General features: G+C 66.4%; 51 protein-coding genes (1 of these 51 running past the window's edge). 36 read left to right on the top strand and 15 right to left on the bottom strand.

All coding sequences use genetic code 11. The annotated features are described in order from the left end of the window. The 3 genes from ACEU5R_RS07455 to ACEU5R_RS07445 form a co-directional block, all read left to right on the top strand. Window positions 1–286: the 3' portion of a diacylglycerol kinase family protein gene (locus ACEU5R_RS07455; RefSeq protein WP_103273052.1), read on the top strand. Its footprint begins 692 nt before the window's first position; only the last 286 of its 978 coding nucleotides appear in the window; its start codon lies beyond the left edge, outside the window; it ends in the stop codon at window positions 284–286. Continuing rightward, complete coding sequence (locus ACEU5R_RS07450) at window positions 283–1,074, top strand: metallophosphoesterase family protein (RefSeq protein WP_392409680.1); 792 nt, start codon at window positions 283–285, stop codon at window positions 1,072–1,074. Before ACEU5R_RS07455 ends, ACEU5R_RS07450 begins: the two co-directional genes overlap by 4 nt. 88 nt (window positions 1,075–1,162) lie before the next feature. Further along, the gene (locus ACEU5R_RS07445; protein WP_392409679.1) at window positions 1,163–1,933 is read left to right on the top strand and encodes a phosphatase PAP2 family protein; all 771 of its coding nucleotides are present in this window, start codon (window positions 1,163–1,165) and stop codon (window positions 1,931–1,933) included. On the opposite strand, the gene ACEU5R_RS07440 is transcribed toward ACEU5R_RS07445, so the two are convergent. Genes ACEU5R_RS07440 through ACEU5R_RS07430 form a run of 3 tightly spaced genes read right to left on the bottom strand, consistent with a single transcriptional unit; the run spans window position 1,901 to window position 3,407 of the window. Then, complete coding sequence (locus ACEU5R_RS07440) at window positions 1,901–2,344, bottom strand: NAD(P)-binding domain-containing protein (RefSeq protein ID WP_103273055.1); 444 nt, start codon at window positions 2,342–2,344, stop codon at window positions 1,901–1,903. The two genes, ACEU5R_RS07445 and ACEU5R_RS07440, sit on opposite strands and share 33 nt — an antisense overlap. Further along, a complete protein-coding gene (locus ACEU5R_RS07435; RefSeq protein ID WP_103273056.1) occupies window positions 2,341–2,787 on the bottom strand; it encodes a PaaI family thioesterase in 447 nt (148 codons plus the stop codon). The genes ACEU5R_RS07440 and ACEU5R_RS07435 overlap by 4 nt, the downstream gene beginning before the upstream one ends. Continuing rightward, the gene (locus tag ACEU5R_RS07430; protein WP_103273057.1) at window positions 2,784–3,407 is read right to left on the bottom strand and encodes a TetR/AcrR family transcriptional regulator; all 624 of its coding nucleotides are present in this window, start codon (window positions 3,405–3,407) and stop codon (window positions 2,784–2,786) included. The genes ACEU5R_RS07435 and ACEU5R_RS07430 overlap by 4 nt, the downstream gene beginning before the upstream one ends. Window positions 3,408–3,891: 484 nt before the next feature. On the opposite strand from ACEU5R_RS07430, the gene ACEU5R_RS07425 reads away from it, so the two are divergent. The 17 genes from ACEU5R_RS07425 (at window position 3,892) to ACEU5R_RS07345 (ending at window position 22,960) form a co-directional block, all read left to right on the top strand. Next, window positions 3,892–5,034 carry a porin gene (locus ACEU5R_RS07425; protein WP_392409678.1) on the top strand — a complete coding sequence of 381 codons (1,143 nt, stop codon included), beginning with the start codon at window positions 3,892–3,894 and terminating at the stop codon, window positions 5,032–5,034. A 302-nt stretch (window positions 5,035–5,336) separates the two neighbouring features. Beyond that, on the top strand, window positions 5,337–5,696 hold the full coding sequence (locus ACEU5R_RS07420; RefSeq protein WP_212313950.1) for an NADH-quinone oxidoreductase subunit A: 360 nt from the start codon (window positions 5,337–5,339) through the stop codon (window positions 5,694–5,696). 27 nt (window positions 5,697–5,723) lie between these two features. Further along, complete coding sequence (locus ACEU5R_RS07415) at window positions 5,724–6,200, top strand: NADH-quinone oxidoreductase subunit B family protein (protein WP_003813941.1); 477 nt, start codon at window positions 5,724–5,726, stop codon at window positions 6,198–6,200. Window positions 6,201–6,272: 72 nt separating this feature from the next. Continuing rightward, complete coding sequence (locus tag ACEU5R_RS07410) at window positions 6,273–6,899, top strand: NADH-quinone oxidoreductase subunit C (RefSeq protein WP_103273060.1); 627 nt, start codon at window positions 6,273–6,275, stop codon at window positions 6,897–6,899. A 3-nt stretch (window positions 6,900–6,902) separates the two neighbouring features. Continuing rightward, window positions 6,903–8,159, top strand: a complete 1,257-nt coding sequence (locus ACEU5R_RS07405; protein WP_103273061.1) for an NADH-quinone oxidoreductase subunit D — start codon at window positions 6,903–6,905, stop codon at window positions 8,157–8,159. 49 nt (window positions 8,160–8,208) lie between these two features. Further along, complete coding sequence (gene nuoE / locus ACEU5R_RS07400) at window positions 8,209–8,703, top strand: NADH-quinone oxidoreductase subunit NuoE (protein WP_103273062.1); 495 nt, start codon at window positions 8,209–8,211, stop codon at window positions 8,701–8,703. After that, a complete protein-coding gene (gene nuoF / locus ACEU5R_RS07395) occupies window positions 8,700–10,067 on the top strand; it encodes an NADH-quinone oxidoreductase subunit NuoF (protein WP_392409674.1) in 1,368 nt (455 codons plus the stop codon). Before nuoE ends, nuoF begins: the two co-directional genes overlap by 4 nt. A gap of 15 nt (window positions 10,068–10,082) precedes the next feature. Continuing rightward, a complete protein-coding gene (gene nuoG / locus ACEU5R_RS07390; RefSeq protein ID WP_392409673.1) occupies window positions 10,083–12,410 on the top strand; it encodes an NADH-quinone oxidoreductase subunit NuoG in 2,328 nt (775 codons plus the stop codon). Further along, window positions 12,410–13,483 carry an NADH-quinone oxidoreductase subunit NuoH gene (nuoH, locus tag ACEU5R_RS07385; RefSeq protein WP_103273065.1) on the top strand — a complete coding sequence of 358 codons (1,074 nt, stop codon included), beginning with the start codon at window positions 12,410–12,412 and terminating at the stop codon, window positions 13,481–13,483. The genes nuoG and nuoH overlap by 1 nt, the downstream gene beginning before the upstream one ends. Before the next feature lie 21 nt (window positions 13,484–13,504). Beyond that, complete coding sequence (gene nuoI / locus ACEU5R_RS07380) at window positions 13,505–13,993, top strand: NADH-quinone oxidoreductase subunit NuoI (protein WP_103273066.1); 489 nt, start codon at window positions 13,505–13,507, stop codon at window positions 13,991–13,993. 17 nt (window positions 13,994–14,010) lie between these two features. Beyond that, on the top strand, window positions 14,011–14,667 hold the full coding sequence (locus ACEU5R_RS07375; protein ID WP_103273067.1) for an NADH-quinone oxidoreductase subunit J: 657 nt from the start codon (window positions 14,011–14,013) through the stop codon (window positions 14,665–14,667). Beyond that, window positions 14,664–14,972, top strand: a complete 309-nt coding sequence (gene nuoK / locus ACEU5R_RS07370; protein ID WP_103273068.1) for an NADH-quinone oxidoreductase subunit NuoK — start codon at window positions 14,664–14,666, stop codon at window positions 14,970–14,972. Before ACEU5R_RS07375 ends, nuoK begins: the two co-directional genes overlap by 4 nt. A gap of 17 nt (window positions 14,973–14,989) precedes the next feature. Next, window positions 14,990–17,011 carry an NADH-quinone oxidoreductase subunit L gene (nuoL, locus tag ACEU5R_RS07365; RefSeq protein ID WP_103273069.1) on the top strand — a complete coding sequence of 674 codons (2,022 nt, stop codon included), beginning with the start codon at window positions 14,990–14,992 and terminating at the stop codon, window positions 17,009–17,011. Further along, window positions 17,008–18,510 carry an NADH-quinone oxidoreductase subunit M gene (locus ACEU5R_RS07360; RefSeq protein WP_103273070.1) on the top strand — a complete coding sequence of 501 codons (1,503 nt, stop codon included), beginning with the start codon at window positions 17,008–17,010 and terminating at the stop codon, window positions 18,508–18,510. The genes nuoL and ACEU5R_RS07360 overlap by 4 nt, the downstream gene beginning before the upstream one ends. A gap of 9 nt (window positions 18,511–18,519) precedes the next feature. After that, a complete protein-coding gene (nuoN, locus tag ACEU5R_RS07355; RefSeq protein WP_103273071.1) occupies window positions 18,520–20,007 on the top strand; it encodes an NADH-quinone oxidoreductase subunit NuoN in 1,488 nt (495 codons plus the stop codon). 13 nt (window positions 20,008–20,020) lie between these two features. After that, window positions 20,021–20,353 (top strand): DUF2818 family protein, encoded by a 333-nt coding sequence (locus tag ACEU5R_RS07350; RefSeq protein ID WP_392409672.1) that lies wholly within the window; start codon window positions 20,021–20,023, stop codon window positions 20,351–20,353. Between the two features lie 339 nt (window positions 20,354–20,692). Continuing rightward, window positions 20,693–22,960 carry a TonB-dependent receptor gene (locus ACEU5R_RS07345; RefSeq protein WP_392409671.1) on the top strand — a complete coding sequence of 756 codons (2,268 nt, stop codon included), beginning with the start codon at window positions 20,693–20,695 and terminating at the stop codon, window positions 22,958–22,960. 97 nt (window positions 22,961–23,057) lie between these two features. Here the strand turns inward: ACEU5R_RS07345 and serB are convergent, their stop codons facing one another. Beyond that, window positions 23,058–23,915: a phosphoserine phosphatase SerB gene (gene serB, locus ACEU5R_RS07340; RefSeq protein WP_392409670.1), complete on the bottom strand. Its 858-nt coding sequence runs from the start codon at window positions 23,913–23,915 to the stop codon at window positions 23,058–23,060. Window positions 23,916–23,964: 49 nt separating this feature from the next. Then, window positions 23,965–27,447 carry a transcription-repair coupling factor gene (gene mfd / locus ACEU5R_RS07335; RefSeq protein ID WP_392409669.1) on the bottom strand — a complete coding sequence of 1,161 codons (3,483 nt, stop codon included), beginning with the start codon at window positions 27,445–27,447 and terminating at the stop codon, window positions 23,965–23,967. A 29-nt stretch (window positions 27,448–27,476) separates the two neighbouring features. Here mfd and ispD point away from each other — a divergent pair, with 29 nt between their 5' ends. The 3 genes from ispD to ACEU5R_RS07320 all read left to right on the top strand — a co-directional run bounded on the left by ispD (window position 27,477) and on the right by ACEU5R_RS07320 (window position 30,936). Beyond that, a complete protein-coding gene (gene ispD / locus ACEU5R_RS07330; protein ID WP_392409668.1) occupies window positions 27,477–28,160 on the top strand; it encodes a 2-C-methyl-D-erythritol 4-phosphate cytidylyltransferase in 684 nt (227 codons plus the stop codon). Continuing rightward, window positions 28,157–28,654, top strand: coding sequence for a 2-C-methyl-D-erythritol 2,4-cyclodiphosphate synthase (gene ispF / locus ACEU5R_RS07325; protein ID WP_103273076.1), 498 nt, complete (start codon window positions 28,157–28,159; stop codon window positions 28,652–28,654). The genes ispD and ispF overlap by 4 nt, the downstream gene beginning before the upstream one ends. 137 nt (window positions 28,655–28,791) lie before the next feature. Beyond that, entirely contained in the window at window positions 28,792–30,936 is a 2,145-nt protein-coding gene (locus ACEU5R_RS07320; protein WP_392409667.1) for a DUF4344 domain-containing metallopeptidase, read from the top strand. Window positions 30,937–31,060: 124 nt separating this feature from the next. Here the strand turns inward: ACEU5R_RS07320 and ACEU5R_RS07315 are convergent, their stop codons facing one another. The 4 genes from ACEU5R_RS07315 to ompR all read right to left on the bottom strand — a co-directional run bounded on the left by ACEU5R_RS07315 (window position 31,061) and on the right by ompR (window position 34,425). Beyond that, window positions 31,061–31,579, bottom strand: a complete 519-nt coding sequence (locus ACEU5R_RS07315; protein WP_103273078.1) for a carboxymuconolactone decarboxylase family protein — start codon at window positions 31,577–31,579, stop codon at window positions 31,061–31,063. Window positions 31,580–31,654: 75 nt separating this feature from the next. Further along, window positions 31,655–32,203 carry a peroxiredoxin gene (locus ACEU5R_RS07310; protein ID WP_006389231.1) on the bottom strand — a complete coding sequence of 183 codons (549 nt, stop codon included), beginning with the start codon at window positions 32,201–32,203 and terminating at the stop codon, window positions 31,655–31,657. Between the two features lie 58 nt (window positions 32,204–32,261). Beyond that, complete coding sequence (locus tag ACEU5R_RS07305; protein WP_199770991.1) at window positions 32,262–33,656, bottom strand: ATP-binding protein; 1,395 nt, start codon at window positions 33,654–33,656, stop codon at window positions 32,262–32,264. Window positions 33,657–33,690: 34 nt separating this feature from the next. After that, on the bottom strand, window positions 33,691–34,425 hold the full coding sequence (gene ompR, locus ACEU5R_RS07300; protein ID WP_003813882.1) for a two-component system response regulator OmpR: 735 nt from the start codon (window positions 34,423–34,425) through the stop codon (window positions 33,691–33,693). A gap of 130 nt (window positions 34,426–34,555) precedes the next feature. Here ompR and tsaB point away from each other — a divergent pair, with 130 nt between their 5' ends. After that, window positions 34,556–35,788, top strand: coding sequence for a tRNA (adenosine(37)-N6)-threonylcarbamoyltransferase complex dimerization subunit type 1 TsaB (gene tsaB / locus ACEU5R_RS07295; RefSeq protein WP_392409664.1), 1,233 nt, complete (start codon window positions 34,556–34,558; stop codon window positions 35,786–35,788). A gap of 32 nt (window positions 35,789–35,820) precedes the next feature. Beyond that, entirely contained in the window at window positions 35,821–36,750 is a 930-nt protein-coding gene (locus ACEU5R_RS07290) for a uracil-DNA glycosylase (protein ID WP_392409712.1), read from the top strand. Window positions 36,751–37,063: 313 nt separating this feature from the next. On the opposite strand, the gene lplT is transcribed toward ACEU5R_RS07290, so the two are convergent. After that, window positions 37,064–38,371, bottom strand: a complete 1,308-nt coding sequence (gene lplT / locus ACEU5R_RS07285; RefSeq protein WP_103273081.1) for a lysophospholipid transporter LplT — start codon at window positions 38,369–38,371, stop codon at window positions 37,064–37,066. A gap of 309 nt (window positions 38,372–38,680) precedes the next feature. On the opposite strand from lplT, the gene smc reads away from it, so the two are divergent. The 3 genes from smc to ligA are packed head-to-tail and all read left to right on the top strand — an operon-like array spanning window position 38,681 to window position 45,423. Next, entirely contained in the window at window positions 38,681–42,211 is a 3,531-nt protein-coding gene (gene smc, locus ACEU5R_RS07280; RefSeq protein WP_103273082.1) for a chromosome segregation protein SMC, read from the top strand. Between the two features lie 45 nt (window positions 42,212–42,256). After that, window positions 42,257–43,318, top strand: coding sequence for a cell division protein ZipA C-terminal FtsZ-binding domain-containing protein (locus ACEU5R_RS07275; protein WP_392409663.1), 1,062 nt, complete (start codon window positions 42,257–42,259; stop codon window positions 43,316–43,318). Continuing rightward, complete coding sequence (gene ligA, locus ACEU5R_RS07270) at window positions 43,318–45,423, top strand: NAD-dependent DNA ligase LigA (RefSeq protein ID WP_103273084.1); 2,106 nt, start codon at window positions 43,318–43,320, stop codon at window positions 45,421–45,423. The genes ACEU5R_RS07275 and ligA overlap by 1 nt, the downstream gene beginning before the upstream one ends. 14 nt (window positions 45,424–45,437) lie before the next feature. Here the strand turns inward: ligA and ACEU5R_RS07265 are convergent, their stop codons facing one another. Then, window positions 45,438–46,232 carry an IclR family transcriptional regulator C-terminal domain-containing protein gene (locus ACEU5R_RS07265; RefSeq protein WP_103273085.1) on the bottom strand — a complete coding sequence of 265 codons (795 nt, stop codon included), beginning with the start codon at window positions 46,230–46,232 and terminating at the stop codon, window positions 45,438–45,440. A 145-nt stretch (window positions 46,233–46,377) separates the two neighbouring features. Here ACEU5R_RS07265 and ACEU5R_RS07260 point away from each other — a divergent pair, with 145 nt between their 5' ends. From ACEU5R_RS07260 to ACEU5R_RS07245, 4 genes are read left to right on the top strand one after another with little or no spacing between them, the layout of a single operon-like run. Continuing rightward, window positions 46,378–47,352 carry a Bug family tripartite tricarboxylate transporter substrate binding protein gene (locus tag ACEU5R_RS07260; RefSeq protein WP_392409662.1) on the top strand — a complete coding sequence of 325 codons (975 nt, stop codon included), beginning with the start codon at window positions 46,378–46,380 and terminating at the stop codon, window positions 47,350–47,352. Window positions 47,353–47,372: 20 nt separating this feature from the next. Next, entirely contained in the window at window positions 47,373–48,521 is a 1,149-nt protein-coding gene (locus ACEU5R_RS07255) for a M24 family metallopeptidase (protein ID WP_392409661.1), read from the top strand. Between the two features lie 22 nt (window positions 48,522–48,543). Further along, complete coding sequence (locus ACEU5R_RS07250; protein WP_392409660.1) at window positions 48,544–49,386, top strand: TauD/TfdA dioxygenase family protein; 843 nt, start codon at window positions 48,544–48,546, stop codon at window positions 49,384–49,386. A 3-nt stretch (window positions 49,387–49,389) separates the two neighbouring features. Beyond that, a complete protein-coding gene (locus tag ACEU5R_RS07245) occupies window positions 49,390–50,370 on the top strand; it encodes an alpha/beta fold hydrolase (protein WP_392409659.1) in 981 nt (326 codons plus the stop codon). 94 nt (window positions 50,371–50,464) lie between these two features. Here the strand turns inward: ACEU5R_RS07245 and ACEU5R_RS07240 are convergent, their stop codons facing one another. The 4 genes from ACEU5R_RS07240 to msrB all read right to left on the bottom strand — a co-directional run bounded on the left by ACEU5R_RS07240 (window position 50,465) and on the right by msrB (window position 52,590). Next, complete coding sequence (locus tag ACEU5R_RS07240; RefSeq protein WP_103273090.1) at window positions 50,465–51,241, bottom strand: peptidylprolyl isomerase; 777 nt, start codon at window positions 51,239–51,241, stop codon at window positions 50,465–50,467. A 17-nt stretch (window positions 51,242–51,258) separates the two neighbouring features. After that, complete coding sequence (locus ACEU5R_RS07235; RefSeq protein WP_103273091.1) at window positions 51,259–51,528, bottom strand: BolA family transcriptional regulator; 270 nt, start codon at window positions 51,526–51,528, stop codon at window positions 51,259–51,261. A gap of 67 nt (window positions 51,529–51,595) precedes the next feature. After that, window positions 51,596–52,183 (bottom strand): septation protein A, encoded by a 588-nt coding sequence (locus tag ACEU5R_RS07230; RefSeq protein WP_103273092.1) that lies wholly within the window; start codon window positions 52,181–52,183, stop codon window positions 51,596–51,598. A gap of 8 nt (window positions 52,184–52,191) precedes the next feature. Next, window positions 52,192–52,590 carry a peptide-methionine (R)-S-oxide reductase MsrB gene (gene msrB, locus ACEU5R_RS07225; protein ID WP_103273093.1) on the bottom strand — a complete coding sequence of 133 codons (399 nt, stop codon included), beginning with the start codon at window positions 52,588–52,590 and terminating at the stop codon, window positions 52,192–52,194. A 55-nt stretch (window positions 52,591–52,645) separates the two neighbouring features. On the opposite strand from msrB, the gene ACEU5R_RS07220 reads away from it, so the two are divergent. The 4 genes from ACEU5R_RS07220 (at window position 52,646) to ACEU5R_RS07205 (ending at window position 55,982) form a co-directional block, all read left to right on the top strand. Beyond that, entirely contained in the window at window positions 52,646–53,323 is a 678-nt protein-coding gene (locus ACEU5R_RS07220) for an energy-coupling factor ABC transporter ATP-binding protein (protein ID WP_103273094.1), read from the top strand. Window positions 53,324–53,335: 12 nt separating this feature from the next. Next, entirely contained in the window at window positions 53,336–53,932 is a 597-nt protein-coding gene (locus ACEU5R_RS07215) for an energy-coupling factor transporter transmembrane component T family protein (protein WP_392409657.1), read from the top strand. Window positions 53,933–54,009: 77 nt separating this feature from the next. Then, entirely contained in the window at window positions 54,010–54,567 is a 558-nt protein-coding gene (locus ACEU5R_RS07210) for a biotin transporter BioY (RefSeq protein ID WP_103273096.1), read from the top strand. A gap of 251 nt (window positions 54,568–54,818) precedes the next feature. Then, window positions 54,819–55,982, top strand: a complete 1,164-nt coding sequence (locus tag ACEU5R_RS07205; RefSeq protein WP_392409656.1) for an ABC transporter substrate-binding protein — start codon at window positions 54,819–54,821, stop codon at window positions 55,980–55,982. Window positions 55,983–56,066 lie beyond the last annotated feature (84 nt).

Below are 56,066 nucleotides of genomic sequence, written 5' to 3'. Positions count from 1 at the left end.
GCTGGACCGGCAACGCCTGATCGCCATGGCGGCGCATCCGGTGGGCACGCTGGCCTTGTATGGGTTGTTGTTGCGCGGCCTGTTCAGCCGGCTGGGCGAGGCCGAACAGGTCGTCAATTTCGCATTCGACCGCCTGGTCGTGCGCATCCGCGGCCGTCGCCGCGTGAAGGTCGCGATGGACGGCGAGATCTCCTGGATGAACACTCCGCTGGAGTTCAAGGTGGCCGAGGACGCGTTGCCGCTGGTGACGCCTGGCGAGCAAGACTCCGACACCGTATCTACATGACCCGTATCCTGCATTTTTCCGACACGCATTTCGGCACCGAGCGCAAGGCCGTGGTCGAGGCCGCGCTGGACCTGGCCGCCGCCCAGGCGCCCGACCTGGTCGTGCTGAGCGGCGACATCACCCAGCGCGCGCGCCGGCGCCAGTTCGCCGCGGCGCGCGCCTTCATCGAGCGCCTGTCGCTGCCGGTGCTGGCGGTGCCCGGCAATCATGACATTCCCCTGTTCAATGTGTTTGCCCGCGCGCTCAATCCGTATGGCAACTACAAGCGGGCGCTGGGCGCGGTGCTTGAGCCCGTGTTCGAGAACCCCGGCCTGCTGGCCATCGGAGTGAACACCACCCGGCCGCGGCGTCGCAAGGACGGAGAAATCTCCGAGGCCCAGATCGCGCGCGTCGCGCAGCGGCTGCGGCAGGCCCGGCCCGGGCAACTGCGGGTGGTGGTGGCGCATCATCCGGTGCGGGCCAAGGTCGAGTCCGACGTGCACAACCTGCTGTTCGGGCGCGAGCGCGCGCTGGCGGCCTGGACCCAGGCCGGCGTGGACCTGATCCTGGGCGGCCATATCCATCTGCCCTACGTCATGCCCATCCTGGCGGACCGGCCGACGGCCGGCTGGGTGGCGCAGGCGGGCACCACGTGTTCCTGGCGCGTGCGGGGCAAGGTGCCCAATTCGGTGAACCTCATCGTCCGCGACGAGGTCGACGGGGTATCCGCATGCCATGTCGAGCGTTGGGACTACTCCGCCGGCACCCATGCTTTCGAGCCGGTAGACAAGACGCGGGTGGATCTGTAGCGTTTCGGGCAGGCGCGCCGGCCGTCCGCCGGCTTGCCGGGCCTGCCTGGCTCCAAGCCCGGGATTTCTTGTTTAGCCGTTTTCCGACATGATCGACGCCAGCGCGGCCTGGGCCGCCGAGCACGCCTTGCTGCTGTTCCTTCTGCTGCCTTGCCTGGCGGCGCTGCTCGCCCTGGGCGCGGCGCGCGCCTGGCTGGCGGTCGAGGCGCGCGGCCGCACTGTGCTGGGCGCGGGCGGCGCCGGACTGGCGTTGCTGGTCTTTCTGGCGCTGGCCGTGGCGGTGCGCCGGCCCGGCGCCGTGGTCGCGTTCGACGGCGCCCTGGCGAATGCCTTGGGCCGCGCCATGCCGGACGCCTTTCTCTGGCTGCTGTCCTGGTTCACGTTCCTGGGCGACCGCGACTTGCTGGCGCTGTCCTGCGTGCTGGCAGTGCTGTGGCTGCTGTGGCGCGGATACAAGGGGCTGGCCTTGTTCTGCGCCGCCGCGACCGGACTGGGCGGCGCGTTGAACTGGCTGCTCAAGCATGGTTTCCAACGCTTGCGGCCGGATTTCAACCATGACTACACCGCGGTCGTCGGCTGGAGTTTTCCCAGCGGCCATGCCTCGGCCGCGATGGCGGTCTACGGCACGGCCTGTTATCTGATCTGGAGATTGGCGCCGGCGCCCTGGCGCAGGCCCAGCCTGGCCCTGGCGGCGGCACTGGTGACCGCCATCGGCCTGAGCCGCGTCTTGCTGCAGGTGCATTTCGCGAGCGACGTGGCGGCCGGCTGGGCCATCAGCCTGGCCTGGATGATCCTGTGCGTGGGACTGGCCGAGGGCCTGCGCGCCTCAGGCCGCGACGCGGGCCAGCGCGTCCACTAGCCGCGCCTCGGCCGGACTCAGGCCCGCCTGGGCGAGCAGGGCCGGGCAGGCGTACCGGCCGCCCGCATTCCTGATTGCCTGCCCGAGGATGCGCGCGCGTCCCGCTTCCGGCGGTTCCAGGTCGACGATGAGCTTGCCGCGTACCGGGGCGGTCACTTCGCCGTCGCTGAAGCGTTCCAGCGTACGGTCGATCTCGCGCTCGCGCGGCAGCGCCAGCACCACGGTGTCGGATTCGGCCAGCGCCTCGCGAGCGGAGGTCGCCAGGGTGGCGGTGCCTCGGAACTCCTCGCAGCGCGACGGTTCGATGTCGTAGACCGTAAGCGCCAGATCGGGGTCGGCTTCGAGCAGCTGCCGGGCGGCGCGGGTGCCGGTCGATCCCAGGCCGACGATGCTGATGCGGGGGCTGTTCATGGTTTGGGCACCGACCAAGTGCTGACGATGTGCGCCAGCGGTTCATCGGAATGCTCGGAGGTCAGGATGACTTCGCCCGCCGACAGACGGCCGACCTTGAGCAGGCGGGCATCGGCCACGATGGCGCCGGCCGGACTCTTGCGCAGGAAATTGATGGTGAGGCTGGCGGTCACCGCATGGGCCTGCCCGGTCGCGCCAACCACGGCGGCGTACATCGCCAGGTCGGCCAGCCCCATCAGCATGGGGCCGGCGACGATGCCGCCCAATCGTTGGTGGGAGTCGCGAGCCGGCAGCACCGCGCGCGCGGTGCCGTAACCGATTTGCGTCATCTCTATGCCCAGCAGCAGGGAGAAGGGGTGCTGCTCGGTCAGCAGCGCATGGAAGTCAGCCAGGCTGATGCGCGGGGCGTCGGCGCGGGCGGGGGGAACGGCGAGGTCGGTCATCGTTGCTCCAGGACGAGGCAATATTGGTCCAGCAGCGCGTCGGCCTGCTGGCCCAGGGACTTCAGCCTGTGGGTGTGCAACAGCAGCAGCAGGCCCATCAGATAGGTGAAGGTGTTCATCTGCTCGGTCGCGATCGTCGCCGCGTCCCAGGGCTTGGTGCGGGCCAGCGCCTGTCCGAGCAGGTCGATGCTGTCCCGCAGCCGGCCGTTGAGCTGCTCGTCCATTTCGCGCCCCAGCCCGCGCGGCCCCGGGCCGCGGAACAGGTACAGGCCCAGCGAGAAGTCGGTGGGCCGGTCTGCGTAATAGCCGAAGAAGGCGCGGATAGCGTCGCGCGCGGCCGAGCCGGGGAGGCTGCGTGCCGCGGTGTCGATCAGGTGCGCATGCAGCCGTTGCAGCGATTCATCCAGCAAGGCGCCATAGATCGCCTCCTTGCCGGCGAACCACGGATAGACCGCGCCGGTGGTGCAGCCCGCCTCGCTGGCGATGGCGCGGATGGTGGTTTTTTCCAGACCGTCGCGCTCGAACACCCGCTGGGCGGCGTCCATGATCAGTTGGCGACGCAGCGCGTTCAACTGTTCATTACGGTCGGGGCGCGCTGGCGCGGCGGGCGGGGTGCTCATGATTGGCTTTCGAAGTCGGATTTGTGCATCAAATGATATCGACGATTTTTATAGATAACAACGTTATTTGGCTGAGGTATTGAAGGCATAAGGAAAGCGAGTATGGGACGGTGGCCATCAAGGCGATAAAGTCCGCTGTATCGGTCCTCAGGACCCATGCGGGAGACGCGCCGGCACCCGAAAGCGCTCCGAAAGAACGCCTCGGCGACCCCCGTGAATATCGGGGCCAGGGCTGAAGGTCGCATGAATACGTGCTCGTCCTGGCGATCAAGGGTTAGCCCTAGCAGCTGCGCCATCGCCTTGTTGTGATGTTGCAAGATCCCAACAAGCCTGTCGCAAACCTGCACTTTTCTGGCCTTCACCATAGCCAGTCCCCCCGATTTTTGATGCAATAGCACCAACTTCCCTTCGCGGAGTTAGGGGGGCGGCAGGCTGGTTTGCTGGATTGCTGCTCTTGTCACTCAAATCAACGGAGATTTCTTAAATGAAAAAGACTCTGCTCGCTGCCGCCCTGCTCGCCGGTTTCGCCGGTGTCGCCCAGGCAGAAACGTCTGTCACCCTGTACGGCATCATCGATACGGGTATCGGCTACAACAAGATCAGCGGTGCCAAGGACAGCAATCCGTACGGCATTCAGAACGGCAGCAAGGTCGGCATGATCAACGGCGTGCAGAACGGTTCGCGCTGGGGTCTGCGTGGTTCGGAAGATCTGGGTGACGGCCTGCGCGCTGTTTTCCAACTGGAATCGGGCTTTGATTCGGGCAACGGCAAGTCGGGCCAAAGCTCGCGTCTGTTCGGCCGCCAAGCCACCATCGGTCTGGCCAGCGACAGCTGGGGTCAACTGGACTTCGGTCGTCAAACCAACATCGCCTCGAAGTACTTCGGCTCGATCGATCCGTTCGGCGCTGGTTTCGGCCAAGCCAACATCGGTACCGCCTTCAGCGCTGCCAACACGCAACGCTACGACAACATGGTGATGTACCAAACCCCGTCGTTCAGCGGCTTCCAGTTCGGCCTGGGCTACTCGTTCAACGCCGATGACAACAAGACGTCCGAAACCGGCTTCCGCACCGCCGACAATACCCGCGCCATCACCACCGGCCTGCGTTACGTCAACGGCCCGCTGAACGTCGCGTTCTCGTACGACCAACTGAACCGTTCGAACGCCGGCAAGACCGACGACACCGATACGACCGCGCGCCAGTACATCCTGGGTGGTTCGTACGACTTCGAAGTGGTCAAGCTGGCTCTGGCTGTCAGCCGCACGCAAAACGGCTGGTTCGCTGGCCCGGGCGTGAACGGCAACTCGGTTCTGAGCAAGGTTGCTTCGGACGAGTTCACCAACACCTTCCGCAAGGACTTCAAGGCCAACTCGTACCTGGTCGGTCTGTCGGCTCCGATCGGTGGCGCCAGCAACGTGTTCGGTTCGTGGCAAATGGTTGACCCCAAGGGTGACTACGCCAAGGATCGTGACCTGAAGAAGATGCACGTCTTCTCGCTGGGCTACACCTACGACCTGTCCAAGCGTACCAACCTGTACGCCTACGGTTCGTACTCGAAGAACTACGCCCTGGTCGAAGACCTGAAGTCGACCGCCGTCGGCGTGGGCCTGCGTCACCGCTTCTAATCCTAAGCAGGGCGCAAGTCCTGCCTGGATTTAAGGCTCACGAACGGGCTTCGGTCCGTTCGTGTAAAACCACCCTTCGGGGTGGTTTTTTTATGCGAGCCGGTACTCGCAAACATTGATTGCGAAGCGTTTTCGCTGGGGTGAGAGCAATGTGGTGTATCCTGCGATTTCACTCGTGAAAACTGCGATTGTTCCAAATAAGGAATGCAGTCTTTCACCCGCTGTTCAGGCTACAGAGTTCAGCCAGAAGTAACCGCGCGAATGCTACAATCCTAAGGTTTGCGCATTTGACGGACGCCTGAATGAACCTGCAACAGTATTTTCCCGTCCTGCTGTTTATCGGAGTGGCCACCCTTATCGGGTTTGCGCTTCTGACGGCCGGCTCCCTGCTCGGCCCGCGCCGGCCTTACGCTGAAAAGCTCTCCCCCTACGAGTGCGGCTTCGAAGCCTTCGAAGACGCGCGCATGAAGTTCGACGTGCGCTATTACCTCGTGGCGATTCTGTTCATCCTCTTCGACCTGGAAATCGCGTTCCTGTTCCCGTGGGCCATCGCCCAGGGCACGGTCGGAATCGTCGGCTTCTGGACGGTCATGGTTTTCCTCGCCGTGTTGACCGTCGGCTTCATCTACGAATGGAAAAAGGGCGCGCTGGACTGGGAATAATTTCCGGGCACGCTATCAGAGACGAATATGGCTATAGACGGCATTCTCAAGCAAGGGTTCATCACCACCAGCGCCGACAAGTTCCTGAACTGGGCGAAAACTGGCTCGATGTGGCCCATGACATTCGGCCTGGCCTGTTGCGCGGTCGAAATGATGCACGCGGGCGCGGCCCGCTACGACCTGGACCAGTTCGGCATCATCTTCCGCCCCAGCCCGCGCCAGTCCGATCTGATGATCGTGGCCGGCACGCTGTGCAACAAGATGGGCCCGGCGCTGCGCAAGGTCTACGACCAGATGCCCGAGCCCCGCTGGGTGGTGTCGATGGGCTCCTGTGCCAATGGCGGCGGTTACTACCATTACTCGTATTCGGTGGTCCGCGGCTGCGACCGCATCGTACCGGTAGACGTCTACGTGCCGGGCTGCCCGCCCACGGCCGAGGCGCTGGTGTACGGCTTGCTGCAGATGCAGAACAAGATCCGTCTGACCAACACGATTGCGCGCTGAGCTTTCGCACAGGGCGGCAGGCCTAGCCGCCAGCCCCGCGAAGCAGCGTAACGGTTCACCTAAGCGTACAAGATGATGACCAGGCTCGAAACCCTGAAGACCAATTTGCAGACCACCCTCGGCGCGGATATCGCGCTGACCGAGGCGCTGGGCGAGCTGACGCTCGAAGTGCCTGCGGAACAATGGTTCTCCGTCTGCACCAAGCTGCGCACCGAAGCCGGCCTGCGCTTTGAAACCTGTGTCGACCTCTGTGGCGTCGACTACCTGACCTGGGGCAACGGCACGCGCCAGCTGCCCGAGGAAACCAACGCCCGCGTCCACCGCTCGCGCTTCGCCGTGGTGGTGCACCTGCTGTCGATCGAGCACAACTGGCGCCTGCGCGTGCGCACCTGGGCGTCCGATGACGAGTTCCCGATGGTCGCCTCGCTGATGGAATGCTGGCCCGGCGTGGGCTGGTTCGAGCGCGAGGCGTTCGACCTGTACGGCATCGTCTTCGAAGGCCATCCCGACCTGCGCCGCATCCTCACCGACTACGGCTTCATCGGCCACCCGTTCCGCAAGGACTTCCCGCTGTCGGGCACCGTCGAAATGCGCTACGACCCCGAACAGCGCCGCGTCATCTACCAGCCGGTCACGATCGATCCGCGCGAAATCACGCCGCGCGTGGTCCGCGAAGACAACTACGGCTTGGGGCATTAAGTCATGGCAGAAATCAAGAACTACACGCTCAACTTCGGCCCGCAGCACCCGGCTGCGCACGGCGTGCTGCGCCTGGTGCTGGAACTGGACGGCGAAGTCATCCAGCGCGCCGACCCGCACATCGGCCTGCTGCACCGCGCGACCGAAAAGCTGGCCGAGCACAAGACCTACATCCAGGCGCTGCCCTACATGGATCGCCTGGACTACGTGTCCATGATGTGCAACGAACACGCCTACGTCATGGCCATCGAGAAGCTGCTGGGCGTGGAAGCGCCGCTGCGCGCCCAGTACATCCGCGTGATGTTCGACGAAATCACGCGTCTGCTGAATCACCTGATGTCGCTGGGTTCGCACGCGCTGGACGTGGGCGCCATGGCGGTGTTCCTGTACGCCTTCCGTGAACGCGAAGACCTGATGGACTGCTACGAAGCGGTCTCGGGCGCGCGCATGCACGCGGCCTACTACCGTCCGGGCGGCGTCTATCGCGACCTGCCGGATTCGATGCCGCAGTACGGTGACACCAGCAAGTACCGTGGCGACAAGGAAGTGCGCGCCATGAACGATGCGCGCTCCGGTTCGCTGCTGGACTTCATCGAGGACTTCACCAACCGCTTCCCCGGTTGCGTCGACGAGTACGAAACCCTGCTCACCGACAACCGCATCTGGAAGCAGCGCCTGGTGGGCATCGGCGTGGTCGATCCCGATCGCGCCAAGGCGCTGGGCTTCACCGGCCCGATGCTGCGTGGTTCCGGCGTGGCCTGGGACCTGCGCAAGACGCAGCCCTACGAAGTCTACGATCTGCTCGATTTCGACATCCCCGTGGGCGTGAACGGCGACTGCTACGACCGCTACCTGGTCCGCGTGGCCGAAATGCGCCAGAGCAACCGCATCATCCGCCAGTGCGTGGAATGGCTGCGCAACAACCCGGGCCCGGTCATGATCGAGAATCACAAGATCGCCCCGCCCAAGCGCACCGCCATGAAGACCAACATGGAAGAGCTGATCCATCACTTCAAGCTCTTCACCGAAGGCTTCCACGTGCCGCCCGGCGAGTCCTACGCCTCGGTCGAGCACCCGAAGGGCGAGTTCGGCATCTATCTGGTGTCCGACGGCGCCAACAAACCGTACCGCCTGAAGATTCGCGCGCCCGGCTTCGCCCATCTGCAGTCGCTGGATGAAATGTCGCGCGGTCATATGATCGCCGACGCCGTCACCATCATCGGTACGCAGGACATCGTTTTCGGCGAGATCGACCGCTGATCCGCCCAGAGACCGTCACGAGCACGACCGCATAACCCGGATTCAAACTATGCTGCTTTCCGAACAGGCCTACCAGAAAATCGACCGAGAACTCGCGAAGTTCCCGGCCGACCAGCGGCAGTCCGCCATCATGGCCTCGCTTGCCATCGCGCAAGAAGAAAAGGGCTGGTTGGCGACCGACATCATCGAGGATGTGGCCAACTACATCGGCGTTCCGCCCATCGCGGTCCAGGAAGTCGCCACTTTCTACAACATGTTCGACGTCAAGCCCGTCGGCAAGAACAAGATCTCGGTCTGCACGAACTTGCCCTGTGCCTTGCGCGACGGCGAACGCGTCGGCGATTACCTCAAGCGCAAGCTGGGCGTCGACTGGAAGGAAACCACCGCCGACGGCCAGTTCACGCTGGTGGAAGGCGAGTGCATGGGCGCCTGCGGCGATTCCCCCGTGCTGCTGGTCAACAACAAGCACATGTGCGTGCGCATGACGGAAGAAAAGCTGGACGCGCTGGTCGCGGCCCTGAAGGCGCAAGGAGAGTCGGCATGAACGCGCCCGACATCTACAAGCAGTTCTCGCAAGGTCTGGATCCCAATCCGCTGAACGACCTGGCCAATTCCATGTGCCTGCACGGCCGGCACATCAAGCCGCAGATCATGGCCGACGTCGACGGCGCCAACTGGCGCCTGGCCGACTACGTCAAACGTGGCGGCTACGAAGCCCTGAAGAAGATCCTGACCACCGGCATGAAGCCGGAGGACGTGATCGCCGAGGTCAAGGCCTCGGGCCTGCGCGGCCGTGGCGGCGCGGGCTTCCCGACCGGCCTGAAGTGGAGCTTCATGCCGCGCGCGTTCCCCGGCCAGAAGTACCTCGTCTGCAACTCCGACGAAGGCGAGCCGGGCACGTTCAAGGACCGCGACATCCTGCGCTTCAACCCGCACATCGTGATCGAGGGCATGGCCATCGCCGCCTACGCGATGGGCATCAGCGTGGGCTACAACTACATCCACGGCGAAATCTTCGAGGTCTACCAACGCTTCGAAGAGGCGCTGGAAGAGGCGCGCGCCGCCGGCTTCCTGGGCGACAAGATCCTGGGCTCGGAATTCAACTTCCAGCTGCACGCGTTCCATGGCTACGGCGCCTACATCTGCGGCGAAGAAACCGCGCTGCTCGAATCGCTGGAAGGCAAGAAGGGCCAGCCGCGCTTCAAGCCGCCGTTCCCGGCCAGCTTCGGCCTGTACGGCAAGCCCACCACCATCAACAACACCGAGACCTTCGCGGCGGTGCCCTGGATCATCCGCAACGGCGGCCAGGCCTACCTCGAGGTCGGCAAGCCCAACAACGGCGGCACCAAGCTGTTCTCGATCTCCGGCGACGTCGAGCGTCCCGGCAACTACGAGATCCCGCTGGGCACCCCGTTCTCGACGTTGCTCGAGCTGGCCGGCGGCATGCGCGGCGGCAAGAAGCTCAAGGCCGTGATCCCCGGCGGTTCCAGCGCTCCGGTGCTGCCCGCCGACATCATGATGGACACCACCATGGACTACGACGCCATCGCCAAGGCGGGCTCCATGCTGGGTTCGGGCGCCGTGATCGTCATGGACGAGACGCGCTGCATGGTCAAGTCGCTCATGCGCCTGTCGTATTTCTATTTCGAGGAAAGCTGCGGCCAGTGCACGCCGTGCCGTGAAGGCACCGGCTGGCTGTACCGCATGGTGCACCGCATTGAGACCGGCCACGGCCGTCCGGAAGATCTGGACATGCTGGACAACGTGGCGGGCAACATCATGGGCCGCACCATCTGCGCCCTGGGCGACGCCGCGGCCATGCCCGTGCGTGGCTTCCTCAAGCATTTTCGCGACGAATTCGCGCACCACATCGAGCACAAGTCTTGTGTGGTCCCGCAATATCTGTAGGTCTCAGGAACAGCAATGGTTGAACTAACCGTCGACGGCAATAAGGTCGAAGTGCCCGAAGGCAGCATGGTGATGCATGCGGCCCAGAAGATCGGGCTTTACGTGCCGCATTTCTGCTACCACAAGAAACTGTCCATCGCGGCCAACTGCCGCATGTGCCTGGTTGAAGTGGAAAAGGCGCCCAAGGCGCTGCCCGCCTGCGCCACCCCCGTTACCAACGGCATGGTCGTGCACACCTGCTCCGAGAAGGCTCGCGCCGCTCAGCAGTCGGTGATGGAATTCCTGCTGATCAATCACCCGCTGGATTGCCCGATTTGCGATCAGGGCGGCGAGTGCCAGCTGCAGGATCTGGCCGTGGGCTATGGCGGCTCTTCCTCGCGTTACCAGGAAGAGAAGCGCGTGGTGTTCCACAAGGACCTGGGCCCGCTGGTGTCGGCCGAGGAAATGAGCCGCTGCATCCACTGCACCCGCTGCGTGCGCTTCGGCCAGGAAATCGCCGGCGTCATGGAGCTGGGCATGCTCGGCCGTGGCGAACACTCCGAGATCACGTCCTTCGTGGGCCGCTCGATCGAGTCCGAACTGTCGGGCAACATGATCGACATCTGTCCGGTGGGCGCGCTGACCTCCAAGCCCTTCCGCTACAGCGCGCGCACCTGGGAGCTGGCCCGCCGCCGCTCGGTCAGCCCGCACGACAGCCTGGGCGCCAATCTGGTCATCCAGGTCAAGGGCGACCGCGTCATGCGCGTGGTGCCGTTCGAGGACGAAGCCGTCAACGAATGCTGGATCAGCGACCGCGACCGCTTCTCGTATGAAGGCCTGAACAGCGAAGACCGCCTGTCCGCGCCCATGATCAAGGGCGCCGACGGCAAGTGGCAGGAAGCCTCCTGGGCCGACGCGCTCCAGGCCGTGGCCCAAGGCCTGTCGCGCGTGCGCGACAGCTTCGGCGCCGGCCAGATCGGCGCGCTGGCCTCCGAGTACGCCACGCTTGAAGAGTACGCGCTGCTGGGCCGCCTGGTCCGCGCGCTGGGTTCCGAGAACATCGACTTCCGCCTGCGCCAGACCGACGCGTCCTTCGACGCCGCCCTGTCGGGCGCGCCGTGGCTGGGCATGCCCATCGCCGAGCTGGACAACCTGGACCGCGTGCTGGTGGTCGGTTCGTTCCTGCGCAAGGACCACCCGCTGATGGCCCAGCGCCTGCGCCAGGCCGCCAAGCGCGGCACGCAGATCCTGCTGGTCGACAGCGCCGCCGACGATCCGCTGATGCCGGTCGCCGGGCGCATCACCGTGGCGCCCTCCGAGCTGGCGCGCGCGCTGGCCGAAGTGGCCGTCGCGCTGGCTCAGGCCAAGGAACAGGCCGTGCCGGCCGAGTTCGCCTCGGTCACGCCGGGTGAACAAGCCAAGATCATCGCCGCCAGCCTGGCCTCGGGTTCCAACAGCGCCGTGCTGATGGGCAACCTGGCCGTGGCCAGCGCCCAGGCCTCGACCCTGGCCGCCAATGGCCAGGCCGTGGCCGCGCTGGCCGGCGGCAAGTTCGGCTTCCTGACCTCCGGCGGCAACACCGTCGGCGGTTATCTGGCTGGCGCCGTGCCGGGGCAGGGCGGCAAGAACGCCGCCGCCATGCTGGCCGAGCCGCTGAAGGCCTACGTCGTGCTGCACGCCGAGCCGTTGCTGGACGCCGACAACGGCGGCCAGGCCGTGGCCGCGCTGCGCGGCGCGCAGTTCGCCGTCGCGCTGACCCCGTACCGCTCGGCCGCCGCCGACTGGGCCGATGTCATGCTGCCCGTGTCGCCGTTCACCGAAACCTCGGGCACCTACGTCAACGCCCAGGGCCTGCCGCAAAGCTTCAAGGGTACGGTTGCGCCGTTCGGCCAGACCCGTCCGGGCTGGAAGGTCCTGCGAGTGCTGGGCAACGTCCTGCATCTGGCCGGCTTCGACGACGAGACCTCCGAGTCCGTGCGCGACACCGTGCTGGCCGGCGGCGTGGAAAATCGCCTGTCCAACGCCATCAAGGCCCAGCCGGGCCTGGGCCAGGTCCTGGGCGGCCTGGAGCGCGTGGCCGACGTGCCGATCTATCGCAGCGACGCCATGGTGCGCCGTTCCGAGCCGCTGCAGGCCGCGCCGGCCTCGAAGCAGCCCGCCGCGCGCATGAACGGCCGCACGCTCACCAGCCTCGGCCTGACGGCCGGCGTCAAGGTGCGCGTGACGGGCGGGCAGGGCGCCGTCGAACTCGAAACCGTGCAGGATGATGCCGTGGCCGATCGCGCCCTGCGCATCTCCGCAGCCTTTGAAAGCACCGTGGCCCTGGGTGGCGCATTCGGTCAAATCAGCGTGGAGCGTGCCTGATGGAATGGCTTAATGTTCTCCAGAGCCACGGCCAGGCGTTGCTCGGCCCGACGGTCTGGCTGGTTCTGTGGACGATCATCAAGATCGTCGTGATCGCAGTGCCCATCATCCTGTGCGTCGCGTACCTGACGTACTGGGAACGCAAGATGATCGGCGCCATGCACGTCCGCATGGGACCGAACCGCGTGGGCTTCAAGGGGCTGCTGCAGCCTTTCGCCGACGTGTTCAAGCTGCTGACCAAGGAAGTCGTGGTCCCCAGCGAAGCCAACAAGGTGCTGTTCGTGGTGGCGCCGGTCGTCACCCTGATGCCCGCGCTGGCGGCCTGGGCCGTGGTGCCCTTCGGCCCCGACGTGGTGCTGGCCAACGTCAACGCCGGCCTGCTGTACGTCATGGCCATCACGTCCATCGGCGTGTACGGCGTGATCGTGGCCGGCTGGGCCTCGAACTCCAAGTACGCCTTCCTGGGCGCGCTGCGCGCCTCGGCGCAGATGGTGTCGTACGAACTGGCCATCGGTTTCGTGCTGGTCACCGTGCTGCTGGTGTCGGGCAGCCTGAACATGTCCGAGATCGTGATGGGCCAGACCCGCGGCTGGTTCGCCGACAAGGGCCTGAACTTCCTGTCCTGGAACTGGCTGCCGCTGCTGCCGCTGTTCGTGATCTATGTGATCTCGGCCGTGGCCGAAACCAACCGTCACCCGTTCGACGTGGTCGAAGGCGAATCGGAAATCGTGGCCGGCCACATGGTCGAATACTCGGGCATGGCCTTCGCGCTGTTCTTCCTGGGCGAATACGCCAACATGATCCTGCTGTCCTGCATGGCCTCGATCATGTTCCTGGGCGGCTGGACCGCTCCGATCGAAATTGCCCCGCTGACCTGGGTTCCGGGTTGGATCTGGCTTGGCCTGAAGACGTTCGTGGTGGTCTCGTTGTTCGTCTGGTTCCGCGCGTCGTTCCCGCGTTACCGCTACGACCAGATCATGCGTTTGGGTTGGAAGATCTTCATCCCGCTGACCGGCGTGTGGCTGGTCGTTGTGGCGATCTGGATGCAGACGCCCTGGAATATTTGGCGCTAAGCCGCCAGGCAGAGGCACGATATGGAAGCGATCAAGGATTTCTTCGGCAGCCTGATGCTGACCGAATTGCTCAAGGGCATGCGCCTGACGGGCAAGTATTTCTTCAAGCGCAAGGTCACCTTGCGCTACCCCCAGGAAAAGACGCCGATGTCGGCGCGTTTCCGTGGCCTGCACGCGCTGCGCCGTTATCCCAACGGCGAAGAGCGCTGCATCGCCTGCAAGCTGTGCGAAGCGGTGTGCCCGGCGATGGCCATCACCATCGAATCGGACCAGCGCGAGGACGGCACCCGCCGCACCACGCGCTACGACATCGACCTGACGAAGTGCATTTTCTGCGGCTTCTGTGAGGAAAGCTGCCCCGTGGACTCGATCGTGGAAACGCACATCCACGAATACCACGGTGAAAAGCGCGGCGACCTGTACTTCACCAAAGACATGCTGCTCGCCGTGGGCGACCGCTACGAAGCCGACATCGCCCGCCGCCGGGCCGAAGACGCTCCCTACCGTTGAGCCCAGGGTCCTGATCCATGACTTTTACCACTGTCCTTTTCTACCTGCTGGCCGCCGTGCTGGTGATCGCGGCGTTCCGCGTGATCACCGCGCGCAGCCCGGTCACCGCCGTCATGCACCTGATCCTGGCCTTCGCCAACGCGGCGATGCTGTGGATGCTGCTGGGCGCCGAGTTCCTGGCGCTGCTGCTGGTGCTGGTGTATGTGGGCGCCGTGATGGTGCTCTTCCTCTTCGTGGTCATGATGCTGGACATCCGCATCGACGCCCTGCGCGGCGGCCTGAAGACCTACCTGCCGCTGGGCCTGGTCATCGGCCTGGTCATGGTCGTCGAGATGGCCTTCGTGCTGGGTTCGACCTGGTATGGCGCGGGCCCGCAGGCGCCTGTCGCCGGCGACTACAACAACGCCCGCGCGCTGGGCGAGCTGATGTATACGCAGTACGTCTACGCCATTGAAGTCGGCGCCGCGCTGCTGCTGGTCGGCATGGTCGCCGCCATCGCGCTGACCCTGCGTCGCCGCCGCGACGTCAAGTACAACGACCCCGTCGCCGCCGTCCGGGTGCGCGCCAAGGACCGCTTCCGCCTGGTGAGCATGCCCGCCCAGAGCGAGCGCGCCCTGGCCAAGCAGAACGGCACGCAAGCCGACGCTGCCGCGCCGCAAGGAGAAAAACAATGACGCTGACGCTGGCCCACTACCTGATTCTCGGGGCGATCCTGTTCGCCATCGGCATCTTCGGCATCTTCCTGAACCGCCGCAACCTCATCATCCTGCTGATGTCCATCGAGCTGGTGCTCCTGGCCGTCAACATGAACTTCGTGGCGTTTTCCAGCTGGTTCGGCGACGCCGCCGGCCAGGTGTTCGTGTTCTTCATCCTGACCGTGGCCGCCGCCGAGGCGGCGATCGGCCTGGCCATCCTGGTGCTGCTGTTCCGCAACCTGAACACGATCAACGTTGACGAACTCGATCGCCTGAAGGGCTGACGGGGTATTGGAAGAATATGTCTAGCTCACCCAATCTCTACCTGCTCATCGCGCTGGCGCCGCTGGCCGGGGCAATCCTCGCGGGCCTGTTCGGCACCGGCTTTCTCGGCCGGCCGATCGGACGCCGCGCCTCGCACGTCATCACCATCCTGGGCGTGCTCATCTCCGCCATCGGTTCGGTGGTGGTGCTGGGCGACGTCCTCAACGGCCTGCGCTTCGACGGCGCGGTCTACACCTGGAGCCTGATCGGCCAGACCAAGCTGGAAATCGGCTTCCTGATCGATCCGCTGTCGGCCATGATGATGGTCGTGGTGACCTCGGTCTCGCTGATGGTGCACATCTACACCATCGGCTACATGGCCGACGATCCAGGCTACCAGCGCTTCTTCTCGTACATCTCGCTGTTCACGTTCTCCATGCTGATGCTGGTGATGTCGAACAACATGGTGCAGCTGTTCTTCGGCTGGGAAGCGGTGGGCCTGGTGTCGTACCTGCTGATCGGTTTCTGGTACACCCGTCCCACGGCGATCTTCGCCAACATGAAGGCGTTCCTGATCAACCGCGTCGGCGACTTCGGCTTCGTGCTGGGCATCGGCCTGCTGTTCGCCTACGCCGGCACCATGCACTACGGCGAAGTCTTCGCCCAGGCCGACAAGCTGGCCAAGCTGACGCTGCCCGGCTCGGACTGGATGCTGCTGACCGTGGCCTGCATCTGCCTGTTCATCGGCGCCATGGGCAAGTCGGCCCAGGTTCCGCTGCACGCCTGGCTGCCCGACTCGATGGAAGGCCCGACCCCGATCTCCGCGCTGATCCACGCCGCCACCATGGTGACGGCCGGCATCTTCATGGTCGCGCGCTTCTCGCCGCTGTTCGAGCTGTCCGACGTCGCGCTGTCCTTCATCATCGTGATCGGCGCCATCGGCGCGCTGTTCCTGGGCATCCTGGGCATCATCCAGAACGACATCAAGCGCGTGGTCGCGTACTCCACGCTGTCGCAGCTGGGCTACATGACCGTGGCGCTCGGCGCCTCGGCCTACTCGGTGGCGATCTTCCACCTGATGACCCACGCCTTCTTCAAGGCGCTGCTGTTCCTGGGCGCGGGCTCGGTCATCATCGGCATGCACCACGACCAGGACATCCGCAACATGGGCGGCCTGCGCAAGTACATGCCCATCACCTGGATCACCTTCCTCCTGGGCACGCTGGCCCTGGTCGGCACGCCGTTCTTCTCGGGCTTCTATTCGAAGGAACACATCATCGAAGCGGCAGGCGCCGCCAAGGTGTGGGGCGCTAGCTTCGCGTACTACGCGACGCTGATCGGCGTGTTCGTGACCTCGCTGTACTCGTTCCGCGTGTACTTCCTGGTCTTCCACGGCAAGGAACGCTTCGACACCAGCGGTCACGGTCATGGTCACGGCCACGACGATCATGGCCACGACGACCACGGCCATCATGGCGGCACGCCGCATGAGTCGCCCTGGGTCGTGACCCTGCCGCTGCTGCTGCTGGCGATCCCCTCGGTGCTGATCGGCGCCTGGGTCGTGGATCCCATGCTGTTCGGCAAGTTCTTCGACGGCGTGATCAAGGTCCTGCCGCAGCATCCGGCCATGCACGAGCTGCACGAAGAGTGGCACGGCTGGGTCGCCTTCGGCATGCACGCCTTCCAGACCCTGCCGTTCTGGCTGGTCGTGGCTGGCGCCGTCATCGCCTGGTACTGCTACCTGATCAACCCGAAGGTTCCGGCCGCGATCAAGTCCAGCCTGTCGGGCGTGAACAAGATCCTCGAGAACAAGTACTTCGTGGATTGGATCAACGAGCAGATCATCGCGCGCGGCGCGCGCTGCCTGGGCCGTGGCCTGTGGCAGACCGGTGACCGCGGCCTGATCGACGGCCTGCTGGTCAACGGCAGCGCCCGCGTCGTGGGCTGGGTCTCCGCGATCAGCCGCCACCTGCAGTCCGGCTTCATCTATCACTACGCGTTCGCGATGATCATCGGCATCATGGCGCTGGTGACTTTCTTTGTGCTGATTCCCCAATGATGGCAAGCGAGATGGCATCCAACACTTTCCCCTGGCTCACGCTTGCGATCTTCGTACCGATCGTATTCGGCCTGCTGGTGCTGGCGGTGGGCCGTGACGACCGTCCCGGGCTCACCCGCGGGCTGTCGCTGATCGGTTCGATCGCGGGCTTCCTCGTCACCATTCCGCTGTACACCGGCTTCAACACCAAGACGGCCGCGATGCAGTTCGTCGAGAAGACGTCCTGGATCGAAGCCTTCAACGTCAACTACCACCTGGGCGTGGACGGCATTTCGCTGTGGTTCGTGCTGCTGACGGCCTTCATCACCATCATCGTGGTGCTGGCGGGCTGGGAAGTCATCACCAGCCGCGTGGCGCAGTACATGGCCGCCTTCCTGATCCTGTCGGGCCTGATGGTGGGCGTGTTCGCGGCGCTGGACGGCATGCTGTTCTACGTGTTCTTCGAAGCCACGCTGATCCCGATGTACATCATCGTGGGCGTGTGGGGCGGACCGAACCGGGTCTACGCGGCCTTCAAATTCTTCCTCTACACGCTGATGGGCTCGCTGCTGACGCTGGTGGCCTTCATCTACCTGTGGAACGCCTCGGGCGGCTCGTTCGACATCCTGTCCTGGCACCAGCTCAAGCTCGGCCAGACGCCGCAGATCCTGATCTTCGTGGCGCTGCTGGCGGCCTTCGCCGTCAAGGTGCCGATGTGGCCGGTGCACACCTGGCTGCCGGACGCCCACGTCGAGGCGCCCACGGGCGGCTCCATCGTGCTGGCCGCGATCATGCTGAAGCTGGGCGCCTACGGCTTCCTGCGCTTCTCGCTGCCGATCGCCCCTGACGCCTCGCACAGCCTGGCCGGCCTGATGATCGCGCTGTCGCTGATCGCCGTGATCTACATCGGCCTGGTCGCCATCGTCCAGGACGACATGAAGAAGCTGGTGGCCTATTCGTCGGTGGCCCACATGGGCTTCGTGACGCTGGGCTTCTTCATCTTCAACACGGCCGGCATCGAAGGCGCCATCGTGCAGATGATCTCGCACGGCTTCGTCTCGGGCGCCATGTTCATGTGTATCGGCGTGCTGTATGACCGCATGCACTCGCGCCGCATCGCCGACTACGGCGGCGTGGTCAACGTGATGCCGCGCTTCGCCACGTTCTTCATCCTGTTCTCGATGGCCAACAGCGGCCTGCCGGCCACCAGCGGTTTCGTCGGCGAGTTCATGGTGATCATGGGCGCGGTCGAGCACAACTTCTGGATCGGCCTGCTGGCGGCCACCGCCCTGATCCTGGGCGCTTCGTACTCGTTGTGGATGGTCAAGCGCGTGGTGCTGGGCGACGTCGCCAACGATCACGTGCGCGAGCTGACCGATATCAACCGTCGCGAATTCCTGATTCTTGGCGTGATGGCGATCGCCGTGTTGTACATGGGGATCTATCCCAAGCCCTTTACCGACGTGATGCACGTGTCGGTCGAGGCCCTGCTGCAACACGTTGGCGTCTCGAAACTGTAAGACAAGACAATGATGCAATCCCAAATCGATTTCGCCCTGGCGACACCGGAAATCCTGCTGCTGGTTTTCGGCCTGGCCATCCTGCTCGTCGACGCGGTGAGCAATCACCCCGAGCGCAAGCCGACGTTTTGGCTGACCATGCTGGCGCTGGGCGTGCTGACCGTCGTGTCCGCCATGCAATGGAGCGCCGGCGTCAAGGGCAAGACCTTCAATGGCCTGTACGTCACCGACGAACTGTCGCATCTGCTGAAGATCGCGTCCTATGTGGCCGTGGCTGTCACGCTGGTCTATGGCCGCGTCTACGCCCAGGTCCGCGACATGCTCAAGGGCGGTGAACTCTACGTCCTGACGCTGTTCGCGCTGCTGGGCCAGATGGTCATGATTTCCTCCGGGAACCTGATCTCCATCTACCTCGGCCTGGAACTGATGTCGCTGGCCCTGTACGCGCTGATCGCGCTGCGCCGCGACAACGTCGTCGCCACCGAAGCCGCCATGAAGTACTTCGTGCTGGGCGCGCTGGCCTCGGGCTTCCTGCTGTACGGTATGTCCATGGTCTACGGCGCCACCGGCCATCTGGACCTGGCCGAAGTCGCCAAGGTCGTCGCCGCCGGCAAGGCCGAGAAGATGGCGCTGGTGTTCGGCATCGTGTTCCTGGTGTCGGGCCTGGCGTTCAAGCTGGGCGCCGTGCCGTTCCACATGTGGGTGCCGGACGTGTACCAGGGTTCGCCCACGGCCGTCACGCTGATCCTGGGCGGCGCGCCCAAGCTGGCCGCCTTCGCGATCACGCTGCGCCTGCTGGTCGACGGCCTGCACGGCCTGGCCGCCGACTGGCAGCCGATGCTGATGATCCTGGCGGTGCTGTCGCTGGCCATCGGCAACCTGACCGCCATCGCGCAGACCAACTTCAAGCGCATGCTGGCCTACTCGACCATCTCGCACATGGGCTTCGTGCTGCTGGGCCTGATGTCGGGCACGGTCGCCGGCAAGCCGGACGCGTCGGCTGCCGCCTACGGCGCCTCGCTGTTCTACATGCTGACCTACGTGCTGACCACGCTAGCCAGCTTCGGCATTGTGCTGCTGCTGTCGCGCCAGGGTTTCGAGTGCGAGCACATCGACGACCTGAAGGGCCTGAACCGCCGCAGCCCGTGGCATGCCGCCATCGTGCTGTTGCTGATGTTCTCGCTGGCCGGCATCCCGCCGCTGGTCGGCTTCTATGCCAAGCTGGCCGTGCTGCAGGCGCTGGTGGGCGCGGGCCACGTCACGCTGGCCGTGATCGCCGTGGTGTTCTCGCTGATCGGCGCGTTCTACTACCTGCGCGTGGTCAAGGTCGTGTACTTCGACGAGCCGGCGGCTGACGCCGCCCCGATGGTCGCTTCCGCCGGCCAACGCGCGGTGCTGTCGGTGAACGGCCTGTTGATCCTGGTGCTGGGCATCCTGCCCGGCGGCTTGATGGCGCTGAGCGTCCAGGCCATCCGCAGCTCGTTGAACCTGCTGTAAGCGGACGGACCGGATGAACCAGACCCTGGCGGTATGGCTCCTGATCGCGCTGGCCCTGGTCAGCGCGAACCTGCCTTTCCTGACGGAGCGCGTGTTCGCCGTGCTGCCCTGGAAGCAGGCGGGGCAGGCCGCGGTCAAGCCGTTCTGGCTGCGTCTGATGGAAGTGCTGGTGTTCTACCTGGTCGTGGGCGCGCTGGGTTTCGCCTTCGAGTCCACGCTGGGCAACCGTTTCTCCCAGACCTGGGAGTTCTACGCCATCACGCTGAGCCTGTTCCTGGTGCTGGCCTATCCGGGGTTTGTGTACCGGTATCTGTTCAAGCGGCATCCCAGGCTGCGCAGCCAGTGAATCCCCTTGCCTAGCGGTTCCCGCCGACGAAAGACGCCCTACGGGGCGTTTTTTGTTATGGGCGGTGTGATGGACTGCCCGCCTTCGCGAAGCCGCCTGCGGCAGCCGTGGCGGCATTTCTGATCATTCAATCTTCAGTCAGGAACGGATGGCTCCGAGAGGATGAGCGAGGGTGTGTCATAAGCCTCTATATATGACGAAGAGACGCCGATTCTTGTTGTTTTTTCGTCCTGTGAGCCGGTAAATATTCAATTTTCAGCGAGCGTTCAGCTTTGAAGTTCACAATCGCAACCCATCGAAAAACAAGAATCGTTGTTATTCATATTCTGGAGAAGCCTTGTGAAGCCCGAAGACTCCTTTGCCGTCACGTCGCTCAGCGGCTCGCTGGCGGCAGTGCTGGCGACCCCCGCGCTGTTCCTGACGGCCGGCGTGCACGCGCAGTCGTCGGGCCAGGGCGCGACGCAGCTGGCGCCTGTCCAGGTGCAAGGCGAAGCCTATACGCCCTATGACGCCAAGGAATCGGGTTCCAAGAAATTCACCGCGCCGCTGCTGGACACGCCCAAGTCGGTGCAGGTGATTCCCCAGGAAGTCATCCAGAACCAGGCGGCGTCCTCGCTGACCGATGTGCTGCGCAATTCGCCCGGCATCACCTTCGGCGCGGGCGAGGGCGGCAATCCGCTGGGCGACCGGCCGATCATCCGAGGCTATGACGCCCAGGCCAGCACCTATGTGGACGGCATGCGCGACATCGGCGCGACGTCGCGCGAAGTCTTCAACCTGGAGCAGGTCGAAGTGGTCAAGGGCTCGGACGGCGCCTTCGGCGGCCGTGGCGGCGCCGGCGGCAGCGTCAACCTGATCAGCAAGACGGCCAAGGCGGAAGACTTCACCGCCGCCAGCCTGGGCATCGGCACTGACAGCTACTATCGCGGCACCATAGACAGCAACTGGCAGCTGGGCGAGAAGACGGCGTTCCGCCTGAACGCCATGTACCACGATGCCGATGTGGCCGGCCGCGACATGGTCAACAACAGCCGCTGGGGCGTGGCGCCCACGATTACGTTCGGCCTGAACTCGCCGACCCGCGTGACCCTGAGCTACTACCATATGCAGACGGACGACCTGCCGGACAGCGGCATTCCGTATGCCTATCCGAGCACCAAGGTCAAGCGCGACGGCAGCTACATGGGCGTGAGCCGGACGGGCCCCGCCGATGTCAACCGCAAGAACTTCTACGGCCTGGCCAGCGACTACCGCAAGACCACGTCCGACATGGGCACGATCGGCATCGAGCACGATTTCTCGGATCGCCTGACGCTGCGCAACATGACGCGCTACACCTACTCCACGCAGAAATACGTGTGGACCCAGCCGGACGACAGCCAGGGCAACGTGCTGAACGGCCGCGTCTGGCGTCGCGCCAACACCCGTGACAGCCGCGTCGACAGCCTTGCCAACCAGACCGAGCTGGTGGGCAAGTTCGACACCGGCTCGTTCAAGCACAGCTTCAACGTCGGCCTGGAAGTGTCGAAGGAAGAGGGCAAGAAGGATTCGATCGCCGTGAATCGGGGCACGGGCTCCGGCAAGGACAATGCCTGCAACTTCCTTGGCGCCGCGTCCAAGTACAACTGCACCAGCCTGTACGATCCCGATCCGCATGATCCCTGGGTCAATACCCTGGACGGTGAACGCGTAGGCCAGCCGACTCGTTCGCGCACGATTTCGAAGTCGCTCTACGCCTTCGACACGGTGGAACTGTCGCCGCAGTGGCTCGTGAACGGCGGCCTGCGCCTGGATCGCTACGAGACCAAGTTCACCAACACGCCCGCCAACAACTACACCGTGATCAAGCGCAATGACACGCTGTGGAACTACCAGCTGGGCCTGGTGTACAAGCCGGCGGATAATGGCAGCATCTATGTGTCGTATGCCACCTCGTCCACGCCGTCGAACAGCGACTCGGGCGAAGGCGCGGGCAATGGCCTGGCTCCTGGACGCGGCGGCGCCGGCGCGAATGCGGCCGACATGGCTCCCGAAAAGAACAAGACCTACGAACTCGGCACCAAGTGGGAAGTGCTGGATCGCCGCATGACGCTGACGGCCGCGGTGTTTCGCACCGAGACCACCAACGCGCGCCTGACCCTGCCGGACAACACCTACGCGATGGCCGGCAAGAAGCAGGTCGACGGCTTCGAACTCGGCTTCTCGGGCAGCATTACGCCGGCCTGGCAGGTCTTCGGCGGCTACACCTTCCTGAAGAGCAAGATCAAGGACGACGGCGTCGCCACGGACAAGGGCAACGACTTCCCCAACACGCCGCGCAACGCCTTCAACATCTGGAGCACCTACGCGGTGACGCCGGACTTCACGGTCGGCGGCGGCGCCTACTATGTGGACAAGCAGTACGGCAACACGGCCAACACGGCCTACATCCCGTCGTACTGGCGCTTCGACGCGATGGCCGGCTATCGCTTCAACAAGAACTGGAACATGCAGCTGAACGTGTTCAACCTGTTCGACAAGACGTACTACGACAAGGCTTACGCCGCACACTACGTCAGCGTCGCGCCGGGCCGCTCGGCGATCCTGAGCGTGAACATGCGCTACTGATCCGGGTCTGTCCCGGCAAGCAAAAAGCCACCGTAAGGTGGCTTTTTGCTTTGCGGCGTTGGGAACAGGCCGCGAGCGCGGATGGCTGTTTCCGTGCTCAGCTCTCGAACCAGTTCAGCACGCCATCCAGCCCCGACACGTTCAGCGCATAGCGCGTCTGCTCGCGCACCAGCGGCTTGGCGTGATAGGCCACCGGGAAGCCGGCCGCGCCCAGCATCTTCAGATCATTGGCGCCGTCGCCCATGGCGATGGTCTGTTCCTTGGTGGCGTCGTGCTGGCGCGCGAACTCGCGCAGGTAGACGGCCTTGGCGTCGGCGTCCAGGATGTCGCCCAGCACGCGGCCGGTCAGCACGCCATTGTCGATCTCCAGCGTGTTGGCGTGCGCGCTGTCCAGCTTCAGGCGCTCGCGCAGCCGGTCGGTGAAGAAGGTGAAGCCGCCCGACACCAGCAGCACCTTGATGCCGGCGGCCTGCGCGGTGCCGATCAGCCGTTCGGCGCCCGGATTCAGCCGCAGCTTTTCCGCGTAGACCTGTTCCAGCGCCTCGGCCGGCACGCCCTTGAGCAGCGCGACGCGGCGGCGCAGGCTTTCGGAGAAGTCCTTGATCTCGCCGCGCATGGCGGCTTCGGTGATTTCCGACACCTTGTCCTTGACGCCCGCCACGCCGGCGATCTCGTCGATGCACTCGATGTTGATCAGCGTGGAGTCCATGTCCATGGCCAGCACCTTGCAGCTGGACAGTTTCAGGCCGGCGGGCAGGAAGGTGGTATCGATGCCCTTGCTTTCCCCCCAGGCGCGGACCTCGGCGCGGGTGGCGTCGTCGTGCTGCACGTCGAGCAGGCGGGCGGCGGTGGCGCTGATGCGGGCCACGCCCTGGGCCTGGGCCAGCGCGGCCAGCTGCTCCGCCTGGTCGACGGTCAGGGCAGGGGATTGGACGACAAGGTGATGAGTAGTCATAAGTTTGCGAATAAGGATCGATGGCGTCTGCGCGCGGCGTAGCGGCAGCTTACTTCAGCGCGCGCAGCACCGCACGCACGGCGTCGGCGCGCGCCGGGATCTGCTGCGCCTTGATCTCGACGCGCAGCTTGTCCTGGCCCGCCAGCTTGATGTGGCGCTGGCGTTGGACCAGCTCGATGATGCGGGCGGGATCCACCGGCGTCTTGGGGCCGAACTGCAGCAGCGCCTGCGTCTCGCTGGCATCGATCTTGACGATGCCCAGCGGCTGCGCCGCCAGCCGCAGGCGGTGCGTGGTCAGCAGGGTCTGCGCCGCGTCCGGCAGCTTGCCGAAGCGGTCGATCAGCTCTTCCTGGATCTGGATCAGGTCGTCTTCGTCGGCCGCGTGCGCCAGGCGCTTGTAGATGGCAAGGCGCGCGTGCACGTCGGCACAATAGTCCGAGGGCAGCAGGGCGGGCGCATGCAGGTTGACCTCGCAGGCCAGGTTGAAGGGCGCGTCCAGGTCCGGTTCCTCGCCCGCGCGCAGCGCGCGCACGGCCTCGTTGAGCATCTCGTTGTACATGGAGAAGCCCACTTCCTGGATGTTGCCGGACTGCGAATCGCCCAGCACCTCGCCGGTGCCGCGGATCTCCAGGTCGTGCATGGCCAGGTAGAAGCCCGAGCCCAGCTCTTCCATGGCCTGAATCGCTTCCAGGCGCTTCTTGGCATTGCTGGTGATGGCGTCTTCGCCGGGCGTCAACAGATAGGCGTAGGCCTGGTGGTGCGAACGGCCCACGCGGCCACGCAGCTGGTGCAGCTGGGCCAGGCCGAAGCGGTCGGCGCGGTGGATCACGATGGTGTTGGCGCTGGGCACGTCGATGCCGGTCTCGATGATGGTCGTGCACAGCAGCACGTTGTAGCGCTGCTGGTAGAAGCCCTTCATCACCTGCTCCAGCTCGCGCTCGGGCATCTGGCCATGGGCCACGGCGATGCGGGCCTCGGGCACCAGCTCTTCCAGCCGTGCGCGGCGGTTGTGGATGGTCTCGACCTCGTTGTGCAGGAAGTAGCACTGGCCGCCGCGCTTGAGTTCGCGCAAAAGCGCCTCGCGCAGCGTGCTGCCGTCCTCGCGCCGCACGAAGGTCTTGATGGCCAGGCGCTTCTGCGGCGCGGTGGCGATCACGGAGAAATCGCGGATGCCTTCCAGCGACATGCCCAGCGTGCGCGGAATCGGCGTGGCTGTCAGCGTCAGCACGTCGACCTCGGCGCGCAGCGCCTTCAGCGCTTCCTTCTGGCGCACGCCGAAGCGGTGTTCCTCGTCGATGATGACCAGGCCCAGGCGCTTGAACTTCACGTCCTTGGACAGGATCTTGTGGGTGCCGATGACGATGTCCACGCGGCCGTCGTTGATGCCCTCGATGGCCGTGGCGACTTCCTTGGCCGAGCGGAAGCGCGACAGTTCCACCACGCGCACCGGCCAGTCGGCGAAGCGGTCCGCGAAGGTTTGGGCGTGCTGTTCGGCCAGCAGCGTGGTCGGGCACAGCAGGGCGACCTGCTTGCCATTGGCCACGGCCAGGAAGGCGGCGCGCAGCGCGACCTCGGTCTTGCCGAAGCCCACGTCGCCACAGACCAGCCGGTCCATGGGCCGGCCCGAGGTCATGTCGGCGATCACCGCCTGGATGGCTGCGGCCTGGTCGGCGGTTTCCTCGAAGCCGAAGCCCTCGGCGAAGGCTTCGTAGTCGTTCAGCGGCAACTTGAAGGCATAGCCTTCGCGCGCGGCGCGCTGCGCGTACAGGGCCAGCAGCTCGGCGGCGGTGTCGCGCACCTGCCTGGCGGCCTTGCGGCGGGCCTTGTCCCACTGGCCGGAACCCAGCTGGTGCAGCGGCGCGGCCTCGGGATCGGCGCCGCTGTAGCGGGCGATCACGTGCAGTTGCGACACGGGCACGTACAGCGTGCTGCCGTTGGCGTATTCGAGATGCAGGAACTCCATCTCGCCTTCGCCCATGTCCATGTTGACCAGGCCGTGATAGCGGCCGATGCCGTGCTGGGCGTGCACCACGGGATCGCCGGCGCGCAGCTCGGACAGGTCGCGCACCATGGCTTCGACGTTGCTGGCGCGTTCCTGGTCGCGCTTGCCGCGCCGGCCGGTCGTGGCCAGCCCGGGGTACAGATCGTTCTCGGTCAGGAAGGCCAGGCCGGCGCCGGGCAGGCCGAAGCCCGCGGACAGCGGCGCGGCGGCGATGCCGAAGTGCGCGTCCGAGGACAGGAAGGCCTCGATGCTGTCGGGCTGGGCGTCGGGCGTGACGCCGAACTCGTTGAGCATCTGCACCAGCGTCTCGCGGCGGCCGGCGGAATCGGCGCACAGCAGCAGGCGGTTCTGGCGTCCCTGGACCAGCGCGCGCAGCTTGGCGACCGGATCCTCGGCGCGGCGCGCCACGCTGACGTCGGGCGCGGCGCGGAAATCGGGATGCGGCTGGCCGGCGGTGAGCGCCAGGCGGCGGAAATCCTTCAGCTTGCCGTGCAGCGCCTCGGGATCCAGGAACAGCGCCGACGGCGGCAGCACCGGGCGCTCGCGGTCGCTCTTGAGAAAGCCGTACCGGCTGGCCGTATCCTGGCCGAAGCGCTGCATGGCGTCGTCGATGTCGCCCACGGTGACGGTGACCGTGTCATCGGCCAGATAGTCGAACAGCGTCGCGGTCTCGTCGAAGAACAGCGGCAGGTAGTATTCGACGCCGGCGAAGGGAATGCCGTTGCCGATGTCCTTGTAGGGCAGGGCGCGCGAGGGATCGCCTTCGAACACCTCGCGAAAGCGCGCGCGGAAACGGTTGCGGGCGTCCTCGTCCATGGGGAACTCGCGGCCCGGCAGCAGGCGCACCTCGCCCACCGGATACAGGCTGCGCTGGGTATCGACGTCGAAGCTGCGGATGGTCTCGATCTCGTCGTCGAACAGGTCCAGCCGGTAGGGCAGGACCGAGCCCATCGGGAACAGGTCGATCAGCCCGCCGCGCAGACAGAACTCGCCGGGCGCGGTGACCTGGGTGACGTGGTTGTAGTTCGCCAGCGTCAGCTGCGCGCGCAGCGCGGCCTCGTCCAGCCGGTCCTTCTGCTTGAACGAGAAGGTGTAGGCGGCCAGGAAGGAAGGCGGCGCGAGCCGGTACAGGGCGGTGGTGACCGGCACCGTCAGCACGTCCACGGATTTCGTCATCAGCGCGTGCAGCGTGTGCAGGCGCTCGGAGATCAGGTCCTGGTGCGGCGAGAAGGCGTCATACGGCAGCGTCTCCCAGTCGGGCAGCTGGCGCACCGACAGGTTGGGCGCGAACAGCTGGATTTCCTCCGCCAGACGCTGCGCCTCCAGCGGCTCGGCCGTCAGGATGACCAGCGGGCCACCGGCCTGGCGCGCCAGGTCGGCCAGCAGCCAGGCGTCGCCCGAGCCGGGCGGGCGCGGCTGCGCATAGCGTGCGCCGGTCTTCAGTGCGGATAGCGTAGTGGCGGTCGCGGGCACGGGCGGCGCCGCCGTGGCGGAGGTAGGGGAGGCGGGCATCTGGCTGGAAGCGGACATCAGGCGGAAGATTATAAAATCTTCGCACCATGTCTGACTCAATCATCGCCATCGTGCCCGCCGCGGGCGTCGGCGCCCGCGCCAGCCGGCCCGGGCAGGACGCCGTGCCCAAGCAATACCGGCCGCTGGGCGGCCAGCCCATGCTGCGGCTGGCGGTCAGCGCCCTGCTCGCCGACGCGCGCATCGCCCAGGTGCGCGTGGCGGTGACGCCCGGCGACGGCTGGGTCGACGACGCGCTGACGGGGCTGCCGCGCACCGTGTGGCGCGCCTGCGGCGGCGCCACGCGCGCTGATACCGTGGCCGGCGCGCTGGCCGACAGCGGCGCGGCCGACGATGCCTGGGTGTTGGTGCATGACGCGGCACGGCCTGGTCTGCCGGCCGAGGCGCTGGCGCGACTGATCGATGCCTGCCTGGAAGATCCGGTGGGCGGCCTGCTGGCCCTGCCGGTGGCGGACACGGTCAAGGGCGGCCACGAGCGCGTCGAGCGCACGCTGGACCGCAACGGCCTGTGGCTGGCCCAGACGCCGCAGATGTTCCGCGCCGGCGCGCTGCGCGACGCCCTGACGGCGGCGGCGGTGGCGGGCATGGCGGTGACCGACGAGGCGTCGGCCATCGAGGCCGCGGGCTATGCGCCCAGGCTGGTGCCGGGTTCCCTGCGCAATTTCAAGGTGACCTGGCCGGACGATTTCGAACTGATGGAAAAATGGTTATGAGCATTCCTTTCCGCGTCGGCCAGGGCTTCGACGTGCATGCACTGGTCGAAGGCAGGCCCCTCATCATCGGCGGCGTGACGATCCCGCACACGCACGGCCTGCTGGGGCATTCCGACGCCGACGTGCTGCTGCACGCCGTGACCGATGCGCTGCTGGGCGCGGCCGGGCTGGGCGACATCGGCCGGCACTTCCCGGACACCGATCCGGCTTTCAAGGGCGCCGACAGCCGCAAGCTGCTGCGCGAGGCCATGGCGCGCGTGCGCCAGGCCGGCTGGACGCCGGTGAACATCGACGCCACCGTGCACGCGCAGGCGCCGAAGATCGGCCCGCACGCCGCGGCCATGGTGGCGAACATCGCGGCCGATACGGGCCTGGCCGTTACCGAGGTCAACATCAAGGCCAAGACCAACGAGGGCCTGGGCTATCTGGGCCGCAAGGAAGGCATCGCGGCGACGGTCGTGGCGCTGCTGGCGCGCGCGGATTCCCCGGCATAGCGGCACACGCGACAAGCGACATTCGCAACGGTTCCCGCGCTTCGTTGGTTTTGATACATCTTTAACAAATGAATAAGCGGGTCGCATCAATCTGGAATATTCTGCGCTACTCAAATTTGACTACTTAGAGACTCCGGATGCGTCTACGCGGCATCGCTCTGCTTTCCATCGTGGGCGCTTTCAGCACGCCCGCCCTTGCCCAATACCAGCAGCAGCTCGGCCCGTTGGCCGGCGCGGTCCAGCAGCAGATGCTGCAAGGCTGGACCGCTGGCGTGGAGGATGGTTGGTTCACGCTGCGCAACACTTCGACGCCGGGCAGCGAACAGACGCTGTACATGAACGTCGGGCCGGCGCCGGAGTCTGGCCGAGTGACCGACGTGAATGTGGTGGTCAAGTCGCCGAATCCCAAGGCTTCGATCGGCGTGGTGCTGAACAACCGCGCCAACAAGAGCCTGTGCCTGCTTGAACTGACGGCCGACAAGAACACGCTCCTGTTCTGCCTGCAGGGCGACAAGCGCCGCGACATCGCCTCTGTGCCGAATGTGGCCAAGCTGGATGGCTCCGACCGCATCCGCGTGGTTGAATTGCCCGGCGCGGCGCGCTTCATCGTCAACGGCCAGAAGATCGGCGACGTCAGGGATGAACCGGCGACCGGTTCTCAGATCGGCATCATGGCCTATGACGTCGGTACCTTCGGCATTGCCGACTTCGCCGTCACGGCGGGCGAGGCCGATGCCAAGCCGGCGCCGGCCGCGGGCGGCCTGCCCGCGCGCGGTGGTGGCGGTGGGAGCGGCGGCAGCGGCGGTGGCGGCGCGGCGGGCAACCCGCCCAGGCAGCAAGGCGGCGCCGATTCGCCCTTGCGGGGCGAGGGCCCGTATCCGCGCTTCGGCGGCGACAACATGCGCATCGTGTCGGTGTACGTCGGCATCATGCGCAGCATCTTCCTGCACGAGTTCGGCCACGCGCTGATCGGCGAACTGGAGCTGCCCTCGACCGGCGCCGAAGAGGACGCGGTCGACATCTATGCTGCGCTGAAGATCGTCGAGCCGACCATGTACCCGTCGGACAATCAGGAAGTGAACACCATGGTCAAGGAGGGCGCGATCTACGCCGCCTTGCAGTGGTACTACAGCGGCAAGCTGGCCGAGAACCGCGGCGCATCGTCCGGTTCGGCCTGGCAGGATGAGCACACGGGCGACCTGAAGCGCTTTCGCAACATGCTGTGCATCATGTACGGCGGCAACCCCGGCGTGTTCGAGTCCGTGACCAAGAGCGTCGGCCTGGAGGATCGCACCAAGGCGCGTTGCGCGGACGAGTTCAACAAGCAGAACCGCGCCTGGCACAAGATCCTGGCGCCGCATACCCGCGTGGGCACCTGGTCGCCCGAGGGCCTGCAGCCGGCCAACGCGCCCGGCGCGCCCGTGAACGTGGTGTTCGAGCCGTCGCGTCGCAAGATCGGCAACCTGTTCGCCGAGGCGCTGTCCCAGCCGATCGGCGACAACATCAAGTCGCTGGGTCAGACCTATGTGCTGCCGCGGCCGGTGAATGTGGTCTTCAAGGACTGTGGCAAGCTGAACGCCTGGTACAGCCCGCGCGAAGGCTCGATCACGATGTGCTACGAGCTGATCGAGAACATCGCGGTGATGATTTCCGACATCGAGATGGGCACCGTCAACGGCGAGGTCGTGCCCAACAAGGGCGGCTCGGCGCCGGGCGCGCCGCAGCGGCAGCCGGGGCAGGGGCAGGGGCAGGGGCAGGGGCAGGGGCAGGGCCAAGGCCAAGGTCAAGGCCAAGGCCAGGTTCAGGGCCAGCCGCCGGGTTCCATCGATGAACTCAAGGACATGGGCGTGCCGCCCACGACCATGCTGTTCACGGCGCCCTACAAGGGACCGACGCCCAACAAGATCTACCGCGCGCAGATCATCACCACCGGGGATCTGGTGTCGCTCTTGAAGAAGGACAAGAACCTCATCCTCGTCGACACCAGCGGCTTGAAGGACACCTTGCCCATCGGCTATTCGCTGCCCGACGCCGGTTCGGACGGCAGCGTGACGGACGGCCTGCAAGCCGATCTGGATGCCTGGCTGATGAAGAAGACCGGCGGCAAGCGCGACCAGCCCATCGTGTTCCTGGGCGCGGGCATGAATGACCGCTCGTCCTACAACGCGGCGCTGCGCGCCGGCACGCTGGGCTGGACCGCCTACTGGTATCGCGGCGGCGTCGAGACCTGGGTGGCCTACGGCCTGCCGACCACCTCGACCATGCCGCCCAAGAACCAGTGATCCGTCGACGGCGCCGTGCAGCATCGGCGCACGCGCAACAAAAAACCCGCCAGCACAATGCAGGCGGGTTTTTTCTTGGCGGCAGCCCGGGCGCCGGCCAGCGCATGCCGGCGGGCGCTACGGCTTACTTGCCCTGAGCGGTCAGCGCCAGCGCGGCGGCGTTCACCACGGCGGCGATGCGGCCGGCGTCGCGCAGCTGCTCGGTCGACAGGCCGTCGTTCTTCAGGTTCTCGTAGTGCGATTGCACGCAGAAATGGCACTTGCCGATGATCGAGGCCACCAGCGCGAACAGCTCGAAGCGTTTTTTCTCCACGCCGCCGTGCGTGGCGTAGGCGTTCATGCGCAGTTGGGCCGGCAGGCTCTTGAGCTGGGCGTCGCCGCTCATTTCCACGTAGGGATACCAGGTGTTGTTCATGCCCATCAGAGCGGAAGCGGTCAGCGCCGCGTTGGCGTCGGTCTCGGACAGGCCGCTCTTGAAGGCTTCGACCAGCAGCGGGCTGCGCGCGGCATAGGCGGCCGACAGGGCGGCGCCCACGGCGTCTTCGGCCGGCAGGGTCGAACGGGCGATCACGGCGTCCAGATTCAGGCGGATGTCCTTGGCCCAATCCGGCAACTGTTCTTTGATGGTGGAGAGGAATTCCATAGTTTTTACCTATAATCTAGCGCAGTTAAAGCCCGGCAGGAGCTTGCGCGAGCAAACCCCTGACCGGGCTGGAAATTACAGCGTGGCGCCGCCAACCGTACGGTTGCACGGGCACAGCTCGTCGGTTTGCAGACCGTCGAGCAGACGCAGAACTTCTTCCGGGTTACGGCCGACGTTCAGGTTGTTCACCGAAACGTGCTGGATCGTGTTGTCCGGGTCGACGATGAAGGTGGCGCGCAGGGCAACGCCAGCACCCTTTTCACGCACGCCCAGCTGGTCGATCAGGGCGCCGGTGGTGTCGCCGAACTGGTAGTGACCCAGCTTGTTCAGGTCCGGGTGCTCACGGCGCCAGGCCAGCTTGACGAATTCGTTGTCGCTCGAACCGCCCAGCAGGACGGCGTCGCGGTCTTCGAAATCCTTGGCCAGCTTGTTGAAGCCGACGATTTCGGTCGGGCACACGAACGTGAAGTCCTTCGGGTAGAAGTAAATCACCTTCCACTTGCCGGGGAAGGAGCTTTCGGTGATGTCTTCGAACGCGGACACGCCGTTTTCTTCATGCTGGTTGAAGCCGGGCTTGACGCCGGTAACCTTGAAGGGCTCGAGTTTGTCGCCAACAGTTTTCATGTTTACTCCTGGTGTTGTCGGTGGAATGAAGCCTGTGCCTCAAACCATGAATTCTACGCTATTGATTTTCACTGTCTAATTGATAATTCCTAAATTTGGCTTTGGGCAGCTCTATCCGCGCGGTCAAACCGCCCCCCTCGCGGGGGAGCATGCGCAGGGATCCACCCACATGCTTGAGCAGCCGCTCGACAATGGCCAAACCCAGGCCGGCGCCGCTGACGCCGGTGCGCGCCGCTTCGCCGCGCGAGAAGGGACGCAGCAGGCGCTCCACGTCCTCGGGCGCGATGCCCGGTCCGCGGTCGCATACCTCGATGGCGATGATGCCGCCCTCAGCTTGCAGTGTCATGACCAGATGCGCCATGCCGTCTTCTGAACGGCCGTAGCGACGGGCGTTCTCGATCAGGTTGCTGACGATGCGCTTGAGGTCCAGCGCGGTGATGCGCGCGCGCAGGCCGGGTTCCAGCGAGGCATCCAGTTCGCCGCCCAGCGAGGCGGTATGGCTGCGCTCGCGCTCGTAGAGTTCGGCCAGCACGGCGGAAATGTCCGTCGCCAGTTGGGGCAGGGTGCCCGCCGGGCGGGCGTATTCCATGAGCTGGCCGATGCTGTGGTCGATCTGGCCCAGGTCTTCGTCGATGGCCTGGCGCGCGTCTTCCGACACGCCGCTCAGCTCGATCTCCAGGCGCATGCGCGCCAGCGGAGTGCGCAGGTCATGGGAAATCCCCGCCAGCATCAGCTCTCGGTCGGCCTCGGCTTGGCGCAGGTCCTTGGCCATGCGGTTGAACGAGGCGTTCAGGTCGCGGATCTCGAGCGGCCCCTGCTCGGGCAGCGGCGCGGGCGTCTCGCCGCGCGACAGCACCTGGGCGGCGCGCGCCAGCCGCGACAGCGGCCGGTTCACGAAGCCCACGCTGACGGCCGCGCCCACCAGCGACAGCAGCAATGCGGTCGCGCCCCAGCCCAGCCATTCGATGCCGCCGGTCAGCCCGATCTGCTCGCGCTCGAACACCAGCCAGTACAGCTCTTTCTCGATCTGGAAGCTGACCCAGAAGCCCGGCACCTGGTTCACGCCCCAGGCGATCTGGGTCTCGGGACCGAAGCGCGTGCGGATGTGCTGCGCCACGCGTTGCCAGTAGTCGTCGTCGGGCAGGGCTTCGGCGTAGTCGGTGACCTCGCGCGGATAGACCTGGATGCCTTCATTGGTGGCCAGGTCGAGCAGGAGCTTGCTGCGTTCGCCGTCGTGGGAGTAGATCAGCGCGGTGCGCGTGATGTTGACGGCCGTGATCACCCGCTGCGCCATCTGGTTGGCGCGCGGGCCCAGCTCCATGCTGAAGAAGACTTGTAGCCACGCACCCAGGCTGACGAGCATCAGCGCGGCGAGCAACAGGAACGTGCGGCCGAATAGTCCCAGCCGCAGACGCGAGGTCAGGTTCCTGAAGGTTTTGCGCAAGCGGGGCACGAGGCTGCGCTCCTGCCCGGGGCGGGCTTGTCGATCAACTGCCACCGTCCGGAACGAACACGTATCCCAGGCCCCAGACGGTCTGGATGAATACGGGCTTGGACGGGTTCGGCTCGATCAGCTTGCGCAGGCGGGAAATCTGCACGTCCAGGCTGCGGTCGAAGGCTTCGTACTCGCGGCCGCGGGCCAGTTCCATCAGCTTGTCGCGCGACAGCGGAATCTTGGGATGGCGCGCGAACACCTTCAGCACGGAGAATTCGCCCGTGGTGATGGGCACCTGTTCCCCGTTGCGCGTCAGCGTGCGGGTGGACAGGTTCAGCACGTAGGGGCCGAAAGCGATGGATTCGTTTTCCTGGCTGGGGGCGCCGGGATGCTCCTCGGTGCCGCGGCGGCGCAGGATCGCGTTGATCCGGGCCAGCAGCTCGCGAGGATTGAACGGCTTGGACAGGTAGTCGTCCGCGCCCATCTCCAGGCCGACGATGCGGTCGATTTCTTCCGCCTTGGCCGTCAGCATGATGATGGGCGTGTTGTCATGGCCACCGCGCAGCCGGCGGCAGATGGACAGGCCATCTTCGCCGGGCAGCATCAGATCCAGCACGAGCAGGTCGAAATGCTCGCGTTGCCAGAGTTTGCCCATCTCTTTGGCGTCTTCGGCGACGAAGACGTTGAATCCCTGCTCGGACAAGTACCGGCGCAGCAGATCGCGCAAGCGCGGATCGTCGTCGACGACGAGGATTTTGCGGGTGGGGGTGGTGTTTTGAGTGTTCATGGCCGGAAATGTAACAGTGACAAGAACCAGCGGCTAGAGGGCGTTCACAAGATATTACACATTGCGAGCCCTGGTTGAAATCCCCCTTCTCGACGGGTCAAAGCCGTCTAATTTCGTACAATCTGCACCTATGGAACTAAACCTGCTGGCTCTGGAAACCTCGTCGTCGCGCTGCGGCGTCGCCCTGTTGCGCGCGGCCGACGGCCGGCTGGACGTCACCGTCCGTGAGCACGAAGGATCCCAGGAGCACGCCGAGCGGCTGCTGCCCATGGCCGGCGAACTGCTGGCCGAGGCGGGACTGGCCCCGGGCGCGCTGCACGCCGTGGCGTTCGGCCAGGGGCCGGGCGGGTTCACCGGCTTGCGGGTGGCCTGCGGCGTGGCCCAGGGCATGGCCCTGGGACTGGATATCCCGGTGCTGCCGGTGGTTTCGCATTTGGCGGTGGCCGCGCAGACCGGAGCCGCGCCGGGCCAGGCCGTGCTGGTGGCGCTGGACGCCCGCATGAATGAAGTCTATCTGGCCGTCTACCGGCGGGCAGGAACGGAAGGCGACGAGCCGGCTTCCTGGGAGACGCTCCAGGAGCCCATGCTGATCGCCGCCGCCGAAGTTGTGCCCTGGGCGCAACATCATCAGTCTGGCTGGCGCCTGGGCGCGCCGCTGTTGATCGCGGGTGATGCCTGGGACGCCTATGCGGCCGACATGGCGCTGCCGCCTGTTTGGCGGCGGGTCGACGCCCTGCGTCCGGAAGCCGCCAGCGTGGCCAGGCTGGCGCGGCAGGACTGGCTGCGCGGGCAGTCGGTGCCGGCCGAGCTGGCCGCGCCGCTCTATGTAAGAGACAAGGTCGCCTTCACCACCGCCGAGCGCATGCGCGGCGAAGGCGGCAACCCCAAGGCGCGCCGGGCCATCCCGGCGACGCCGCAACCGCTGACCGACGCCGATCTGGACGAGGTGGTCGCGCTGGAAGCCAATGTGCAGTCCTTCCCCTGGACCCGTGGCAATTTCTCCGATGCGCTGGCGGCCGGCTATGGCGCCTGGACCTTGCGCCAGGAAGGCAGGCTGGCGGGTTTCTGTATCCTCATGTTCGCGCCGGATGTCGCCCATCTGCTGGTGATCGCCGTGGCCAGGGACCTGCATCGGCAGGGGCTGGGCGGTGAGCTGATGCACTGGTGCGAGCAGCGCGCACGCGAGCGCGGCCTGGAGGGCGTGCTGCTGGAAGTGCGGCCATCCAACGCCTCGGCCATCGCGTTCTATAAGAAACACGGCTATCTACAGATCGGCGTGCGCCGTGGCTATTACCCGGCGGACAAGGGCGGACGCGAGGACGCCCTGGTCATGCAAAAGCGTTTCGACGCGAACGGAGCCTGAGCATGAATGCCGTCCGGTCGCCGGAAGACATCATGCCCGCCATCCCGCCGGCCGGCGCCGCCGCGCCGCGCGTGAACCCGTTGCAGCGCTTCTGGTTGCGCGAGATCGGCATGGAGAAGTTGTGGCTCAAGCCCGCGCCTGCCGCTCGCCAGGTTGATGCACAAGTTGTTGATTTGAAAAAGGAAGCGTCCGTCCGTCCGGCTCGGGTCGAACGTTCGGACCCGGCCTCGCCGGTCGCGCTGCCCGTTGCAGCGGCGCCGCAGGCGCAGGCCGCGCCCGGGCCGGACGCGCCTGCGCGCGTCGCCCCGGCCGTGCGCAGCGGTCCGCCGCCCAAGCCGGTCGCCAGGCAGGAGCCGGAAGTCGCCGAGGCTCCGGTCATTCCCGTGGCCGAGCGCGTGCGCAACGCCACCCTGGACGAACTGCGCGAGCAGGTCGTGTCCTGCACCGCCTGCGGCCTGTGCCAGGGACGCCGCCACGCGGTCTTCGGCCATGGCGGCCAACCGGCGCGCTGGCTGGTGGTGGGCGAGGCGCCGGGCGAACAGGAAGACCGCCAGGGCCAGCCCTTCGTCGGCCGTTCGGGCCAGCTGCTCGACGCCATGCTGTCGGCCGTGGGCATGAGCCGCGAGCGCGACGTGTTCATCGCCAACGTGATCAAGTGCCGCCCGCCCGGCAACCGCAATCCCAAGCCCGAGGAAATCGCCGCCTGCAGCCCCTACCTGATGCGCCAGATCGAGCTGCTCAAGCCCGAGCGCATCCTGGTGCTGGGCCGCTTCGCCGCCCAGACGCTGCTGGGCACCGAGGCCACCATCGGCAGCCTGCGCGGCCGCGTGCACCAGCTCAAGACCGACGCCGGCCCGCAAATCCCCGTGATCGTCAGCTACCACCCCGCCTACCTGCTGCGCAGCCCGGTGGAAAAGTCCCGCGCCTGGCAAGACCTGCAGCTGGCCGCCAGCCTGAACTGACGCGCGCATCCGCGCGCCGTCTGATTTCTGCGATTGAGTCTGAGCGCACGGCGCGCCGCCATCATGCGCGCCCAATGGGCGCTGCCGCGCTGAAGCGCCAGAGCTGGCCAGGACGCTTGACAGGGGCCGCCCGAGAGACTCGCACGGCCATCCGACAGTGCCGCCCCAATCGAGGCCGCGCGGAGCCGGCTTTGCCGGTCCGCAGAGGCGCCCTTGAGGGGGAAGCGCGTAGCGCTTCTAGGGTGGGATTATCCTTCCGGTCCGCAGCGGCGCCCCCTTGAGGGGGAAGCGCCAAAGGCGCTTCGGGGGTGGGTTACTCCCCCAGGGCCCGGCCGTGACCTTCCTGGCCGATCTGTTCCTGCAACTCCGGATTGGCCTGCAGGTTGCGCTTGCACCAGCGCATGAAGACCACCATCAGCACGGCGACCACGGTGCCGAACATCACGATGATGATGTTGATCGGCAGTTGCAGCCACAGCAGCAGCGTGTACATGGCGACCATGAGCAGGATGTTGAGCTGCTCGTTGAAGTTCTGCACGGCGATGGAATGGCCGGCGGACAGCAGCACGTGGCCGCGGTGCTGCAGCAGGGCGTTCATGGGCACGACGAAGAAGCCGGCCAGGCCGCCGGTGACCAGCAGCAGCAGGTAGACGCTCCAGGGGGCATAGACCAGCGGCATCAGCAGCACCACCAGGCCCATGGCCGCGCCCACCGGCAGCACCGACAGCGCGCGGCGCAGCGGAATGCGGCCGGCCAGGATCGAGCCCACCACGGTGCCCAGCGCCGCCACGCCCATCAGGATGGAGGCCTTGTCCAGCTGGTAGCCCAGGTGGCTGCGGCCCCATTCGATGACGATCAGCTGCAGCGTGGCGCCGGCGCCCCAGAACAGGGTCGTGACGGCCAGCGAGATCTGGCCCAGCTTGTCGCGCCACAGCACGCAGACATAGCCCCAGAAGGTGCCCATGAGCCTGATCGGGTTCTTCTGCTGCGGCGGGTAGCGCACGTGCGTCTGCGGAATCATCAGGTTGCACAGGGCCGCCAGCAGGTAGACGAAGGCGATCACCAGGATGGCCGCCTCGGCTGGCGAATGCACCAGCTTGCCGATGAAGGAATGGTGCAGCAAGGCGTTGGACACGTGCGACGAGATCAGCAGGCCGCCCAGCACGGTGCCCAGGATGATGGACAACACCGTCAGGCCCTCGATCCAGCTGTTGCCCTTGACCAGCATGGACGGCGGCAGCATTTCGGTGACGATGCCGTACTTGGCCGGCGAGTAGGCGGCGGCGCCGATGCCGACCACGCCATAGGCCGCGCACACCAGATACGTCTGGTATTCCGGGGCGATGCCCAGGCTGGCGTACGAGAACATCAGCAGACAGCCGGCGACCTTCAGGGCATTGGTGCTGAACATCACCCGGCCCTTGGGGAAGGAGTCCGCGAAGGCGCCGACGAAGGCGGCCAGCACCACGTAGGCCAGGGCGAAGGTCCATTTCATCATGGGCGCCAGCCAGTCAGGCCCGTGCAGTTCCTGTATCAGGGCGATCGCCGCGATGAACAGCGCGTTGTCCGCCAATGACGAGAAGGCCTGCGCGGCCATGACCAGATAGAAACCACGTTTCAAGAATGTCCCCGATGCCTGGCCCGAGCCGGCCAGCCTGCTGGTTGAATAGTGTGCCGTTCCAAAAAGTGTCAGGGAGTATAGCCGGTGGCACAGTCCTGCCCGGCTCGGCGTTTGCCCGTGGTTTGACCGGATCGGGATGGCGCGCGCGTCACGCCTCTTGACGCTTGTTCTCGTTCGGGGACAGACCGCCTGCGGTATCATACGGGCCATATGCGCGCCGGCCCTCCTGGGCCGGTTTGCAATCTGCGCGGCAGGTCCCGGTCTGTTAACGCCTTTCGTTCAACCCACCACCCGGTCCGTCATCGTACTGTGCGTCTTACTCAGCTAAAACTCGCCGGCTTCAAGTCCTTCGTCGATCCCACCGTGATCCCCGTGCCCAGCCAACTGGTGGGCGTGGTGGGCCCCAACGGTTGCGGCAAGTCGAACATCATCGACGCCGTGCGCTGGGTGCTGGGCGAGGCCAAGGCCTCGGAACTGCGTGGCGAGTCCATGCAGGACGTCATTTTCAACGGCTCGGGCAATCGTAAGCCGGCCGCGCGCGCGTCCGTGGAAATGGTGTTCGACAACAGCGAAGGGCGCGCCGCCGGCCAGTGGAGCACCTACGCCGAGATCGCGGTGCGCCGGGTGCTGACCCGCGACGGCACCAGCAGCTATTTCGTCAACAACCAGCAGGTCCGCCGCCGCGACATCCACGACATCTTCCTGGGCACCGGCCTGGGCGCTCGCGGCTACGCCATCATCGGCCAGGGCATGATCAACCGCCTGATCGAGGCGCGCCCCGAAGAACTGCGGGTGTTCCTGGAAGAGGCTGCCGGCGTGTCTCGCTATAAAGAGCGCCGCCGCGAAACCGAAAACCGCCTGTCCGACACGCGCGAGAACCTGACCCGGGTCGAGGATATCCTGCGCGAGCTGAACAGCCAGCTCGAAAAGCTGGAGGCGCAGGCCGAAGTCGCCACGCGCTACCGCGAGCTGCAGGCCGACGGCGAAAAAAAGCAGCATTCGCTGTGGTTCCTGAAGGAAACCGGCGCGCGCGAAGAACGCGCCCGCAAGGCCCAGGAAATGCTGCAGGCGCAGAACGAGCTGGAAGCCGCCATCGCCGGCCTGCGCGCCGGCGAGGCCGAGCTGGAATCGCGCCGCCAGGCGCACTATGCCGCCAGCGACGCGGTCCACTCCGCCCAGGGCCAGCTCTACGAAGCCAACGCCCAGGTCAGCCGCCTGGAGGCCGAGATCCGCCACGTGGTGGATTCGCGCAACCGCCTGCAGGCGCGCCGCGAGCAATTGCAGCAGCAGATCGCCGAGTGGAACACCCAGCGCGAGCACTGCACCGAACAGATCGCCCAGGCCGAGGATGACCTGGCCACCGGCGCTGCCCGCACCGAAGAGGCGCGCGCCGCCGCCGAGGACGCCCAGGCGTCGCTGCCCGACGTCGAGCAGCGCGTGCGCGAAGCCGCCGGCGGCCGAGACGAGATGCGCGCCGCGCTGGCGCGCGTCGAGCAGAACCTGGCCCTGGTGGCGCAGTCGCAGCGCGACGCCGACCGCCAGATGCAGGCGCTGGAACAGCGCCGTGAGCGCTTGCAGCAGGAATTGCGCGAGCTGCATAGTCCGGATCCGGCGCGCCTGGAACAGCTGGCCGGCGACCGCGCGGCAGGCGAGGACCAGCTCGAGGAAGCCCAGGGCCAGCTGGCCGAGCTGGAAGCCCGCGTGCCCGAGGCCGACGCCGAGCGCAGCCGCGCCCAGGGCGACGCGCAGACCGAAGTGCAGAGCCTGGCGCGCCTGGAGGCTCGCCTGTCCGCCCTGGTCAAGCTGCAGGAAGACGTGCAGAAGCAGGGCGCGCTGGAACCCTGGCTGGCCAAGCACGAGCTGGCCGGCTTGCAGCGCCTGTGGCAGAAGCTGCACGTCGAACCGGGCTGGGAAACCGCGCTGGAATCGGCCATGCGCGAACGCATGGCCTCGATGGAAGTGCGCAGCCTGGACTGGGCCCGCGCCTTCGCCGAAGACGCGCCGCCCGCGCGCCTGGCCTTCTATCAATTGCCGGTCGCGGCCCCCGCGCCGGCAGCGCCCGCCGGGCTGACGCCGCTGGCCAGCCTGCTGCGCATCACCGATCCCGACCTGCGCACGCTGCTCAACGAGTGGCTGGCAGGGGTCTATACCGCGCCCGATCTGGCCCAGGCGCTGACCATGCGCGCCACGCTGCCGGCCGGCGCCGCCTGCGTGGTCAAGGCCGGCCATCTGGTCGACGCGCACAGCGTGCGCTTCTACGCGCCCGACTCCGAACAGGCCGGCCTGCTGGCCCGCCAGCAGGAGATCGAGAACCTGCAGCGCGAAATCAAGGCGCAGCAGCTGATCGCCGACCAGGCCCGCGCCGCCGTGGCCCGCGCCGAGGTCGCCTGGCAGCAGGTGTCCCAATCGATCGCGCCGGCGCGCCAGCGCGTGGCCGAAGTCACGCGCCGCGTGCACGACATCCAGCTCGAGCATTCGCGCCTGCAGCAGCAGGCCGAGCAGTCCGGCGAGCGCGCCTCGCGCCTGCGCCAGGACCTGGAGGAAATCGCGGCCAACGAGGAAGACCTGCGCGCCACGCGCGAGGAAGCCGAGGCCCGCTTCGAAGCGCTGGACGAAGAACTGGCCGAGCATCAGTCGCGTTTCGCCGACGCCGAGATCGAAGGCGAGACCCTGGCCGCCCAGGCCGAGGCCGCTCGCGCCCGGCTGCGCGAACTGGAGCGCGCCGCGCAGGAGGCGGAATTCGCCGAGCGCGGCATCCAGGTCCGCATCACCGACCTGCAGCGCAACCGCCAGCTGGCCGCCGATCAAAGCCAGCGCGCCAATGTCGAACTCGAACAGCTCCAGGCCGACCTGGCCGAGCTGGACGCCTCGGCCTCGCAGGCCGGCCTGCAGGACGCGCTGGAACTGCGCGCCGAGCGCGAGGACGCGCTGTCGCGCGCGCGCCAGGAAATGGACAATCTGGCGGCCCTGCTGCGCGGGGCCGACGAGGATCGCCTGACGCAGGAACGCCTGCTGGAGCCGCGCCGCGCCCGCATCACCGAACTGCAGCTGCAGGAGCAGGCCGCCCGCCTGGCCGAGGAACAATTCACCGAGCAGCTCAACGCCCGCGAGGTCGACCGCGAGGCGCTGGCCCAGGAGCTGGCCAACCAGCCCGACGAATGGCGCCGCGCCAGCTGGCTGCAATCGGAAGTCTCGCGCATCTCGCGCCAGATCGAGTCGCTGGGCTCGGTCAACCTGGCCGCGCTGGACGAGCTGAACGCCTCGCGCGAACGCAAGGGCTTCCTCGATTCGCAGCACCAGGACCTGATGACCGCCATCGAAACCCTGGAAGACGCGATCCGCAAGATCGACCGCGAAACCCGCGAACTGCTGCAAGAGACCTTCAATACCGTCAACGGCCATTTCGGCGAGCTGTTTCCCAAGCTCTTCGGCGGCGGCGAGGCCAAGCTCACCATGACCGGCGAGGAAATCCTGGACGCCGGCGTGCAGGTGATGGCGCAGCCCCCGGGCAAGCGCAACAGCACCATCCACCTGCTGTCGGGCGGCGAAAAGGCGCTGACGGCGACCGCGCTGGTGTTCGCGCTGTTCAAGCTCAACCCCGCGCCGTTCTGCCTGCTGGACGAGGTGGACGCGCCGCTGGACGACGCCAATACCGAACGCTACGCCAACCTGGTCAGCAACATGAGCGAGCAGACGCAGTTCCTGTTCATCTCGCACAACAAGATCGCAATGCAGATGGCCAAGCAATTGGTCGGCGTGACCATGCAAGAGCAGGGGGTTTCGCGTATTGTTGCGGTAGATATAGATTCGGCCGTGCAAATGGCCTCCGAAGCGGCATAAACCCAATATTCAGAAGGGCGCCGGCTGACGGCGCGGGATTTACACATGAGTGATTTGCAGATCGGGCTGATTGCCCTGGGCGTCTTGCTGATACTGCTGGTGCTGGGCTTCAACTGGTGGCAGGACCGCCGGGTCCGGCGCAAGATGCAAAGCCATTTCCCGACCAGCGAGCAGGATCCCCTGCTGGGCGCCGGGGCGGCTCCGGCCGCCGGCGCGCCGCGTCGCGAGCCGGGCATGGGCGGCGACGCGCCGCGCGCGCATCCCGAACAGCCCGTGCCGGTGGACGCCGGCAGCGACGCCGACGATGCCGAGGAGCCGGATCCCGCCTGCGAAGTCGTCATCGAGGTTCATTTCGCCGAACCGGCCCGTGGTGCCGATGTGCTGCCCTACCTGCAAAGCCTGCGCCATGTCGGCCGCAAGCCGATGCGTGTGTTCGCCACCACCGACCAGGGCCGCCACCGCGCCCGCATCCACGCAGGCGAGAGCTATGCCGCGATGTCGCTGGCCGTGCTGCTGGCCAACCGCAGCGGTCCGCTGACGGCCATTGAATGGTCGCAAGCCTGGGCGCGCGCCCAGGACCTGGCCGAGCGTTTCGAAGCCACCATCGAGGGTCCGGACCAGCAAGCCGTGCTGGAGCAGGCCGCCCGCCTGGACGACACTTGCGCCGCGCTGGACACCCAGGTCGGCCTGACGCTGCTGCTGGGCGGCGCGCAGCCCGCCGCCGAAGTGCTCAATGTGGCCCGCGACACCGGTTTCGTCGCCGACGGCAGCCGCCTGGCCTGGCCGTCGGACAACGGCGTGGCCCATTTCACGCTGTCGCGCGCCGACGGCGCCGCGTTCGACGCCGGCATGGGCGGCATCGAACGCCTGTACCTGCTGCTGGACGTGCCCTGCAGCCCGGCCGACAGCCGCGCCTTCGGCCGCATGGTCGAGGTCGGCCGCGAGCTGGCCGCGCGCCTGCGCGCCGAACTGGTCGATGACCAGGGCAAGCCGCTGGCCGATGGCTCCGAAACCGTTATCGATGAGCGCCTGCAGGTGCTGTTCGGCCAGTTGGAGCAGGCTGGCCTGCCCGCCGGCAGCGCGCGCGCGCAACGGGTCTTTGCATAATGAGCAGCCCCTCTGGCGGTGAAACCGCGGCACAGGCCGCGGCGCGTCTGCGCGCCGAGATCGAGCAGCACAACGTCCGGTACTACGTCTACGACGACCCTTCCATCTCGGACGCGGCATACGATGAACTGATGCGGGAGCTGCAGGCCCTGGAGGCCGCGCATCCCGATCTGGTCACGCCCGAGTCGCCGACCCAGCGTGTCGGCGCGGCGCCGGTCTCGGCCTTTGGTAGCGTCAGCCACGCCGTGCCCATGCTGTCGCTGGGCAATGCCTTCGAGGCCGAGGACGTGGAAGCCTTCGACCGCCGCGTGACCGATACGCTGCGCGGCGCGGGCCTCCTGGGCCCAGCCGAAGAAGCCGACTACTTCTGTGAACTCAAGCTCGACGGCCTGGCGATCAGCCTGCGCTACGAAGACGGCCGCCTGGTGCAGGCCGCCACGCGCGGCGACGGCCAGACCGGCGAGGACGTCACCTCCAATATCCGCACGATCAAGGCTATTCCGCTGCAGCTCAGCGGCCCCGCGCCCAAGGTGCTGGAAGTGCGCGGCGAAGTGCTGATGAACCGCGCCGATTTCGAAAAACTGAACCAGGCGCAGGCCAAGCGAGACGAAAAGATCTTCGTCAATCCGCGCAACGCCGCCGCCGGCAGCCTGCGCCAGCTCGACCCCCGCATCACCGCCAAGCGGCCGTTGCGCTTCTTCGCCTACAGCTGGGGCGAATTGCGTGGCATCCCGCAGGAGCAGGCCGGGCTGTTCGACGAGGAGGCTTCCGGCGCCGAGGCGCTGCCCGGCGATACCGGCAAGCTGCATGGCGCCATGCTGGACTGGCTGGGCTCGCTGGGCTTGCCCGTCAACGTGAAGTTCAATCAGCGCGTCCGCGGCGCACAGGGACTGCTGGACTATTACGCCAAGGTGGGGGCGCTGCGTCCGTCGCTGCCCTATGACATCGACGGCGTGGTCTACAAGGTCGATTCGCTGGCGGCGCAGAAGCTGCTGGGTTTCGTGGCGCGCGCGCCGCGCTTCGCGCTGGCGCACAAGTTCCCGGCCGAAGAGGCCACCACGACCCTGCTTGACATCGAGGTGCAGGTGGGGCGCACCGGCGCCATCACGCCCGTCGCGCGGCTCAAGCCGGTGTTCGTGGGCGGCGTCACCGTCACCAACGCGACGCTGCACAATGAAGACGAAATCCGGCGCAAGGATGTACGCATCGGCGACACGGTGATCGTGCGCCGCGCCGGCGACGTGATTCCCGAGGTGGTCGGCGCGGTGCTGGAAAAACGCCCCGCCGACGCGCGTGAGTTCGTCATGCCCACCGCCTGTCCGGTCTGCGGCTCGGCCATCGAGCGGCTGGAGGACGAGACCATCGCCCGTTGCACCGGCGGCCTGTTCTGCGGCGCGCAGCGCAAGCAGACGCTGTGGCACGCCGCCAGCCGCAAGGCGCTGGATATCGAAGGGCTGGGCGAAAAACTGGTGGACCAGCTGGTCGACAGTGGCCGCGTGAAGTCGCTGGCCGATCTGTACAGCCTGCGGCCGCTCGAACTGGTGGGCCTGGACCGCATGGGCCAGAAGTCGGCCGACAACCTAGTCGAGGCCATCGACAAGGCCCGCGCGCCGGCGCTGGGACGCCTGCTGTTCGCGCTGGGCATCCGCCATGTCGGCGAGACCACCGCGCGCGACGTGGCGCGCCACTTCGGCAGCATCGAGGCCATCATGGACGCCGACGAGGACGCGCTGTCGTCCGTGCCGGACGTGGGGCCGGTGGTGGCGGGCTCCATCCGCCGCTTCTTCGCCGAACAGCACAACCGCGACGTCATCGAACAGCTCAAGGCGCAGGGCGTGCATCCGGTGGCCGAGGCCGTGCCCGAAGACACCACGCTGGCCGGCAAGACCTTCGTGCTGACCGGCACGCTGCCCAACTGGACGCGCGAGGAAGCCTCGATGCGCATCCAGGCGGCGGGCGGCAAGGTCAGCGGCTCGGTTTCCAAGAAGACCGCCTATCTGGTGGCGGGCGAAGAGGCCGGCAGCAAGCTGGCCAAGGCGCAGGAACTGGGCGTCACCGTGCTGGACGAGGATGCGCTGAAGGCGCTGCTGGGCCTGGACGGCTGAGCACGCCGGCGGGGTCAGATGCTGCTGCGCGGCATCGAGTCGAGTATCGTTGCCGCCGCGCGTTGCAGCGCGGGCAGGTGCTGGCGCCGCAGCTCATCGGGCGAGCGGGCGCCCAGCACCATGCTGACGCTCAGGCCCGCCACCACCTTGCCTTCATGGTTGCGCAGCGGCACGGCCACGCCGGCAAAACCATCCACCAGCTCGCTGACCGAAATGCTGTAGCCGTCGCTGCGCACCTGGCGGATCAGCTTGCGCAGCGCCGTCTTCGAGACCGTGGTGTAGGGCGTGAGGCGCTTGAGTTCGGCGTTCTCCAGATACTGGTCAAGCGCCTCGTCGTCCAGCGTCGACAGCAGCGCACGTCCCAGCGAGTGGGCGTAGGCGGGCAGGCGGCTGCCGATCGTCAGGTCCAGCTTGAGCAGCTTGGGCGCTTCCTCGCGCGCCAGGAACACAACGTGCTCGCGGTCCAGCACGCCCAGCGAACAGGTTTCACCCAAGGCGCGCGCTACGTCCTGCATCACCGGCCGCACCAGCCTGGGCAGGCTCAGCGACGCGAAATAGGCATATCCCAGGTCCATGACCTTGGGGGTGGGCGAGAACTGCCTGCCGTCCTGCCGTACATATCCCAGCTTTTCCAGCGTCAGCAGGATGCGGCGCGATGCCGCGCGCGTGACGTCCAGCTGCTCGGCGGCTTCCTGCACCGTCACGCTGGCCACGCCTGTGGCGTAGATGCGCAACAGCTGCAGGCCATTGGCCAGGCTGTCGAGAAACTCTTCTTTCTTTTCGCTGGTTTCCGGCAAGGTCGAATCCATGGGTTCACGATGGTGTTCTGCAATGCCTGCGATTGTAGTTTGACATCCGGCGCTTTCTCCATAAAATGATGTTTATCGAACAAATGTTCGCCAAAAGATGTCCGGTCTCAACCATGACACGGACACGCATCCAAGGAGGAAGGCCATGTGCAGCAGATTCATCCGCGCCACGGGCGCGGTCGTCCTGGCGCTGGGCGCGGCGGTCGCCGCGGCCGCCGGCGACGCGTATCCCAACAAGCCCATCCGCTTCATCGTGCCCGCGGCCGCGGGCGGCCCCACGGAAATCGTCACCCGCCTGCTGGCCGAGCGCATGACCCAGAGCATGGGCGTGCCTGTCATCGTCGAGGCCAAGCCCGGCGCCGGCGGCAACATCGGCGCGGACACCGTGGCCAAGGCCGCGCCCGATGGCTACACCATCCTGATGGGCACGATCGGCACCAACGCCATCAACCAGACGCTGTACAAGTCGATGCCGTACCAGCCGCTGAAGGATCTGGTGGCGGTGACCCAGGTCGTGTCCTACCCGCTGGTGGTGGTGGTCAACCCCAAGCTGCCGATCAACTCGGTGGCCGACCTGATCGCCTATGCCAAGTCCCATCCGGGTGAACTCAACCGGGCCTCGGGCGGCAGCGGAACGTCGATGCACATGTCGGGCGAACTCTTCAACGAGATGGCGGGCATCAAGATGCAACACATCCCCTACAAGGGCAGCCTGCCGGCGTTGACGGATGTGATGGGCGGACAGGCCGATCTGGCGTTCGACAGCCTGGTCATCGCCCAGCCCTTGATCAAGGCGGGCAAGCTGCGCGCCATCGCCGTCACTGGGCCCAAGCGCTCGCCGGCCGAGCCGGACGTGCCTTCGGTATCGGAAACGCTGCCCGGCTATGCGATGACGTCCTGGATCGGCGTGTTCGCGCCGGCGGGCACGCCGCGCCCGGTGGTGGATCGTCTTCAGCAGGAGATCGCCAAGGCCCTGGCCGACCCCAAGGTCAAGGCGCAGCTCACCTCGCAGGCCGCCGATCCGGTCGCCAGCACACCCGATGAATTCGCCCGGTTCACGACAGAGGAAACCGAGAAATGGGCGCCCGTGGTCAAGGCGTCCGGCGCCTCCGTTTCCTGAACTTCCGCCAAGGAATCCCTATGTTGCCCATCGATTTCCAGGCCCGCCGCAAACGGGTCGCCCAGCACGCGCGCGAACTCGGTTTCGACGCCTATCTCGGCACCCGCCAGGGCGCCATGCACTATCTGAGCGGGGCGTTCATGCCCTGGCGCGGCGCCGTGCTGGTCACGGCTTCGGGCCACTGCGAGTTCATCTATTGGGCCATGGACGCCGCGCGCGTGCGCGCCGAAGGCCACGACATGGACGTGCATGAATTCGAGTTCGCCGATTTTCCGCAGCTGATCCGCCAGCGGCTGGAGCACCACGGCCTGGCGCAGGGCAAGGTCGCCCTGGACCTGGCGCATCCGGGCGCCGCGCAGATCGCGCCGGGCATGCTGACCGCTGCCGAGTTCTTCTCCCTGTCCGGGCAATTGCCCAAGGCCCGGTTCGAGAACGGGGTGGATGTGATCGACGATCTCATGTTGATCAAGGATGCCGCCGAGATCGAGCGCCTGCGCCATGCCGCCGAAGTGTCCGACTATGGTTTCGAGCAGGGCATGAATGCCGTGCGGGCCGGCGCCACCGAAAATGAAATCGCCGGCGAGATCGAACGCGCCATCCGGCGGCGCGGCAGCACTTGGTCCTGGGCGGTGACGGGCGGCACCGAGGTGGGGGCGGGCGAACGCACCGGCTTCCTGCGCGGCGTCACGCAGCAGGCAACCGACCGGCCCATCGGGCGCGACGAATTCGTCATCCTGGACCTGCATCCGCTGCTGGATCTGTACATGGCCGATACGGCGCTGCCGATCTTCCTGGGGCGGCCGACCGGGGCGCAGGCTGCCTTGATCGATTGCTGGGAGGAAACCGTGCAGACCATGCTCGCCGCGCTGACGCCGGGGCGCGCCATCGCCGACTGCGCGCGGCGCGGCATCGCCGTGTTTGAAAAGCATGGGCTCGCCGAGTTCGGCCTGCCCCTGTTCGGCCACGGCCTGGGCACCTGCGCCCGTACCCGTCCCTTCATCAACCTGCGCAGCCACGACGAGGTCACGCCGGGCATGGTGGTGGCATTGGGCACGCACCTGTACCGGCCCGGCCTGGGCGGCATGCGGCTCGAATACCCCGTCCTGATCGGTGAGCACGGCGCCGAGCCGCTGCTGCGCACCGAGGCCCGCGTCCATCGCCTGCCTTGAACCCATTCTTCGGAGCCCGAACATGAAAGCCCAAGCTCTCAGTCCGCTCATCGGCGCGGAAGTGCGCGGCGTGGATCTCGAAACGCTGGACGACGCGGCCTTTGTCGCCGTGAACGAACTGTTCCTGAAGCATCAGCTGCTGGTCTTCAAGGATCAGCAGCTGTCGCCGGAAGGGCAGCTGCGCTTCAGCCGCCGCTTCGGCGAACTGGATATCCACGTGCTGGCCCAGTACAACCATCCCGAGTACCCCGAGATCTTCGTGCTGTCGAACGAAGTCAAGAACGGCGTGCCCGCGGGCATTGCCGACGGCGGTTCCTACTGGCATTCGGATTTCGCCTTTCGCGAATGTCCCGCCAAGGCCACCATCCTGAACGCGCAGACCATTCCGCCCGAAGGCGGCAATACGCTGTTCATCAACATGTACCGCGCCTACGACACGCTGGACGATGCGATCAAGGCGCAGCTGGACGGATTGAAGGCCGTGCATCGGTATCGCCCGCGCAGCAGCCGCGCCGACGAGGGCACCCGCGTGGTGATGGATGCGACGCAATTGGCGGAGACACCGGACGTGGAACATCCCATCGCGCGCACCCACCCGGAGACGGGGAGGAAAGCGCTGTACGTGCATCCCGGCATGACCGCCGAGGTGGCGGGGTGGGGCGCAGAGGACAGCCGGGAGCTGCTGGAACGCCTGTTCGCGCATTGCACCCAGCCGGAATCCCAGTACGCGCTGCAGTGGTCGCCGGGCGATGTCGTGATGTGGGACAACCGCTGCGTGATGCACAAGGCGACCACGCGGGAGCTGCCGGCCAGCCTGCGGCGGACGATCTATCGGACCACGGTCATGGGCGAGCGTCCGGTATAGGCCATGACGCGTCCCGCCCGCGCCGATCCCTGCCAGGCCATCGGCGAGACCAGGATCGAGAGCATGGCGCTGGACGGCGGCGGTCGCATCGCGCCGGCGCGCGTGGCCTGGCGCCGCTACGGGCCCGAGCCGGCGCAGGCCCGCGCCGTCGTGCTGCTGCTGCACGGCATCTCCGGCAGCCAGCAGGCGCTCGCGCCTGTCAGCGGGGAAGTCCATCCTGATGCGGGATGGGCATCCGGGTGGCTGGGGCCCGGCGCCGCGCTGGATACGCGCCATACCTGCGTGCTGGCGCCCAATGCGTTGGGCTCGTGTTTTGGCAGCAGCGCGCCGGATGCGGAATTGCCCGCCTCGTTTCCCGACTTCACCATCACCGACAGCGTGCGCCTGCAGGGGCTGTGGTTGCGCGCGCTGGGCGTTGCGCGGCTGGATGCGGTGGTGGGCTATTCCTACGGCGGCTATCAGGCGTTCCAGTGGGCGCTCGATCCGCCCGTGCCACTCGGGCGGGCGCTGGCGCTGGCGTCCGGGCCGCGCGGCGGCGGCAGTTGGAGCGACGTGATCGCGTTGCGGCGCCTGGCCGCCGCGCGGCGGGCCGGCGATGCCTTGGCGCAACAGCAGTGGGTCGCGGCGCGGCGGGACGCCTTGATGCGCTATGGCCGGGGCCTGTGGTTGGCCGATGCCGGCGCGCCCGAGCCCGGGCAGGCGCTGGACGCCGAGGCGCGCGCCTGGGCGGCGCGCTTTTCGCCCTGGTCGATGGCCGCCTTGCGGGCGGCAGCCTGCCGCCATGACGTCCGCCACGCGCTCGCGTCCTTGCGCGCGCCGTTGTACTGGCTGCGCTGCGCGTCGGACCTGCTGTTTCCGCCCGGCGATGAAACCGCCTTGCCGCCCTGCGTGCATCCCATGACGGTGGCCGGACGCTATGGCCATGCCTCGCCCGCGCTGGAAGGGCCGCTGTGGGATGCCTGCCTGCGCCGGGCGCTGGCCTGAATGCGGCGGAGCTGGCCGCTGTCGGCGCCAGGCCGCGGACGAAAAAAAACTGCCCGCATGCGCGGGCAGTTCTTCCTGGGCGATCAGCCGATCCTTACTGGATCTTGGCCTTTTCGCGCAGGTCCTTCTGGTAGTCGGCCAGGGTTTGCTGGCGCAGCATTTCCTCGATCTGCGGGCGCACCTGATCCAGCGGCGGGAACTGCACCGGGCGGGTGTCGTCGACCTGGATGATGTGCCAGCCGAACTGCGTCTGGACGGGCTTGTCGACCAGTTGGCCCTTCTTCAGCTGCGTGACGGCCTGAGCGAAAGGCTGCACGTAGTTGGTCGGGGGAGCCCAACCCAGGTCGCCACCCTTTTCGGCGCTGCCGGGATCCTTGGAGTTCTTCTTGGCCAGATCGTCGAACTTGCCCTTGTTGCCCTTCAGTTGGGTCAGCAGGTCGTTGGCGGTCTTTTCGTCTTCAACCAGGATGTGGCGGACCTTGTACTCCATCTTGCCCGCTTGTTCCTTCTTGATCTTTTCGTACTCGGCCGTGACCTTGGCGTCCGACACCGGGTGCTTGGCCAGATAGTCGGCCATCAGCGCGCGCACCAGGATGCCCTGGCGAGCCAGTTCGATCTCGGTCTGCACGTCGGCCTGCTTGGCGATGCCGTTGGATTCGGCGGCCTGCACGAAGATCTGGCGGTTGATCATTTCCTGCTTGACCTGCTCGCGCAGCTGCGGGGAATCCGTGGCGCCCTGGGTGACCAGAAGCTTGACGAATTGATCCAGGCTCTTCTGCGGAATGGCCTTGCCGTTGACGGTTGCCACGTTCTGGGCAAAAGCCGGCAGGGCGATGGCGCAAGCGGCGGCCAGCATGACGATGCGTTTCATGAAAGTCCTTTTACCTTCTATTTGGGAGCCTGTGCGTCTAGCGCAAGCGCATGGATCGGATAGGGGATCAAATCTTGCAAATGATGATACACCAGCCTATGGCGGGCGACGGCGGACTGCCCGGCGAAGCAGGGCGCCACAATCAGCACGCGGTAGTGGCCGGCGCCGTTTTTACTTCCTTCATGGCCTGCGTGCAAATAGGACTCGTCTTGAATTTCAAGACTGACCGGTTCCAGCGCGGCCAGGCGCTCCCGGATCAGGGCGATGCGGTCGGTGGTTTCTGACATGTTGGTAGGGTAGAGGTTCCGCCGTCGACCGCCCGCGCGGGACGTCGATGGCGGAAAAAATGAGGGGTCAGGGTTGCGGCTTGCCGCCGGACGCGCCGGAATCGGACGACGTCTCTTCGCCGGGCTGGATATGTTTGCCCAGCCAGAGCGATTGGCCGATCACGAACACGATCATCAGGCCCATCAGGCCGAAGGCCTTGAAGCTGACCCATTGCGACTCGGTGAACTGGCCGGAGAAGGCCACGTACAGGTTGAGCGCGCCGGCCACCAGGAAGAAACCCGCCCAGACCAGGTTGAGCTTTTCCCAGGCCGGGTCGGGCAGCTGGATCTGCTTTTCCATCAGGCCGCGGATCAGGTTGCGGCGGAAGAACAGCCGCGCCAGCACCAGCGCGCCGCCGAACAGCCAGTACAGCACGGTCGGCTTCCACTTGATGAAGACATCGCTGTGCAGCCAGATGGTGGCGCCGCCGAACACCAGGATCACGGTCAGGTTGATCCAGTGCATGGCCTCGATGGCCTTGCCGGTGAGCTTGAGCCAGACGATCTGCAGCACGGCGGCCGCCATGGCGACGCCGGTGGCGATGAAGATGTCCGCATACCGGTAGGCGACAAAGAACAGGATCAGCGGGAACAGGTCGAACAGGAACTTCTTCATGCGGGGCTTCAGTCTTCCAGCGGTTCAAACGTCATCGACAGCGAATTGATGCAATAGCGCAGCCCGGTGGGCTCGGGGCCGTCGGGGAAGACGTGGCCCAGGTGGGCGTCGCAGATATTGCACAGCACCTCGGTGCGCACCATGCCGTGGCTGATGTCGCGCTCTTCACGCACCCGCGCCGGGTCGATCGGCTCGAAGTAGCTGGGCCAGCCACAGCCGGCGTCGAATTTGGTGTCGGAAGCGAACAGCGGCGTGCCACAGCCCACGCAGCGGTAGATGCCGTGGGTGAACGTGTTCCAGTAGCGGCCGGTGAAGGCGCGTTCCGTACCTTTTTGGCGGGCGACGACGTATTCTTCCGGTGACAGCTGGGCCCGCCATTCAGCGTCGGATTTGCGTACTTTGTCCATATATAGCGCTCTTGGAGTCCCGAGGCCCGGAATGGTTCGGGCATAATCCTGCCCCATGTTAATCCAGTTTGACCAGGTGGTCGTTTCCACGCCGCAAGCCGAGGTGCTGCGCGGGCTCAGCCTGACGCTGGCACAGCGCCGCGTCGGCATCGTCGGCCCGAACGGCGCCGGCAAGAGCACGCTGGCGCGCCTGCTCAACGGCCTGGCCTTGCCGACCTCGGGCCGGGTCAGCGTGGATGGGCTGGATACGCGCCAGGACCTGAAAGCCGTGCGGCGACGGGTCGGCTTCGTGTTTCAGAATCCCGAAAACCAGATCGTCTTTCCCATCGTGCGCGAAGACCTGGCTTTCGGCCTGAAACAGCTGGAACCCGACCGCGCCCGCCGCGAGGCCCGCATCGAGGATCAGTTGCAACGCCTGGGCGTGGCTCACCTGGCGGACCGGGCCAGCCACAGCCTGTCCGGGGGCGAGCGCCAGTTGGTCGCCCTGGCCGCGGTGCTGGTGATGGATCCGGCGCTGGTGGTGTTCGACGAACCGACCACCCAACTGGACCTGCGCAATCGCAACCGCGTCCGCGATGCGATCGCCGGGCTGGCCCACGACGCCGTCGTGGTCAGCCACGACCTGGCGCTGCTGGAGGATTTCGACCGGGTGCTGGTGATCGCCGATGGACGCGTCGCCGCCGACGACCAGCCGGCCGCCGCCCTGCGCTGGTACCGTGATCATTTCGCCTGAGGGCGGCCGCCCATGCTCGAACCGCTCTATATCGCAGGCAATTCCCGACTGCACCGGCTGCCTGCCGGACTGAAGCTGCTGGCGCTGTGCGCGGCGGGGGCGGGGCTGTTCGCGCTGCGCGATCCGCGCTGGCTGGGCCTGGCGTTGGCCGTGGCCGCCGGGTTGGTCTGGTCCAGCGGCGCCGGGGCCGCGCTGCTCTGGCGCCAATTGCGCGGCCTGGCGTGGGTTCTGCTGGCGCTGGGATTGTTCACCGGCTTTTTCCAAGGTTGGGTCGAGGCGCTGGCGGTGCTGCTGCGGGTCGGCGCGATGGTGGGGCTGGCGCTGGCCGTGACGCTGACCACGCGCACCGCCGATCTGATCGCGGTATGTGAATGGGCGCTGCTGCCCTTGCAGCGCCTGGGCCTGCTCGATGCCGGCAAGGTGGCGCTGGCCCTGGCGCTGGCGCTGCGCTTCGTTCCCGAGATCTGGCGCAATTTCCATGAGATCCGCGAGGCGCAGGCCGCGCGCGGGCTCGGCGCCAATCCCCTGGCGCTGATCGTGCCGCTGATCGTCCTGACGCTGAAGCGGGCGCAGGAAGTCTCGGAAGCCATCGACGCGCGCAGTCCCTGAACGCGACGCCTCTTGACCGCGCTTTCATCATCCGGGAAGAATCATCCGGGAAAATCGTCCCTAGGGAGGGGAATGCCATGAAATCCAACAATACCGTGCTGGTGGCGCTGTTCGCGGCGCTCATCGTGGTGCTGAGTCTGGTGCCGCCGATTCCGCTGCCGGCCATTCCGGTGCCGGTCACGCTGCAGACGTTGGGCGCCATGCTGGCCGGCGCCATGCTGGGGCCGGTGCGCGGGGCGCTGGCCTGCCTGCTGTATCTGGCGCTGGCGGCCATCGGCCTGCCGGTGCTGCCGGGTGGACGCGGCGGGATGGGGGCCTTCCTGGGGCCGACCGGCGGATTCCTGATCGGCATGCCGATCGGCGCCTTTGTCACGGGCTGGCTGGCGCGCCGGCTGGCGGGCCGGGCGCCTGGCACCTGGGCCGGCGTGGCGGGCTATGCGGTCGCCTGCGTGGTCGGTGGCATCGCGGTGGTGTATGCCTGCGGCGTGCCCTGGCTGGCCTCTGTCGCCAAGATGGACCTGGGCAAGGCGGCGCTGGCCGTGGCCGTGTTCGTGCCCGGCGATCTGATCAAGGCGGCCGTGGCCGCCTGGGTGGCGTCGCGCGTGGCGCGCGTCTGGCCCATGCCGGGCCGTTGAGGCTCGCGGGCGGACGCATGAGGACAGGGAATCCCCCAACTGACGCATGGGGGGCTTTCCAGTACAAGTTCGCCATTGACGAATGCGTTCGCTGAGTTTCGGTTTCCGTAGCACATCAGGGATTTACCGTAGTTGCGCCGCATCATGTGATACTGATTTAACCCTATAATATTTTTTTCTGTATAACTTTAACTAGGCTCGCTTCGCCTCAAACGAGGCACCAAAAGAAGAGCCGCCACAGGAGACAAAACATGCGCAAGCATTTCGGCTTGACCGCGGCCGCCGCCGCCGTTGCCCTGACCCTTCCGCTGCTGGCCAGCGCCCAGGTCAAGGTCGGCGTGACGGTGTCCAGCACCGGCCCCGCCGCCTCGCTGGGCATCCCCGAGCGCAACACGGTCGCCCTGCTGCCGAAGGAAGTGGCCGGCCAGAAGATCGAATGGATCGTCCTGGACGACGCCACCGACACGACGCAAGCCGTCAAGAACTCGCGCAAGCTCGCCTCCGACGACAAGGTAGACGTGCTGATCGGCACGTCGGTGACGCCGGGCTCGCTGGCCATGGTCGACGTGGCCGCCGAAGCCAAGGTGCCGATGATCAGCGTGGCCGCCAGCGCCAAGATCGTCGAGCCGGTCGACGACAAGCGCCGCTGGGTCTTCAAGACTCCGCAGAACGACGCCCTGATGGCCGGCGCGCTGGCCGACGCCATGTCCAAGTCCAAGGTCAAGACGCTGGGCTTCATCGGCTTCGCCGACGCCTACGGCGACGGCTGGCTGGACGTGATGCAGAAGGCCGCCAAGGCCAAGGGCATCGAGATCGTCTCGATCGAAAAATACAGCCGCACCGACACCAGCGTGACCGGCCAGGTCCTGAAGCTGGTCGGCGCCAAGCCCGACGCCATCCTGATCGCCGGCGCCGGCACGCCCTCGGCCCTGCCGCAAAAGGAACTGCGCGCGCGTAACTATGGCGGCGTGATCTATCAGACCCACGGCGCCGCCAACAACGATGTGCTGCGCGTCTGCGGCAAGGATTGCGACGGCATGTTCCTGCCGGCCGGCCCGCTGCTGGTCGCCGCTCAGCTGCCTGACAGCAACCCGGTCAAGAAGTCGGCCCTGGCCTACGTCGAGACCTACGAGAAGGCCCACGGCGCCGGTTCGACCAACACCTTCGGCGGCCATATGTGGGACGCCGGCCAGCTGGTCGTGGCCGCCTTGCCCGCCGCGTTGAAGACCGGCGCCAAGCCCGGCACGCCGGAGTTCCGCGTGGCCATGCGCGACGCGCTGGAAAGCATCAAGGACCTGCCCGCTTCCCAGGGCGTGTTCAACATGTCGCCCACCGACCACGCGGGCTTCGATGAACGCTCGCGCGTCATCGTCAAGGTCGAAGGCGGCAAGTGGGTGTACCAGCCGGGCCTGTAAGGCGCGGCTCGCCTGTTCACAGGGCGCCCGCAAGCGGCGCCCGCGCCATTGGGGGGGGGGGGGGGGGGGGGGGGGGGGGGGGCG

It is taken from the genome of Achromobacter sp. 413638, from assembly GCF_043119405.1.
GTDB lineage: Bacteria > Pseudomonadota > Gammaproteobacteria > Burkholderiales > Burkholderiaceae_B > Achromobacter.
This window is presented reverse-complemented; position numbering and strand designations above follow the sequence as displayed.

Bases quoted from the DNA above. Each gene is read 5' to 3' on its own strand.
- ACEU5R_RS07450 (WP_392409680.1), top strand. From the start codon at position 283: ATGACCCGTATCCTGCATTTTTCCGACACGCATTTCGGCACCGAGCGC.
- ACEU5R_RS07445 (WP_392409679.1), top strand. From the start codon at position 1,163: ATGATCGACGCCAGCGCGGCCTGGGCCGCCGAGCACGCCTTGCTGCTG.
- ACEU5R_RS07440 (WP_103273055.1), bottom strand. From the start codon at position 2,344: ATGAACAGCCCCCGCATCAGCATCGTCGGCCTGGGATCGACCGGCACC.
- ACEU5R_RS07435 (WP_103273056.1), bottom strand. From the start codon at position 2,787: ATGACCGACCTCGCCGTTCCCCCCGCCCGCGCCGACGCCCCGCGCATC.
- ACEU5R_RS07430 (WP_103273057.1), bottom strand. From the start codon at position 3,407: ATGAGCACCCCGCCCGCCGCGCCAGCGCGCCCCGACCGTAATGAACAG.
- ACEU5R_RS07425 (WP_392409678.1), top strand. From the start codon at position 3,892: ATGAAAAAGACTCTGCTCGCTGCCGCCCTGCTCGCCGGTTTCGCCGGT.
- ACEU5R_RS07420 (WP_212313950.1), top strand. From the start codon at position 5,337: ATGAACCTGCAACAGTATTTTCCCGTCCTGCTGTTTATCGGAGTGGCC.
- ACEU5R_RS07415 (WP_003813941.1), top strand. From the start codon at position 5,724: ATGGCTATAGACGGCATTCTCAAGCAAGGGTTCATCACCACCAGCGCC.
- ACEU5R_RS07410 (WP_103273060.1), top strand. From the start codon at position 6,273: ATGATGACCAGGCTCGAAACCCTGAAGACCAATTTGCAGACCACCCTC.
- ACEU5R_RS07405 (WP_103273061.1), top strand. From the start codon at position 6,903: ATGGCAGAAATCAAGAACTACACGCTCAACTTCGGCCCGCAGCACCCG.
- nuoE (WP_103273062.1), top strand. From the start codon at position 8,209: ATGCTGCTTTCCGAACAGGCCTACCAGAAAATCGACCGAGAACTCGCG.
- nuoF (WP_392409674.1), top strand. From the start codon at position 8,700: ATGAACGCGCCCGACATCTACAAGCAGTTCTCGCAAGGTCTGGATCCC.
- nuoG (WP_392409673.1), top strand. From the start codon at position 10,083: ATGGTTGAACTAACCGTCGACGGCAATAAGGTCGAAGTGCCCGAAGGC.
- nuoH (WP_103273065.1), top strand. From the start codon at position 12,410: ATGGAATGGCTTAATGTTCTCCAGAGCCACGGCCAGGCGTTGCTCGGC.
- nuoI (WP_103273066.1), top strand. From the start codon at position 13,505: ATGGAAGCGATCAAGGATTTCTTCGGCAGCCTGATGCTGACCGAATTG.
- ACEU5R_RS07375 (WP_103273067.1), top strand. From the start codon at position 14,011: ATGACTTTTACCACTGTCCTTTTCTACCTGCTGGCCGCCGTGCTGGTG.
- nuoK (WP_103273068.1), top strand. From the start codon at position 14,664: ATGACGCTGACGCTGGCCCACTACCTGATTCTCGGGGCGATCCTGTTC.
- nuoL (WP_103273069.1), top strand. From the start codon at position 14,990: ATGTCTAGCTCACCCAATCTCTACCTGCTCATCGCGCTGGCGCCGCTG.
- ACEU5R_RS07360 (WP_103273070.1), top strand. From the start codon at position 17,008: ATGATGGCAAGCGAGATGGCATCCAACACTTTCCCCTGGCTCACGCTT.
- nuoN (WP_103273071.1), top strand. From the start codon at position 18,520: ATGATGCAATCCCAAATCGATTTCGCCCTGGCGACACCGGAAATCCTG.
- ACEU5R_RS07350 (WP_392409672.1), top strand. From the start codon at position 20,021: ATGAACCAGACCCTGGCGGTATGGCTCCTGATCGCGCTGGCCCTGGTC.
- serB (WP_392409670.1), bottom strand. From the start codon at position 23,915: ATGACTACTCATCACCTTGTCGTCCAATCCCCTGCCCTGACCGTCGAC.
- mfd (WP_392409669.1), bottom strand. From the start codon at position 27,447: ATGTCCGCTTCCAGCCAGATGCCCGCCTCCCCTACCTCCGCCACGGCG.
- ispD (WP_392409668.1), top strand. From the start codon at position 27,477: ATGTCTGACTCAATCATCGCCATCGTGCCCGCCGCGGGCGTCGGCGCC.
- ispF (WP_103273076.1), top strand. From the start codon at position 28,157: ATGAGCATTCCTTTCCGCGTCGGCCAGGGCTTCGACGTGCATGCACTG.
- ACEU5R_RS07320 (WP_392409667.1), top strand. From the start codon at position 28,792: ATGCGTCTACGCGGCATCGCTCTGCTTTCCATCGTGGGCGCTTTCAGC.
- ACEU5R_RS07315 (WP_103273078.1), bottom strand. From the start codon at position 31,579: ATGGAATTCCTCTCCACCATCAAAGAACAGTTGCCGGATTGGGCCAAG.
- ACEU5R_RS07310 (WP_006389231.1), bottom strand. From the start codon at position 32,203: ATGAAAACTGTTGGCGACAAACTCGAGCCCTTCAAGGTTACCGGCGTC.
- ompR (WP_003813882.1), bottom strand. From the start codon at position 34,425: ATGAACACTCAAAACACCACCCCCACCCGCAAAATCCTCGTCGTCGAC.
- tsaB (WP_392409664.1), top strand. From the start codon at position 34,556: ATGGAACTAAACCTGCTGGCTCTGGAAACCTCGTCGTCGCGCTGCGGC.
- ACEU5R_RS07290 (WP_392409712.1), top strand. From the start codon at position 35,821: ATGCCCGCCATCCCGCCGGCCGGCGCCGCCGCGCCGCGCGTGAACCCG.
- ACEU5R_RS07275 (WP_392409663.1), top strand. From the start codon at position 42,257: ATGAGTGATTTGCAGATCGGGCTGATTGCCCTGGGCGTCTTGCTGATA.
- ligA (WP_103273084.1), top strand. From the start codon at position 43,318: ATGAGCAGCCCCTCTGGCGGTGAAACCGCGGCACAGGCCGCGGCGCGT.
- ACEU5R_RS07265 (WP_103273085.1), bottom strand. From the start codon at position 46,232: ATGGATTCGACCTTGCCGGAAACCAGCGAAAAGAAAGAAGAGTTTCTC.
- ACEU5R_RS07260 (WP_392409662.1), top strand. From the start codon at position 46,378: ATGTGCAGCAGATTCATCCGCGCCACGGGCGCGGTCGTCCTGGCGCTG.
- ACEU5R_RS07255 (WP_392409661.1), top strand. From the start codon at position 47,373: ATGTTGCCCATCGATTTCCAGGCCCGCCGCAAACGGGTCGCCCAGCAC.
- ACEU5R_RS07250 (WP_392409660.1), top strand. From the start codon at position 48,544: ATGAAAGCCCAAGCTCTCAGTCCGCTCATCGGCGCGGAAGTGCGCGGC.
- ACEU5R_RS07245 (WP_392409659.1), top strand. From the start codon at position 49,390: ATGACGCGTCCCGCCCGCGCCGATCCCTGCCAGGCCATCGGCGAGACC.
- ACEU5R_RS07240 (WP_103273090.1), bottom strand. From the start codon at position 51,241: ATGAAACGCATCGTCATGCTGGCCGCCGCTTGCGCCATCGCCCTGCCG.
- ACEU5R_RS07235 (WP_103273091.1), bottom strand. From the start codon at position 51,528: ATGTCAGAAACCACCGACCGCATCGCCCTGATCCGGGAGCGCCTGGCC.
- ACEU5R_RS07230 (WP_103273092.1), bottom strand. From the start codon at position 52,183: ATGAAGAAGTTCCTGTTCGACCTGTTCCCGCTGATCCTGTTCTTTGTC.
- msrB (WP_103273093.1), bottom strand. From the start codon at position 52,590: ATGGACAAAGTACGCAAATCCGACGCTGAATGGCGGGCCCAGCTGTCA.
- ACEU5R_RS07220 (WP_103273094.1), top strand. From the start codon at position 52,646: ATGTTAATCCAGTTTGACCAGGTGGTCGTTTCCACGCCGCAAGCCGAG.
- ACEU5R_RS07215 (WP_392409657.1), top strand. From the start codon at position 53,336: ATGCTCGAACCGCTCTATATCGCAGGCAATTCCCGACTGCACCGGCTG.
- ACEU5R_RS07210 (WP_103273096.1), top strand. From the start codon at position 54,010: ATGAAATCCAACAATACCGTGCTGGTGGCGCTGTTCGCGGCGCTCATC.
- ACEU5R_RS07205 (WP_392409656.1), top strand. From the start codon at position 54,819: ATGCGCAAGCATTTCGGCTTGACCGCGGCCGCCGCCGCCGTTGCCCTG.